Genomic DNA, 57,671 nt, shown 5'->3' on the forward strand with positions numbered 1-57,671 from the left:
GGAACTGATGACCTCAAGCGACCGTTGATTTTTAACGGCAAAACACAGGCAGTTTTTGATACCAGCAAATTAATCCGCGACGTTGTCTACGTTGAAGCACCATTAGATAATGATCATGATGGCAAACGGGACCTGCTCAAAGCAGAAATTATCCGGCCAGCTGATACTGAAACCGGGTTGAAGGTACCGGTGGTCTTCACTGCCAGCCCCTATGATCAAGGAACCAACGATAAGCAAGCTGATGATTTAACCCACGATGTCAACCAAGAAAAGCTGGTTCGCAAGCAGCCCAACAATTTGATCTATGATGATATTAAATTCGATTATGATAACTCAAATCTGCCGGCGCCACGGGTTGTGAAGGAAACCAGCCAGGCAGCTGAAGAATCATTTGTCAAAACTTGGACTTACACCCTTAATGATTACTTCCTGGCCCGCGGATTTGCGGTCGTCTACTCATCTGGTGTTGGTACCAAAGATTCCGACGGTGTCCGGACAACTGGAACTCCAGACGAAACGTTGAGTGCCACTTCGATTATTGAATGGCTGCATGGTGATCGAAACGCATTTACCAACCGCAATGATCAAATTGGCATTAAAGCATGGTGGTCCAATGGCAATGTCGGCATGACCGGCCGTTCTTATCTGGGAACCTTGTCGACCGCAGCCGCAATGACTGGGGTTGACGGCTTAAAAACTGCCGTCGTTGAAGCCGGAATTTCCAACTACTACGATTACTACCGTGAGAACGGATTGGTGGTTGCACCTGGCGGCTTCCAAGGAGAAGATGCCGATGTCTTGGGCGAGTTGACCTTCAGCCGGGAACAATCGGCAGCCGATTATCTCAAGATCAAAGACACTTGGCTTGATCAGCTGAAACACCTCACCAGCGGCCAGGATCGGGCAACCGGCAGTTACAACAGCTTCTGGGATAACCGTAACCTGCTAAAGAACGTCAACATCAAGGCGGACATGCTGCTGGTTCATGGCTTGAATGACTGGAACGTCAAATTGTCACATGTGTACAATCTGCGCAACACGTTAAAGAAAGAAAACATCACTCAAAAATTAGTCTTACATCAAGGCCAACATGAATATCTGAATAATTTCCGATCAGTTGATTTCACTGACATCGTCAATCTCTGGCTGACCAACAAATTGCTGGACGTTGACAATCAGGCAAACCAAATTGTACCGGACGTGTTAGTCCAAGATAACGCTGAACCAGAAACCTGGACGACTTATAAGGACTGGGGCGGACCGGTCGAAGAAATCGCGCTGGATGACAAACGCTGGACAGATCTGAACGAGAATCACAGTTTCAGCGATCAGCTACCAGATGATTTGTTCAAGGAATATATCAGCAACACCAAGAAGTGGCAAAAAGCTTTATTCACCAAGAGCCACTCCAAATTGGACAAGCACAGCGTCAAATTGGTTTCTGAACCGCTGGATCACGACATCACAGTTGACGGCCGTCCAGAAATTACTTTGCGGGCTACCAGCAGCGCCGATTTGGGCCTGCTGAGTGCAGCCTTGGTAGATTACGGTGACGAAAAGCGTTTGACAGCCGTGCCACAAGTCTTGTCAGCCCAACAAATCATCACCGGCTATCAATGGCGCAAGGATGACTTAAAAGAATTCTTACCAGAGAAAAAAGTAACAGCCTACAAGAAATTTACCGATGCTCATATGAACATGCAGAATCGGACAAATAATTACAAATCCGACGACTTGAAACCCGGCCAATATTACAACTTCACAATGGCCTTTCAACCAACCTTCTGGCGCCTGCTTAAAGGCCATCAGCTTGGCATTATCATTTACGCAACCGACATGGATTACACGATCCGCAGCAATCAGGACATTTCATACACCATCGACCTGGGTGCTTCCAAGATTGAACTTCCGTTGCTCGGTTCCGATGATAATCAGCAGTAAATGTGATATGATTTTTATAAATAACAATAAGGATAGGTGATTTTATGAAGACAGGAACAAAGATCATTACTTTGGATAACGGCTATCACTTATGGACCAATACCCAAGGCACTGGCGACATTCATTTGTTAGCATTACATGGTGGCCCCGGTGGCGAACATGAATATTGGGAAGACGCTGCCAAGCAATTAAAGAAGCAAGGCTTGGACGTTCAAGTTACTATGTATGACCAATTGGGTTCATGGTACTCTGACAGTCCTGATTTCAGCGATCCTAAGAACCGCAAAGACATTTTAAACTACGATTATTTCTTAAACGAAGTTGATGAAGTTCGCGACAAGCTTGGCTTGGACAACTTCTACCTGATCGGTCAATCATGGGGCGGTCTGTTAGTTCAAGAGTACGCCGCCAAATTTGGTCAACATTTAAAGGGTGCCATCATTTCATCAATGGTTGATCGCATCGATGACTACACCAAACATTTGGAAGAAGTCCGTGAAAAGGCTTTGACTGCTGATCAAGTCGCTTACATGAAGGACTGCGAAGCCAAAGGTGACTATGATAACGACAAGTATCAATCATACGTTGATATCTTAAACAAAGGCTACATCGACCGTAAACAGCCTTCAAAGCTGTCACATTTAATCGATGTTACTAACACCGATATTTATGGTGCTTTCCAAGGCGATAACGAATTTGTTGTCACTGGAAAATTAGCTGAGTGGAACTTCACAGACCAATTGAAGAACATCAAAGTGCCTACCCTGGTTACATTTGGTGAACATGAAACCATGCCAATCGAAACTGGTAAACGAATGGCTAAAATGATTCCAAACGCCAAGTTCGTTTCAACTCCAGAAGGCGGTCACCATCATATGATCGACAACCCGGATGTTTATTATGATCATCTGGCAACGTTTATTCGTGAGGTTGAAGCAGGAACATTCAATAAATAATATTGAAATGAACTATGTCTGAGCTTCACAATCATTAATTTCAAAATCGGATTAAACCCGCTATCACTGATGTTTGAGTCAGTTAGATGGTGGATTTAATCCGATTTTTTGATTTTTAAGTTGACAGATGTAGTTTTAAATAATAAGATATAAACAGTTAAAGTTTACGGATGTAGACTTAGAGATGAAATGGAGATGGGCTTTTGAAAATAGTTGTCTTGGTTATTGGGCTGTCGGTTATCGGATTTATTGGCTGGTGGTTCTTTGGGAAGCACGAGGTGGCAGCCGAAAACGCCGAAGTTACCGACGATCGCCAAGTCGTCAATGTTGAAGTCAAGGGTGGCTATTCACCTGAAGTCATCATTTTGAAGAAAGGCGTTCCTGCGACCCTCAACTTCACCCGCAAGGATTCGTCGTCATGTTTGGATCGGGTCGTCTTTTCAGACTTTGGGATTAATCAGGCGCTGCCTCAAGATGAAAGGCAGGCAGTTGAGATTGATACCAACAAGCCCGGTGAATTTCAATGGGCATGCGGTATGGATATGTTTCACGGTAAATTGGTCATTAAATAAATGGAGGAATTAATCATGAATGAAGACAAACAATCAATTAACGTCACAGTTGCCGGTGGTTACACCCCTTCCGTTATCAAATTAAAAAAAGGCGTCCCTGCTGAAATCAATTTCAAGCGAACCAACGCCCAGGGATGTTTGGACGTCGTACATTCTAATGCAATGAATTTCTCAGAGGAACTCCCAATTAATGTGACCAAAACCGTCCAAGTTCCGACTGATGAAGCTGGTGAATTCAGCTTCAGCTGCGGGATGGACATGCTCAGTGGGAAAGTTGAGGTGGAATAATGAGCATTACGAAGAGATTTTGGATCTCACTAATCTTCTCACTGCCAATGTTGATCGAAATGATTCTTAAACCATTTGGCTGGATGATGCCTGGTGGTGAGTGGACCATGTTTACTCTGACCACCGTTGTAATGGTTGTCGCTGCTGGTCCATTCCTGCAGAGTGCTTGGTCATCGTTTAAAAAACATCACTCCAACATGGATACATTGGTTGCGATTGGGACCACCACTGCCTACGTGTACAGTGTGTATGCAATGGCAACTCACCAAGCGGTTTTCTTCGAGAGTGCTGCTTTTGTGACCAACTTCGTTCTCCTCGGTCAAGTATTCGAGGATCGAATGCGAAACAATGCATCAAACGCCGTTGAAAAATTAGTCAACTTACAGGCAAAGGACGCCGAAGTGGTTCGCGATGGCAAAGTTGTCAAGGTTCCATTATCAGAAATTGTCGTCGGCGACGTCATCAAAGTCCGCCCCGGTGAAAAGATTGCTGTGGATGGTCAGATTGTCAACGGTTCTTCAACCATCGATGAATCAATGATTACCGGTGAAAGCATGCCGGTCGAGAAAAAAGTCGGTGATTCAGTCGTTGGCGCAACGGTCAATGGAACGGGAACCTTCACCTTTAAGGCGGGTAAAGTCGGCAAGAACACCATGTTGGCTCAGATTGTTGAACTGGTCAAGAAAGCCCAGAACAGCCATGCACCGATTCAAGGTTTAACCGATAAAGTATCGGAAATCTTCGTACCGCTCGTCTTGATGATTGCCATTGCCACCTTCATGATTTGGTACGTCTTCATCGGTGCGAGTGTGGCCAGCTCATTGATCTTCGCGGTTTCAGTTGTCGTCATTGCCTGCCCATGTGCACTTGGACTGGCTACCCCAACCGCACTGATGGTTGGAACCGGTCGCAGTGCCCGGATGGGAATTTTGATCAAAAATGGTGAGGTCCTGGAAGCTGTTAACGATGTCAAAACGGTTATTTTTGATAAGACCGGTACGATTACTGTTGGCAAGCCTCAGGTGACTGATGTCATCGGCGATAAAGATCAAGTCTTAAGGATTGCTGCAAGTTTGGAAGAGTCTTCAGAGCATCCCTTGGCAACTGCCATTATCAAAAAAACCAATGAATCTAATTTGGCAATGAGTCCCTCACAAAGTTTCAAAGCAATCGAAGGAAAAGGTGTCCAAGCGACTATCGATGGTCAAACTACCTTTGTAGGCAACGATAAATTGCTCAACGACGTGTCAGTCAGTGATGATCTCAAACGTCAGATGACTGAATTGCAAAATCAGGCCAAAACCGTTGTCTTTGTTGGTCAAGCCGATCGGATCATCGGTCTCATTGCGATTCAAGATGCGCCAAAACCAACTTCCAAAGACGCAATTTCAGCTTTAAAATCTCAAGGGTTAAAAACCGTTATGCTAACCGGTGACAATTTGGCCGTCTCACAAGCAATTGCCAATGAGGTTGGGATTGATCAAGTCGTCGCTGACGTGCTGCCAGCTGATAAAGCCGACCAAGTCAAGAAATTCCAAGAATCCGGTAAAGTCGCCTTCGTTGGTGACGGAATCAACGATGCCCCTGCTTTGAGTACTGCTGATGTCGGGATCGCCATGGGATCCGGAACCGATATTGCCATTGAATCCGGTGGCATCGTTCTGGTTAAAAATGATCTTCGTGATGTATATAAGGCGTTAGAATTAAGTAAAAAGACCTTTAACCGCATTAAACTCAACTTGTTCTGGGCGTTTGTCTATAATGTCCTTGGTATTCCCGTCGCTGCTGGTGTCTTCTACTTCATCGGATTGGCACTGAGCCCCGAGTTGGCTGGCTTGGCAATGGCCTTGAGTTCATTGTCAGTGGTCACGAGTTCAGTGTTGTTGAATCGGGCAAAGATTACGCCAAGTGCAGAAGTTGCTTAATATATGATTGGATAACAAAAAATGAGTGGGTCATAGGCTTTCAAGCTTATGATCCACTCATTTTAATTTTTATAGATACGCTTGATATCCCAATACAATCGCTAAGATAACGGCAAAGACACCCACCGCCAACTTAATCACACGCGATGGGATGTACCGAACAATAATCGGCCCAATATAGCCACCAGTGAACAAGCCAATCAGCAACGGAATAATAACCGCCCAATCGATCGGAATCGTGAAGATAAACATCGTCGCTGCAACAATGTTATTCATAAACGATGCAAAGTTTCGCATTGAATTATAAATCGCATAATTTTCATGAACAATTTTTGACAGCACGGCAATCATCAGAAGACCTGATGCGGCGCCAAAGTAACCGGTGTAAATTCCCACTAAAAATGTACTGATCCAGCTGACTGCCGTGACCAAACGGGTATTAGTCGCCTGCTTGCCCTTCCGCTTAGGCGTGAGGATCAAAATTCCTGCAAGCATGATAAAGACCGGGACTAATTTTTTAAAGCCACTGTTCGTGCTGTGAATGAGAATTAACGCCCCAAAGATACCGCCCATTGTGTTGAGAATTGCAATCTGAAAGGCCTGTTTCCAGTGACCATGGAGTTCCCTTAACGATGAGGTTACGGTTCCAAGGCCGCCACCAACTTGGGCAACGGTAATCGTTGCGTTAGCGGTAATCGGAGCGACCCCCACGGATAGCAACACTGGATATAGCGTGAGGGATGCCATCCCCACAATCCCAGTCAAAACACCTGCTAATAAACTCATCAGTACCAAATAAATAATTGAAAGCATACTTCTCCCCTCACATCAACGGCACTGTTAATTTTGGTTACGCCCGTACTTATCAATATTTACTTTATGATAACACTAATCACATGTTGGTTGGGCTGGAGGGATGTGTCGGAAGGAAGTCGCTTCATTCAGAAGTGTTTCCGAGCTGTAATCGCTTCCATCTTCCCCTATAAAAGAAGTCCAAGGCGCAATAGAACATTCGGGGGAAAACGTGATACGCCTTGAACTCTTCGTTCGATATTTATCTTACAACAAGTTGACGCCGTAAATCAAGGACAATTTTAAGTGCAAAAAATACCACACAAGTCAAAACTTGTGTGGTATTATTATTTTAATGTTTTATGGTTCTTCACGAATTACTGGTTTTTCTTTCAAACTCAATTGCTCAACGTTCAGCACCTTATCAACCAAGCCGTCATAAAAACTAGATTCATGGCTGACAATAATCAAGTTGCCGGGGAATCGATCGAGTGCCCGTTTCAAGGCTTCCTTGGTCTCTTCGTCCAAATGGTTGGTCGGCTCATCCATGATCAAAAAGTTGGTTGGGGTAAATTCCATCATGGCCAACTTAACCTTGGTCTGTTCACCACCAGAAAGCTCACCAATTGGTTTGATCGCGTTGGCAGCATCCAGCCCACATTTAGCCAGTTTCGTCCGAATCGTCCGCTGGTTGAGCTTTGGGAACTTATCAGAGATAATCTGCATAGGCGTCATGCGGTTATTATCCCACTCAAGTTCCTGACTGAAGTAGCTGATATGTGACGATGGTGAAAACTTGGCGCTTCCACCCTTGGCAGGCAACTGACCCAAAATTGATTTGATCAAAGTTGATTTACCAACACCGTTAAACCCGGCAAAACCAAACTTCTCACCCATTGAAATGGTGAAGGTGACCGGTTTAAGCAACGGTTTGTTATAACCAACTGACAAATGATCAACCGTCAGGGCTTCATGTGAGCCAGTCTCTTCATATGGGAAGTTGAACGATGCCTTAATATTAGTTGAAGGCGGATCGATCTTCTCCATATGGGAAAGCTTTTTCTCCCGTGATTTAGCCATGGTTGACTTGGAACCGGCTTTGTTTTTGCGAATGAATCGCTCTGCCTTCTCAATTTCAACCTGCTGCTTATCGTACTCACGCTGCTGGAACTCTTCTCGTTCAGCACGCTGTCTCATCGCCTGCTTGAAACTGCCACGGTATTTGGTAATCTTGCCAAAGGCGACATTGATGATACAGTTGGTGATTTTCTCCAAGAAATCGTAATCATGGGAAACCACCAGTGCAGAGCCTGAGAAACCGTTCAAGTAATCAATCAGCCAATCAATCTGAGCGGTATCCAAGTAGTTGGTGGGCTCATCCAGTAAGATGACATCAGGATCGGCCAACAACATCTTGGCTAAAATAATCTTTGAACGCTGACCACCAGACATCTTGCCGACTAAATGGTCTCGGCCAATGTTATCTAAGCCCAAGCCGGTAATCGTCTGTTCAATGCGGGTATCAATATTATAGAAATCGCTGGAGTCCAAGATATCTTGGAGTTTACCGGCACGTTCCAATAATTTGTCATCCGCCGTTTCAGCATATTTATTGTATAATTCGTTGAGTTGATCGCTGGTCTTATACAAATCAGCAAATGCCGTCCTCAAAAAGTCGATGAGGGTTAAATCTTCCTCAACGTCGGCATACTGGTCCAAATAACCAATTTTAATATTTTTCTGCCACTTAATATCTCCAGAAAGAGGCAGTTCACTTCCAGTGATGATCTTAATCAGTGTTGATTTACCAACCCCATTTTGACCGACCACACCCATGTGCTCGCCCTTTTCAAGCGTAAATTCAGCATCTTTATACAGATCTTTCTCAGCAAAACTCATGGAAAGATTTGATACGGATAATAATGGCAAAAAAGTTCACTCCTTAATTAATTCGAATACTACATACATTTTGTTACGTTACTCTTGTTTCCTATAGTAGTCAAACTAATCGTGCGAAGAAATCACGATGGGTTATAATAGAAACACTACTTTTAAAGGATGAATAACAATGAATATTAGAGAAATTGAATACATTACAATCCCCGTATCAGATTTGGAAGCCAGTCTGCGCTTCTATCACGAAGTTTTTGATCTACAAATTGTTGATCTGCCCAATGGTGACAAAGGTGCTGACCTGAACAAAATGTTCTTGGATTTTCATCAGGAAGCCACCGTTGACAACCCAATTTCATTTGGCTTGATTGCTAAAGACAAAATGACAGATATCAAAGCACACCTCATCAACTACTTTGTCGACATTGTCGATGAACCGACACAAAAAACTGAAGTAAGGAGAAACGTTAACTCGATTACCATTCTCGACCCTGACAAGAATCGCATCGAAGTGAACGAATTTAGATAATATGGACGTAACCAGATATCTCACAACTAAATCGCTGCAGGTTCTGAAGTTCGTGGGATTTCTGGCTGTCTATCTGATCGCAGAATCGGTCTTCGAGATTGCCAGCACCTACATTAAGGATCCCTTGGCTGCCCGGCATGTGCTGGGATTATCGCTGGTGATTATTGCCGGCAGTCTGGCATTGTTGGGGTGGCGATACGGCAAACAACTACAGGCCAACAATCCCAGACAAATCGGCAAGAAAAAGCCAACCAGCAAACGAATTGCTCAGCTGCTTTGGATCTTTATCCTCATGACGGCTATCCAGGTTATTTGGCAATGGCTGATCTCCAAGCATATTCTTACAATTCCCAGTAATCAACAAGCCGTTAATGCCGCTCAAATGAAGAATCCGGTTTGGAATATTTTCTTTGCCGGCTTCTTGGCGCCGATCTTTGAGGAGTTAATTTTCAGAGGGATCTTTATGAACTATTTCTTTAATAAAGATAATCGACTGAATAACATTCTAGCGGTCTTAGTCAGTGGCTGTATCTTCGGCTTTGCCCACGAAATGAGTTTTGATTTTACCTGGATCATGTACTCGGCGCTGGGGTGCTGCCTATCGTTCACTTACATGCACTTTAGAGACATTCGCTACAGCATTGCACTGCACATGATGAATAACTTGATACCATAAATTAAGGGACGACCATTGATTTGGCCGTCCCTTCTTCATACATATTTATTTCATTGCATCGATCTTGTCGCGTGCTTTCTTGGGAATTTGTGAATGTGTCACTTGTTCGTAACTGTTCACTTGCTTAGCCCGAGACCAGCCGATCTTAATGAAGTGGCCTTCCACAAATTTATGGCCAGACATTGAACCAACTTCCATTTTCTTGTGTTGACCGTCTTTGTTCCAACCGTCGATCATATAAAAGTAGCGATCAGGGTAACCATCCGGCTGCTTCTCTGTTCTTTCAACCTTACCGACCTGCCCATAATAGTAGGCCCTACCGTAATTATGGTTATACCAGACGCTCCCGATTCCGATCACAATCGCGATCACGGCAATGAAAGTAACTGTTCCCTTTTTCATTTAAACGCTCCATTCAATCAATCTATTTGGCAGCATCAATTTTTTCTTGAGCAGCCTTAGGAATCTGATTATAAGAGACGCGGGCAAAGTCCACGACATCTTTAGCATTTGACCAGCCAACTTTGATATAGTGACCCTTCACAAATTTATGACCACCGGTCGATCCTACTTCCATCCGTTGATGTTTGCCGTCTTTGTTCCAACCATCGACCTTGTAATAGTACACATTGGGATACCCGGCTGGTGCTTTTTCAGTCCGGATAATCTTGCCGTCAACTTGGCCGTAGTAATATGTTTTCCCATACATATGATGGTACCACATGCCCCCTAAGACACCAATTACCACAATTACAGACAAAATAATAATGCTTCGTTTCTTCATTTTCATTCTCCTCATAGACATTCTTATTAACAAAGGATAACTAATCAGTAAACCTCTGTCAAACAATTCGACGATGTTTAACCGCGGATCATCCGTTCCAAATAGCTTTCCAGTTTAGGATCATGTGCATGCAAATACATCCCCTTAATCCCGCGCCGCAACAAAACATTCAACGAATTCCGTAATAATTCAACTTTGCTGGCTTCATAGTCTTCAGGCGACATGTCGGCACGATGCTTAAAAATTTCCACATCGGTCACTTTGCTGGGATCAACCCCCAAACAGTTGTCGGCAGTTAAGTAAAACGGCGGTCCGATGATAATCCCAATATAGTTCAGGTCAAATCCCTGGACAGTGTAAATGCTACCAACCTCATCAATCGTCTGTGGCTGTTCAGCCCAAGGCGTGCTTGTAAAATTATACTGGTCCCATGGTAAATGGAAGTTGCCCTCATTAACCAAGTGTTTGCCACCATCCAGGGTTGACGGATAGCCACTCGTCGAAGTCATCCGTGACAAACCATATTTATCGTTTTTCTTAATGATCATTTGAAACATCTTTTCAGCATCCGGAAAGATTTGAAAGTCATAGTCACCAATATCCGTTGGTATCGGCCCAATCACATCACCATCAATAAAATGGTCCAGCCAATCCATCAATTTGGGACTGGCCTGCATGCGAAACTGTTGCTTCAAGTGAACCAAATCATGCGGGTATGGGGCAATTAATTTTTCCAAACGAGCTTTGTTCCAAAAACTCTTCGTCCGCAATACCTGGTGAGGATCGAAAACAACAATGGTGACCCGGCTCAATTGAATAATATCCTGGAGCTGATTGTCACCATAATAATTGTTGTAGTGATCCGGCTTGCTCAATAACAAATGGGCTTCATCGACCACGGTTAAGTTGACATGCTTATCCTGCTTGTGCATCTGATTAATGAAGCTGGTCGGCCGCTGATAATATTTTTTCAGCATGTGCGGGGTTTGTCCGGCAAGCTCCCGGTACACTTTCAAGAGTTCCGGATGGTTGACCAAAAAGTAGGCATCGTCAACTTCCTGGGCCAACTTCGTAAACAATTGATTGAGGATCAGACTCTTCCCAGTACCGGCATCACCCATCAAGACAAACACAGCGTGACCGTCTTCTTTCAAATGTTCCCGAGAAAACTGGTCAATTTGTTTGAGAACTGCTTTTTGGTGATCAGTCAATTCAATATTTTTCGAAAATGCATTTAACGTGTGCGATTCCAAAGATTCCATGGGTTTGCTCCTTCTCTAAAAGCTCATAATATTATGATAACTTTTCGCCGATTCAATTTCCAGAGAGATCAGGCTTGCAATCGCTACCATTAATCATGAATAATAGAGACAAAATAATGACAAGGAGAATAACCATGCCAACTTTCATGAATGGAAAAATATTTACTGGAATTGACGCCACCAGCTTCGTTTCAGCGATGACGATTGAAAATGGTCAAGTCACTTGGACTGGCAATTCTAAGGAAGTAAACGATCTTGATGCTATCGACCTAAAGAGTCAAACGGTGCTGCCGGGGTTAATTGATGTTCATACCCACCCCAAATACATTGCTGATGCCTTACACGGCGTGGCCTGCACGCCACCCGACATTAATAGTATTGAAGATATGAAGACAGCCCTGAGAAAGTCACCAGCCTTTGGCAAGGGCGCCGATACTTGGATTGAGGGATGGGGCTTTGATGAAACCAAGCTTGCTGAGCACCGCACCCCGACCGTCAACGATTTGGATGAAGTGTCCACCACCCAGCCGATTTTTATCTACCGCTCTGATTGTCACTCGTCCATCGGCAACTCTAAAGCGCTGGAATTAGCCGGAATCACTGCCACCACCCCAGATCCGGTTGGTGGCTTCATCGGTCACTTTCCAGATGGCCGTCCCAACGGCTACATGAAAGAAGTGGCTGCCACCCAGTTATTAATCAAGGCCAAATCCGCTCAGAGTTACCAGGGTGACGTCGACAACATGGCCAATAGTTCAACCCATTATCTCCAAAACGGGATCGTCGCAATTGGAGAAATGATGGGCCGAATTCGACCATATGATTCACTCAAACTGTATCAAGACGCTATCAAAGCTGGTTTCAAACCCAAATCCTCGATTTATTATGTCTATGACGAAGTGTCGGGTAATGCCAGCCTCAAGCCAACGAATGATGACCAATTAAGAATTGCCGGCATCAAAGTCTTTATGGATGGCAGCATCTCTGGCGAAACGGCCTACAATCATCAGCCATACCCCAGCGGCAAAAACGGTGTCTGCCTCACCGACGCTACCAAGCTCAAGCAAGCCGTTACCTATGCCAAACAGCACAGCTTGCAAGTTGCGATCCACGCCATGGGTGACGCAGCGACCCAGTTGATTTTAGATGTGACGGATAAAATGCAGCCGTGGTTATCTGATCGGCCATCGATTCGAATTGAGCATGCTTCGATTTTGAGTGACCAGATGCTCAACCAAATCAACACTGCCACCATGAATTATGCGCTTGTGACCCAGCCGATTTTCTTCTTCGCGGAGGATGAATCGTACCGGAACTATTTGTCGCCACAGCAATTCAAAGAGGCCTACCGGGTGAAATCAATGCTAAATACCAAAGCCGAATTTGCACTGAGCTCCGATGCCCCGTGCACGCCGTGGGCTGAACCAGACAGCCCGTTTGTTAACATCTATGCAGCCATTACCCGCACGGCGGTGAATGGCGATGTCGTCAATGCGGACGAAGCCATCGACATCCCAGATGCAGTCTTGGCCTACACCAACTGGCCCGCCAAAATCGGCGGCTTTCACAAAAATGGTCAGCTAACGCCAGGTTATGCCGGGGACTTCGTGATCCTCGACCGAGATATTTTCTCAGTTCCCCACGAAGAGCTCAAAGATGTCCGGGTTGCTGAGACTTGGATGGCCGGGAAACAAGTTTATTAGTGCTTTTCTAAATCCAACATAAAAAGACCGATATCAAGAATTTAACAATTCTCTTGATATCGGTCTTTAATACTTAATCTTTCACTTTAACCCGAATCACATTCCAAGATAGAGGTTGTAACTCCGCACTTACCTTGTCATCTGAAACAGTCACCTGATTCATTGATTCTAACTTCATCGATTGATCTTCATTGGTTTTCATCAAGTCATATCCGCAGAATTGGGTTGCTTTGTCTAATCCCTGGACGTCAAAGTTCTGCAACGTTGACTCAAAATCAACCTTTTCTTTTGACTTGTTAACAATGAACATCGTCAATATGCCATTCTCATCATAAGTGGCCACAGAATCCGTATAAGGGACCTCATAGTCTTTAGCTTGATAAGTCGGCACATCCGATTTGGCAGCCAGTGCAATTCCTCTACCAAAGTTTGATGCCTGCATGAATGGATAGAAGATGGATTGATACCAAACCGATGGATCACCGTTTGTATTCGTCATGATCGGCGCAATCACATTGATCAATTGAGCAAGACAGCCAATTTTAACACGGTCTGCATGCTTCATAAGTGTAATTGCCAGGCTTCCGACCAACAATGCATCCATAAAATTATAATGGTCTTCAAGCAAGTGTGGTGCAACCTGCCAAGGTGCCTGTTTGTCATCAGCAGCCTTGGAATGATACCAGACATTCCACTCATCAATCGACAAGTTGATCTGTTTCTTACTGTGACGACGCGCTTTGACTGCATCACAAATATTGGCGACGTCTGTAATGAAGTGATCAAAATCAACGGATTTCCCCAAGAATTCGCCTAAATCGTGATCGGAGTCATCGTAATATTGATGAAGTGACAAGTAATCCACATCATCATAAGCCTGATCGAGCAAGGTTTCCTCCCAAGTACCAAAAGTATTGATCTGATGTGACGAACTTCCACATGCAATCAATTCAATATCGGGGTCAATTAAACGCATTGCTTTTGCAGTTTCGTGAGCCAGTCGGCCGTATTCATAAGCGGTCTTATGACCAATCTGCCACGGGCCGTCCATTTCGTTGCCAAGTGACCACACTTTAATGTTAAATGGTTTCTCGGCACCGTTTTTCCGACGGAGGTCACTCCAATAAGTACCCTTTGGAAAGTTACAGTATTCAATCAAGTTGCGGGCAGCATCAATGCCACGAGTGCCCAGATTGACTGCCATATCGGGCTCTGAGCCGACCTTTTTCGCCCACTTCATAAATTCATGGATTCCAAACTGATTGGTCTCTTTACTACGCCAAGCCAAATCAAGTTTAGTTGGCCGTTTATCTTTTGGCCCAATGCCATCTTCCCAGTTGTAAGCTGACACAAAGTTCCCACCGGGATATCGAATGAGTGGCACATTCAGCTTTTTCACCGCATCAATAACATCCGTGCGAAACCCATCTTTGTCTGCAGTTGGGTGATCTGGTTGATAAATGCCTTCATAAATCGACCGACCTAAGTGTTCTGTAAATGATCCCCACATTCGCGGATCAATTTTTGAAATCACCTGATCACGATCGACAGTTAATTTTGATTTGATAATTTATTCCTCCTTCGTTTGATAGAGAAAATATTGGAAAGACCCAATACATAAATTATAAAAGTCCCCTGTTCAAAATCAAGTTCGGGAAGGCTCCAGATTATTTAGAATACAAAAAATGGCACTCACAGGAGTGTCATTTTAGATGGTATATAAAGAAATTGTGACTAATTAAAATCCTAATTAAGCTTTAGTTTCACCTTGTTTATCAACTTCACCAGCTTGTACAGGATCTTCCTTCTTCAAGGTAAATGCGGCAAAGACAGTTACAACAGCAACGATTGCACCAAGGATCAAATAGGTGTGTTGGAAACCGATGGAGTCGTACATGTTACCAGCAAGGGCTGAGAAGACGAAGACTGAAATCTGTTTGGCAAAGTTTGAAGCCAGAGCATAAACAGTGGCATAAACTCGGATATCGAAGGCTCCGGCAATGTATTTCATAATTGAAACAAGTACCAAAGGCATTTCGAATCCGGCTAACAAACGAAGAACGATAACCCAGATTAAACTTGGTGACAAAGCACTACCAATAATCCGGATAGCTAAGATACAGCCATAAGCAATCAAACCATTTCGTGATCCAATCTTGTTGATGATCCATGGCATTGGAATCATGAGTAAGAATTCCAAACCAATTTGAGCAGTGGTCATGTAACTGTATGCTTGAGTACCTTGGGCAGCAGTGTTAAAGAATGTCTTGAAGAAAATGATGAATTGTTGATCAAAAACATCATAAATGGCTGAAGCACCAATGTAGAAGATTGATAAGTACCAGAAATTCTTGATTTTAAAGATCTTACCAATTTGTTTCATGTCGAGTTTGTTGGAAGTATCACCAGCAGCTGCGGCATTGTCCATATCAATTTTATCGCTGAACAACAGCAAACCAGTCAGAATAGTTGCTGAAATTGAACATGCCCAGAAAATGGCGTTTGGTTGCCAGATGAACAATTGACCACCTAAGAAGGAAGCAACCATCCCGGCTAAAGAGCCACCCATTCGTGAGTGACCATATTCAAAACGGTTAGCCAAGCTGGCACGTTGAACGTATTGCTCAATAACTGAAACACCACCATTAAAGATGAAACAAAGAAATACTCCAGTGATTAATGCGACTAACAATGAGTTGATATGCATCAATGGTAGAAAGACCCACTGGAAATACGGTCCAATTAACATCGCTGCAATGGAAATCATGAATAGCAAATTCTTTTTGAAAACTAATTTATCAGACCAAACACCAAAGGCTGGTTGGAATAATAGAGACAAACCAGACATCGCTGAGAACACGATTCCGGCTTCAGCACCGTTCATGTGCCCAACTTGTTCCATCCAAAGGGTTAAATAACCGAAGATAATCTGCCACATAAAGAAGTAGGTAAAGTGGGTAAATGGGAATCCCCAGAAGTGCTTACTCTCCTGTTTTTTAGGTGCTTCTGCACTATTTTGCATCATTAAATGCCTCCTGAAATTTATTAATCATAATTATAAGGAACTGGTTTACCAAAATTAGGTGTCCCGTCATCATTCCAAGTGAAGGCTTGGACCTTTGTATGACGGTTGGGATCGTACAATGGATCACCCTTGATTTCGGTATAATCACGGCAATGGTAGACAAGAATATCTGTTTTACCATCTTCACCGACCGTAAATGAGTTGTGGCCTGGTCCATATTGGTGAGTTGCCATATCACTTTGGAAAACAGGTTTCTTGGACTTGGTCCAGTTGCTTGCATCCAACAAATCTTTGTCATCTGGAATGCTCAGCATCCCCATGGCATAATGCTCATCAGTGGCACTAGCTGAATAGGTTAAGAAGAAGCGACCGTTACGATGAATAACTGCAGGTCCTTCGTTAACCCAGAATCCGATAGTTTCCCAGTCAAACTCAGGTTTTGATAACATCACAGGTTTGGATTTAAGGGTCCAAGGGTTTCCCATTTCAGCAATATACAAATTAGAATTTCCTTTAATGTCAGGATCCTTTTGTGCCCAAACATAGTACAACTTGTTGTTGGCTTCAAAGCAGGTTGCATCCAGTGAAAAACTGTCCATGCCGGTTTCGACTTGGCCATGCTCAATCCAATCATCTTCGCTGCGCATTGGATCTGGATTATCACATTCAATACAGAACATTCTGTGTTGGAACATGCCATTCTTATCCAAAGCGGTTGTCTCAGCTGCAGCAAAGTAAATGAACCATTTGCCGTCAATGTAATGAATTTCCGGTGCCCAAATCAATTGGCTCATGGGACCGCTTTCATGTTTGCGCCAAATTGTCCGTGGTGCAGCATGAGCTAAGCCCTCCAATGTTTTGGCACGACGAATTTCGATCAGGTTATAAGCCGGTACTGAGGCAGTAAAGTAATAGTAACCATCAGTATGCTTATAAATATATGGGTCTGCCCGCTGAACAATGAGCGGATTTGTATAGACTGTCAATGTAAAATCTCCTTTTCTCCAATTGCTACGTAGTACTTCGATCACCTGTGCACATACTTATAATATTGTTCGTCAACGATTTCTACAAGCTAAAATGTAAATGTTTCGATACTTTTTGACTTAGAAACATACTTTTGCTACTATAAGGGTGTTTGGGAAACGGTTTCAAATTTAAGATTAACATTTATGTTGATTAAAAGAATTAGACCCAATCAGAATCAATAAATACCCGAGTAATTAAGCCCCCGGGATTGAGTAGGAGGTCACATATTTGGATTTAGATATTTCCAAGGATTCATTAGGAGTCTACAAAGCTCTAGCTAGTCCAGTACGGATTCAAATCATTCAAACGCTCTCATCAAAGCGAATGAGTGTTCAGGAATTATCACGCCAACTAAAATTAAGCAGTACGATTGTTTTAATGCATTTAAACAAGCTCGCTGAGGCCGGGATCATCGGTTTCGAACGTCAAGGCCATAGTAAGATATCCTATCTCAAGGTCGACAATATCAACGTGCATTTTCCAACTACCATTTACCCAGCCTTTGCAGAATATCAAACACAAGTGCCAGTTGGACAGTTTACCGACTATTCAGTCACCCCATCTTGTGGGCTCGCCGGCAAGAACGACTACATCGGAAAAGTTGACAACCCTAAGTACTTCATGAGCCCCGATCGAATTAAAGCAGGCATGATATGGTGGACCGACGGTTTTGTCGAATACCAATTTCCCAATTATTTGGAAGAAAAAGACAAGCTGGAAATGCTTGACCTGTCCATGGAGTTAGGATCTGAGTTCCCATTTTCCAACAATGTCTGGCCGTCAGATATTACCTTCTATATCAATGATGTTGAAATTGGCACTTGGACCAGTCCCGGAGACTTTTCGGATATCCGTGGCAAATACACTCCGGATTGGGTACCTGACAATGTCAACCAATACGGTCAGCTAAAGGTCGTTCGAGTTACCGATCACGGGAGCTACTTGGACGGTCAACCGTTTACCGATGTGTCAATCGACGATATCAACTGGAAGAAGCCCACATTCACTGTCCGATTCGCTATCAAAGATAATGCCAAGCATAAAGGTGGCTGCACAATTTTCGGACATGGATTTGGTAATTATGATCAAGATATTCAGATGAAACTTTTTCATAGCTAACGGACATAGGAATAGGATGGCGATTATTGATGGAGTTTGAAGATCGAATGCGTGAATTTATTTTAAGCTTTTTGGAAACGCAGTCGGATCAAGTAAATTTGAAAACTGTGCAAACGTTGATTGACTATGGCAAGAATAACAATTACCGGGCACCAAAGATCTTAAATGAATTGGCAAAGATGGATCAAAAACATGAAGAAGTGTTGACGGCAACCTTCGACGTGGATTTCGTAGATGGCGTCAAATTGTTCGATAACCATGCAAGTAAATGGCTGACCAAGAAAGGCAGCAACTACCTTCAGGAGCTTAAACATGAGCAAAGCAAAAACGATACGATTGACTTTCCTCAAGAAGATGCCCTTTCTGATGCAACTCAATTTGACGGATATCTCGCCCAACTGACTTCAATCCGGTCGTCCCTGAAAAGTCAATCCGACAAAGTCACTCTGCAGGAATTCGCACTCGAATTGCGCCACCTCCTAGCTGACACCAAGAAGCTCGACAAAGGAGCGCTCAACAAATTCAAACCATTCGTTGACCGCAACTGGAATGAACTTTCAACGCCAATGACGCCCATTTTAGTTGAACTATCCAGACGATTTTTGATTGAAAATAGTTATGATGATTAATCTTATATAAGCACAAATGAGCACCAAACCCACATCCGCTGAGTTTGGTGCTCATTTAATATCCAGTTAAGGTTGAACACATATTATAATGTCTGAAGCCATTCAACACACAGTGGGAACCATTTGGCAAAATGCTTATCGGTTCGATCACGGTTCACAACGCCGACAAATTCATTGGCCAAACTAAAGCCATGGCCGCCAGTGCTGAACAAGTGAACTTCGAAGTTAACGCCATTCTTGTACAACGCATCGGTGTATGGGTAAATATGATCGACATATGGTGCCAGTTCATCACCACGAGCACCAAAGATGAAGGTTGGCGGTGTGTTCTTAGTAACTTGTTTGGTTACATCTTCACTGTGGATGCCGATTTTTTCATCCAAAGCTTGGGTGAGCACTGGATACCCAAGAACGGTGAACTTAGCCTTAGTATCCTTCTCGTTGGAATATGCTGCAGCAAGCTGACCACCGGCAGAGAAGCCGATAATTCCCAACCTATTGGTATCAACGTTCAGATCCTTAGCGTTCTTAGTAATGTAGTCGAAGGCCATTTCAATGCTTTGTTTAGCCTCTTGATAATTTTTCTTTTCATTGACCGGATACTCCACCACGAAGGCTTGGTAACTTTTTGTCAGAAATGTCAGTGCTACTCGGGCGGCATCCCGTTCTTTAAATGTCTTGTAACTTCCGCCGGGGATCACAACAATTCCGGGTAAGGCAACGTCGCTGTCGGCGTCATAAATATCTAATTTGATGCCTTTTTCTTTATCAAATACAACTTGTTTAAAATTCATACAATCACCTCATCTTCCATGATAAGAGGTGCGGAGAAAAATTGCCATTGTTAAAATCAAAATCGGCTAACTATTCCTACTCTGGCAGTGTTTTCATGCCATTATTGTATTTTTTTATCAGCTTATTTCAAAATTTTATGAAAATGAAAACTAATTTGTCGTATAATTGGAAAGTTAACGACAAATATTATACTATAAGGGTTGAAATAGTGTCACCGCGACTTCAATCAAAGTTCAATATTGTTTTCTGGGGAGAAAATTCAATGATTAATTTTTTTAATAGACACATCAAACTGTTTTTCGCAGCTTTGGTTGTGGCGTCAATCTCATTTGGCGTATACAGTCATCCAACTGCAGATAAAGCGGGGGTTCAAGTTGAATATACAACGCAGGCACTGCCACATGCATTTGCGCTGAAGAAGAACGCCAAACTTTATACGGACGTTCATCTTGCTAAATCTGTGAGCAGTAAGAAGTATGCCAAATCAGCATGGTACCGGAGTCAAACTGCCAAGCTGATCTATGGTGGTAAGACCAAAGTCGTTTATCGGATTACCAGTACCGATCATAAGCACACTTTTTGGGTTCTGAATTCTCAGGTGAAAAACATCACTTCGAAATCGTATAACGTCAAGCTTGCATCTGCTGACAATAAGTTTACCGGCGATAAGATCGGTGTCTTCGGTGATTCAATTCCTGCCGGCTGGGATGGCTATCATTTCTATATGAACAGTTCATATCCCGATTGGATGGCTAAATACCTGGGCACCAATACGAAGGTTGAAAACTTTGCCTGCCCAAGCGGTCGGATTGTTGGCCACCGTTACGCTTATCTGGGAACAACTTTAGTTCCGCAAGATTTGTCGGCAGCCATCAAGGCGCACCGCACGGCCATCAAACACATGAACATGATTTTTGTCCACATCGGTACCAATGATTACACCAATTACTCGGGTTCCGGTAGTTTGAAGAATGTGATGCACAATCTGCGTTATAACATTCGCATGATTCAAAAGCTCAATCCAAACGCTAAGATTTATGGGGTGCTGCCAATTTCGCGTTACGATGCTAATGGCCTGAGCCGCGAGAACATGAGCGACATGTATGGCTACACCTTTAAAGACTTACGGGTTGCGGAAGCCAAGCTGTACAAGTCACTGGGTGCCACTGTGATTAACTTCAATCAATTTGCGCCTGGGATTATTACCAGTCAAAACAAGAATTATACTTTACGAGATCACGAGATTCATCCAACTGCTCAAACTGCTCAGAAAATGGGATTGGCGTTGGCCAAGGAATTAGCTAAATAGATACAAATAAATGAGCTTTCAGGTTAGTGATTTGCTGACCTGGAAGCTCATTTATTTGTGTTACAGCCGAGACGATTTAGCGAGGTTACTTTAGAAAAAATGACCTTATCGATTTAAGATTCTTCTAAAACCCAATCTTTTTGTGCCATTTTTCGTGCTCAGGATTTAACCTTATTGATTTAACATCCTTCTAAAACAAGGCTCTGTTTGGAGCCACGGTGGTTACAGGGTTTAACCTTATTGATTTAACATCCTTCTAAAACGTTGGGTGGTTTCTTAGCCTGAACCTTTGCGGGTTTAACCTTATTGATTTAACATCCTTCTAAAACCAGGAATGAAAGTTATTAGATCACTTATGGGGGTTTAACCTTATTGATTTAACATCCTTCTAAAACCGAAACGCCTGCTCTATTTTTTGAATCGGCGGGTTTAACCTTATTGATTTAACATCCTTCTAAAACCTGCTTACGTATCATATCTTTCCAGCTTGCGGGTTTAACCTTATTGATTTAACATCCTTCTAAAACCTGCGATTGCTTGTTCATCTGCTTTAAGCTGGGTTTAACCTTATTGATTTAACATCCTTCTAAAACCTGGTGTGGTTGACATGATCATTTCGCCAAGGGTTTAACCTTATTGATTTAACATCCTTCTAAAACCTATCGACGACTTACGCAAGTGGAACCAATGGGTTTAACCTTATTGATTTAACATCCTTCTAAAACGAAAGGCAACGATCCTTATTGGTTGCGGTAGGGTTTAACCTTATTAATTTAACATCCTTCTAAAACGTTAATAAAATCTTGGTTGTCAATACCCATGGGTTTAACCTTATTGATTTAACATCCTTCTAAAACCTGCGGGCTCAGAACTCATACACTATCAGAGAGTTTAACCTTATTGATTTAACATCCTTCTAAAACCTGCGTAAGCGGCTTGATAACCATGATACAGGGTTTAACCTTATTGATTTAACATCCTTCTAAAACTGAAGCATTGTTCCACAGCCTTTTGTACTCGGGTTTAACCTTATTGATTTAACATCCTTCTAAAACCGAAGGCAACGTGACACAAGTCCTTTAAGGGGGTTTAACCTTATTGATTTAACATCCTTCTAAAACCAAAGTTGGCCATCATATTGTCGAATGCTTGGGTTTAACCTTATTGATTTAACATCCTTCTAAAACAACCGTCCTAACCTTACCACCACATTTATAGGGTTTAACCTTATTGATTTAACATCCTTCTAAAACCCAATACGTTGGCATTGATTCCGGCGAGATGGGTTTAACCTTATTGATTTAACATCCTTCTAAAACTCCAAAGTATTACGCAAACAAAATTATTTAGGGTTTAACCTTATTGATTTAACATCCTTCTAAAACCGATCATTCTGCGGTAAAACTGCGACGATTGGGTTTAACCTTATTGATTTAACATCCTTCTAAAACCATTGCACGATTGTTATAACCAAGCGTTAGGGTTTAACCTTATTGATTTAACATCCTTCTAAAACAAGAACCGCTTGTTGTTGGGTCAAGGTGTCGGGTTTAACCTTATTGATTTAACATCCTTCTAAAACATGAAGTAGTGAAAATATCGCAGTTGTTCTGGGTTTAACCTTATTGATTTAACATCCTTCTAAAACATGGTAATAAGTCAAACGGCGTAACGGTTTGGGTTTAACCTTATTGATTTAACATCCTTCTAAAACGAAGTGATTCATCCCACGGCACAAGGCTCTGGGTTTAACCTTATTGATTTAACATCCTTCTAAAACCTTTGACGAAGTGGCTTTGATGCCAGAATCGGGTTTAACCTTATTGATTTAACATCCTTCTAAAACTGCTCCGGATGATACCAAGTCTAAAAATTGGGGTTTAACCTTATTGATTTAACATCCTTCTAAAACGACTGAACCGTGCAATATCGACAGGAATTAGGGTTTAACCTTATTGATTTAACATCCTTCTAAAACAGGATTTATGGAACTCCCCTTCAAACAGTTGGGTTTAACCTTATTGATTTAACATCCTTCTAAAACAACTCAATCACGGAATTCAAATTACTTTAAGGGTTTAACCTTATTGATTTAACATCCTTCTAAAACTTCGCATATCCATGGATTTCTGCGTCCAGTGGGTTTAACCTTATTGATTTAACATCCTTCTAAAACTAACTAGTTGGGAATGCAAAGATCTTTGCAGGGTTTAACCTTATTGATTTAACATCCTTCTAAAACGTGGATTTCCGTATTCTATGAGCCACGCGGGGGTTTAACCTTATTGATTTAACATCCTTCTAAAACTCTTCTTCTGTTCCAAAAAGTTATCGATATGGGTTTAACCTTATTGATTTAACATCCTTCTAAAACAAAGAGTATGAACATTTCCATCGGATCGAAGGGTTTAACCTTATTGATTTAACATCCTTCTAAAACATGCAATTGGTAAGATTGGTAAAGCAATTAGGGTTTAACCTTATTGATTTAACATCCTTCTAAAACTTGCCAAATAATCTGGCAGTTCAAATCCACGGGTTTAACCTTATTGATTTAACATCCTTCTAAAACACAAACGTTGACACGTCGGTGTTTAGGCGTGGGTTTAACCTTATTGATTTAACATCCTTCTAAAACTATCAAAAGAGCTATTGATTAATACTCACCGGGTTTAACCTTATTGATTTAACATCCTTCTAAAACGCGAATTAAAACGCGGGTTAACCACCCAGAGGGTTTAACCTTATTGATTTAACATCCTTCTAAAACCTGGATTGAACAACGTCCAGAAAACGCGTGGGGTTTAACCTTATTGATTTAACATCCTTCTAAAACAACTCCTTGACCCATTTGAGCAATTTGATCGGGTTTAACCTTATTGATTTAACATCCTTCTAAAACGTTCTGTAGTCACCTCAAACCCTTGCCTATGGGTTTAACCTTATTGATTTAACATCCTTCTAAAACCTCTCCGTCTTAAAGTCTACATCACCAAAAGGGTTTAACCTTATTGATTTAACATCCTTCTAAAACCGATTTTTTATAACCGGATTTTAATGTATTATGCATGCCAATCAACAAAGTCCTCGTCAATGTAGTAGAAATTGCAATTGGTATAAAGCTCCTGTGACTTCATATCTGTGAATTCTACTAATAATATCGAGATCCCCGTGGAACTTGTGAGTTTGGACAAGTCAGTTAATTGCTGCTGGTTAAGATAATGAGCGACATTAGTTAATCCAACTGCAGACTTCAATCCACACTCTAAGTGAATTTTAATAATTGATTCAATTATAGCATACGGGTTTTGCATGGTATCGACATTAAAGTGAATTTTGCAGTATTTGAACAGCTTCTTTAAATCCCAATCATAGGTAACTTCCAAAGGGAGATCAATCATGAATAAGCATTGCTGCACAAGAGTATACAGTTGGCTATTGATGTCAGTAATTGACTTACGTTGATCGTCAGTCAATACAGCTTCTAACTGCTTATAAATACCAGGGCTATACTTTTCACTCACACCATCACTGAGCCCGACGTCCCCTTGCCAATCAATTGCATCTTTTACTTCCAGCGATTCAAAAGTATCATCAAACAATTTAACTTTGTCATTAAAGGAACTCAGCCCCACGATCAAGTCATGATAGACCGTCGGATTATTCGTTGCGATCACCGTCGGGTTTTTCGAACTTAATTCAATTTCCTTGTGAGCAGCATATGAAATTTTCATAGGATAATGGTCCTCTCCGAAGAATTCCGGACATCTTCTTTTGGCTTGCCGGCAATGAAATGCATGTCGTTATATTGCTTCTCGGTCATGATCAAGGATTGAATTAATCCATCGGGTGGTGCAATTGCCGCAATCCGCTTCTCCATGAAGTCTGCTGATTTCTTATTCACGCACACTCTGACATACACCGAAAACTGGATCATCAAAAAGCCTTCGTTAATCAAAGCTTTTCGAAATTTTCGGTAATTGCGTCTATTCTCACTGGTTTCAACCGGTAGATCAAACATGACCATTAATCGCATTATTCGGTACCTCATTTTTTAATTCCACCTCGATTTTGATTTCATCCGTTTCACCACTCAAATACTTTAGGCAATTGCGCACGTGTTCGGAAATAATGTTCCGGAATAACATTTCTTTGCCGTTGAACGTCATTTCAAGGTTCAACAAATCCACCAAGCCAAATTTCACGTCTGGCGTCAACTCCTTGAAGTTCTGATTTGCCAGCCAGTAATCAATCACTGGGCGGAAAGGCTCCATTAAATCTGATCCCAAATTAAATTGGTTATCGTTGCTGTGATGATGAATCCCTAAATATGTGAGATACCCATTGGAGACGATCTCACGATTAACATTTGCCAGCAGAATTGAATAACCATAATTGAGGGCCGCATTGACCGGAGAAAAATCTCGGCGACTGAACTTGTTATCAAATAACAAGGGAAAGTATTTTCGCGCAACGACCGCTTCCCGATTGGTAACGTCATCGACTTCTAACTTATCAAGTTCGGCAATCAAGTCGGCGTTTTCAACCCCATAGATTGACAAAACATTAATTTGGTTCACAATCTTGCTGGCAACAATTTTTGTCCAAAGCAACTGTTGCCGTTTTTCATCCCATTGAAATTGTTTCTTAATCAGATCAACATCCCGATTATTGGGGTAATACCCAACCGTTTCACAGACTGGCTCATTCGCGTTATCCGTAAAGATAATTTTGACTTGGCTTTTTACCAACTCACTAATCAAAGAAGTCGTGATTACCGCTTGTGTGGTTGACACTAAAAGTAAATCAATATCCTCAATTGGCACTTGGTTAATCCCGTCCATTGTCTGAACAATCATATTTCTTGATGAATATGACATTTTTGCATGTTGCGATACAACGACTGATCGCCATCCCATAATAAAATCTCCCTTGCCTCAATTAGTGAATTGGGGTATTATTATTTGTGTTGGGTAGCTCCCAACATGTTTGACCTTATTGATTTAACATCCTGTGTTAAAATCAAGCAATGCGCTTTGCGCGGAGTTTCCACTTTTGACCCATTATATGGGCATTACATAAGCTAAAGGAACCATTCTTCGATTTGGAGAATGGTTCCTTTTTTGGTTATAGATCTTTTAAAAATATTGTTCGCTTAAACAGTCCAGTAAATGACTCGTATTCAATGCTTGTATTTGAAGACAGACCAATTCCCCTAGGCTGTTGCATCTTGCCAAATGGTGTTGAAAAGCCAATATCGCTCAAAGTACCCAGTGTGGCATTTGCGTGTAACCCGTTCAAAATTTCGTTTAGAATCTCTCGCTTGCCTGAGGATATCTTCTTACTTCCATCAAACACGTTATGATTGGGAAGTCCCACAAACTTGTCCTTACCCAGGCTTAGTTTCTGACGGAACTTGTTGGTATCATACAACGCAAAGTATTTATTAACCTTATCCAAGATCTCATCATAAACCTTATCATACGCAGCGCTCTCTTGCGCCTCATTCAGTTTTCCTTCGCTTGCAAGGGTCTTAATGGATTCATCAGAAAGAACCAGCTGCTTCGCGTTATATTGATAAGTTGAACTTCCAAGCATGAACTTCTTATCGCCATCAATCACAAGCTGGCGGTACATCACTTTACCTAAGACAACTTCAAAGTCTTCAACTGTTTGAGTGATCTCTCCAGTTTTCCGGTTTTTCTTGGACTTGGTAAATTGTGGCGTCAAGACTTCTTTCAACTCTTGGTCATATTTGGCATCACTCACATTTTTGGCAGTGTTCAGCCGATTTAGCGCCCGCATTGGCACGCCGACAACCTTATACTTATCACCCTTCTTATCATGAATCCGGACAATCGCCATATATGCATCCGTACTGCCACTATATCCGCCATATACGTCAACTGGCTTATCGGCTTTCATTGGAATTAACTTTTTCCGTCCTGCCTGGGATGCTGGATAAATTGTTTGGTTAAACATTGCCCCGCGAAGTGTATAAACCTCTTGCGAAATCAACATAAACTTATAATGATAAACATCTCTCAACTGCTTAATCGAAGTCTCCCGATCCCAAATCACTTCACCGGTCTCGGTATCTGCAATTCTTGCTTGAGTATCATCCGTCAAATCATGCAGGAAGTTGAAGTTACGCATGGTAACCTTATCTTCTCTGAACTTCTTGAAGTCGCCATAAACGAAGTATGGACGCAACTTGATATAACGGTGGTACAAATATCTCCCTAAGAATGCGGTCAGATAAGCATCAAAGGCATGATGGTAATCATTGATTTCACGGTTTTTGATAAAGCCGAACTCATCTCGCATCTGATGGTTCATCCGAGCTGTAATTTCGATAATCTTGGTATCATCATTTCGATATTTGTCACCGAGAATATTCGCAACCAGCTTGATTACCTGGCTGGTTTCCACCAATTGTCTTCTGATGAAACCGTGCATCGCGAACTTACTAATAGTGTCAGGATTTGTTTGAAGATTCTTTAGTTTATGTTTATTAATCAAGCCCGCTTCAGCAAGCTGTTTCCAGAAGTGGCCCATCTTGGCACCGAACAGTTTCAATGGAACATTAGCAGACTTGCCATTGTTGACTGCCTTTGATACAAGAACGCGGTTGCTCAACGAGTCATCCTTAATGAACGCCTGCGGCAAGATATGATCAATATCATAATTACTAATTTCATCGATATTAATTGGCTCACCTGTATACATATCCTTCCCAAGTTGAGTAAAGTACAGGTACAGACGATCAGTCAGACCCTTCTTAGACCTCGACGCATTATCCAACTCGGACAAAATGTTTGGATTCATGGACTTTACCAGCGATTTCGCCGTGTCCTTTAAGGTGTTCTCCAGTTGTCGCTGGCGAGAAATTGTCCGCCGCGGGTTCCGGTCTTCTGAACGGGTAAATTCAATTGAGATGAACTTAGGTGCAACACCACCCATTGCTTTTTGAATATCATCGACCACTTTAACGACTTGACGAATGGCCTTCTTGTTTTGCGGAGACGTGTAGGCATCTGCCAAAACATCTTCCATGTTGGTAGACTTCATCTGATCAGCATTGGCTTCATGAATTCGTTTGGCAAAATCGTCATCGGATTGAATCTGCATGAAGTTCTTGTTGGTATTCCAAAGCTCGTCAATAATTCGTTCACCCTGATCGTTCACAATTCCGGTCAGGAGCTTCTTGGAAAGTCGTCCCCAGCCTTGATAACGACTGGACTCAAGATCATCCTTTTGCTTATCGGTCAACCAGGTAATTTCATTGAGTTTGGCTCGTAAAATCTTCTTGTCTTCGAAGACAGTTGACCATTCAACGATCTTTTCAAAATCATTTTGAAGATCCGGATCGTCAACTTTATCGCCGAACAACTTTTTGAAGTCGTTGTATGTTCCGAGCGAATTATTGAACTGATCGGGATCGGATAATCCCGAAATTTCGGGATTGTTTGGCAATCCGGTTTTACCCTTGATATAGTTTTGCAGTTTCTTGACGGAAATGTGCTTATAGTTTTCAAACAGGTCTTGATAAATCGCCTGTTTGTCGGCAACCTTCAGCGAATCGCCATTCACCCGGACCATGTTCAACTCATTAAGCACTTTGAACTTTTCATACAGCAGACTTTCATCTGGAAGAACATCTTCACCAATCAAATAAGTGTCCTTTGTGGTCATCCGCTTGATGAATTTGTTAGCAGATTCCATTCGATCAACTTTCTCATCAAAGTTCCAAGGCGTAATTTGACCTGGTTCCTTGCGTTTCATCCAAGAAAAGACTGCGGCCCCAGACTTTTTCTGATCCTCAGGAGTAATCATTGGACCGACATAGTATGGGATTCTAAAGGCGACCAGTTCTTCGATTTTGTATTTTGCCAGGTGCAGATCATGCTTGTTAGGGTTAGATTCTGCCAGCCAAGGATAATATTTACTTTGGTGTTCGATGATTTCATCCAATTCTCTTTGGTGGAGTTGATGAGGAATGACACCATTTTGAGATGTCCGTTGCTTTGGCATGAATTTGTCAGCGTCAATCAGATCCATGATTTGTTTTGATAACTCTGAATCATCCAAATTCTTTTTCACACTCGAATAGAAGTCATCTTGTTCGATGACTTTACCATCGTTGCCAACATATTGATCGTATGCCTTCTTCAATGCTGTTTTCTTCTTGGAATCTGAAATCTGACCAATCAACTTTTTGTATAACTTCAAGTGATCATGGTGGTCGTTGTACTTTTTAATCATTGATTCTGATAATGACATTCCATTTGGGACAATTTGGTTTAAGGTTACTTGAGAATACAAGTCTTGAATGATCCCAATGATCGATTGCTGATTTTCATCCATTTCAGGTAAAATTTTCTGCAGTTTGGCATCAATATCTTCATCATCAAATTTCACTGCCCAGGGATTTGAATCTTCTGGGTCACACTGCACAGCCACATCCAGCTTGGATTTATATCCTAAAATAGCATTGATGATTTCTGAAGCAATCTTGCCGTTAAGTTTGTCCACGGCTTTATCGTCCATTGTAACCGGGACAATTTTTGGAATTTGCTTTTTCTTATCAAACTTACGAATGGATGGGTCAAGGAATTGTTGGCCGATCTTTTCACTATTTGCGAGATTAATTTGGAAAGATTCTTCAGGATTGATTGCTGTATATAATTCATTTAACTTTTTAAATTGATCATCAAAATTCACTTTCGATGCCTTGAAGGAATCCACCGGTGTTGAATTTAAGAAATTTCCACGATACTTGACAATGTGATGAATTGCCAAATACACCATCCGAATATCGAACTGTTTATCCTGAGTCATGAGCGCATGACGTAAGTGATAAATGGTTGGGTAATCTAGGTGGTACTGTTTGTCAGTTAAATCCGGGAACAGCATTGAGCCCTTGAATTCCTTACGTGAATCTTTGGGCGACAGATTGGATTGTTTTAAACGGGCAAAGAAGGTGCTGTCCACAGGTGTAATATATGGATCAAATATTTCATCCAATAATTTCAACCGCCACTTTCGTCTGTTCAAACGGCGACGAGTTGTTCTGAACATCCGCCGATCAGCAGCCGGGTTGCCTTCTTGGAATAATCGAGCACCAATTGCCGTCTTCCCCTTAACGCGTAAAGGCTTGCCGTCTTCCCCCATTGCGACCCAACCAATTGATGATGTCCCGATATCGAGACCTATGTGATAATTATTAACTTTCATACGATAAAACTCCTCAAAATAATGTTGCCCAGTAACCCCTTTAGGCACATCACCTATTATGCATGAACTAATAACCATTTGAAACCCTTTTCACATATATTTGTTAAGGCTTTCTGAAGGCATAAGAACCAACGAATGAATTGATTATTCGTCGACTGTCGTTATGCTCATTGAACGACAAAAAAACCAACGTAGGTCGGAGAACCGATTTACGTTGGCGCCTATTGAGTATCTAATTATCAACTTTCCCCAAAATAAATGTATAACTAACCTGCTTACCGACCAGCTCATGTGCCGGGTAGTTAAAAGTAATGTTATTAATGATTTGAATCCCCAGCCTATACCCAGAAAGAGAATCTCGCTTGGCGGTCGTATATCCTTCTTTATCTAGCAAACTCTTAATGCCAGCAATCTTAGTTGCATTGGAAGCACTTCGATGAGCATATAGCCACTTTTGAACGGTTGGAAATGACTTGATATCAGTGTAGCCTTTTGTGCTCATCGGATCCCACTCTGCATTAGGACTATCCGCAAAATGGTCGTAGTTATAAACAGCGATCTTCGATAATCCTAAATCGGGTTGAGAATTTGGAAATAGTTTGATAATTTCCCTAGCCAATTTTTGAGTTGTACCAGTTTGGAGGTACTGATTAAAATCGGTGTTATTTATAAATTGATCAATCGGAACATAATTCATGCCGGTATGATCCGGGTTTAAACCTTCAGTAATTGCGGATGCCGGAACATATCCGTGAATGCTTTTTGACGTCCCATTTGGAGAGCCATCCAGATAAAAGTAGTTGGTATTCTTACCATTGTGACGCATCACAATATTGGCAGTCTTGATATAATTTGCTCCAGGATAATGCTTCAGATTGGCCACTTTCTTGGTATGGGTGTAGTTCCACATGTACACATTTTTATGCTTATATGCATCCTTAACATGAAACGGCGTATCTTTGCCATACCACTTGATACTGGTAATCTGATACCCATAAGGACTGAAGCCGCGCTTAAGTGCGTTGGTTCTGACGTATCCCTGGATATTGCCGTAACGATTATGGACATAATAATAAGTTGCGCTCTTTAACTGATGATAGATGCGCACTTTTTTCTGGACAAACCAAGTTGTCGTCTTGTATTTGGCAATCTTAATCCCCTTTTTATGAAAGACTGATGGTTTAATTTGTTTAGCATTCACACTATCCATGTTAATCCACAAAGTTGCCTTGGTCCTGGGGATTGCCCGAAAGGCGACATCCGAACCGGAACTTGTGTGTTGGTTATAAGTTTTCAGCGTCTTCACCCGATAATTGCCGTGGGCGGCCTGTGCGGGTTGTGGGCTAGCAATGAAAGCTAATGCGATAAATGCAATCATGACACCAACAAGTTTAACGAATTTTTTCATGAAATGAGCCCCCTCTTTCAATAATAGGTTATCATGAATGCATTACGTGTGTGTTAAATAACGCATTCATTTAAGTTAAGGATTCAAATTCACGTGTTGACGAACGATAAACAATCATTTAAAATTATAGGTATTCTATCACGAAAGGAAAGATTGCTATGAGTTCACTTGTTAATCGCAGTTGGCAAAGCCGGTAACAAGTCACATCGACGCAGATGCGACTTGATCTTAAGCATGCGATCATGAACGCATCTGTGCCGGCAATCTTTCGGAAAACGAACGGTCTGTACAGATGATTCCGGCAGGCCGACTAATCACGAGTATTTCGGTCTGACCGGAATACTCGTTTTTTGTTCGCGTTACTGGTGGAGCTACATAAATTATTTATATTGAGGGAGACAGCTATTATGAAGAAAAAGTATTTAATTTCAGGTGTTATATTAATTTTCGTTGTTATTTTAGGCTTTGCATTTGTCCAAGGTCAACAGAAACAAAAACCACAGGCCAAGCCAACCGTCGGCATCCTGCAATTGATGTCCCATCCCGCTTTGGATGCCATCCACAAAGGAATTATCCACGGTCTTGAAGAAGAGGGCTACAAGCCTGGCAAGAACATTAAGATTGATTTCCAAAACGCTCAAAATGATCAAAGTAACTTGAAGACCATGAGCACCAAGTTTGCTAATGAGGACGCCGATCTTTCAATCGGAATTGCCACCCCATCTGCCCAAGCGTTGGCTAACACAATTACCAAGAAGCCAGTGATTCTGGGTGCCATCACTGATCCAAAGGGTGCTGGTTTGGTTAAGAACAACCAGAAGCCTGGTGGCAACATTACCGGAGTTTCTGACCAAGCACCACTGAAGGAACAGTTGAACTTGATCAAACAATTCATGCCAAAGATGAAGACACTGGGAATCATTTACACTTCCAGCGATGATTCCGCCGTTGCCCAGTACAAGATGTTCGTTAAGTTGTGCAAGCAGGAAAATGTTCGCTTGAAAGCATACTCAATCGCCAACACGAATGATTTAACTCAAGTTGCTGAACAGGCTGTTCGTTCGGTTGATGCAATTTACGTCCCGACAGATAACACCATCGCAGGTGCCATGCAGACGTTGGTTGGAGCTGCCAACAACGCTAAAGTTCCCGTTTTCCCAGCCGTTGACACAATGGTCAAACAAGGTGGGGTTGCCACTTACGGAATCGACCAATATGAACTTGGTGTTGCAACTGGTAAGATGAGTGCCCAAATTTTGAAGGGCAAAAAGAAGCCATCATCAACGCCAATCAAGTTCTTCCGTCATGGAAAACTAATCATTAATGAAAAGCAAGCAAACAAGTTGGGCATCAAAGTACCTGCTAACCTCTTGAAGGAAGCCCAACAAAAAGGAGAATTGATCAAATGAGCATTATCGTCTCAGCCATCGGCCAAGGATTAACCTGGGGAATCGTCGGTATCGGCCTGTTTCTCACCTTTAGAATCCTTGATTTCCCCGATATGACCGTTGAAGGTACCTTTCCAATGGGTGCCGCTGCCTGTGTGGCTGCCATTTATTCTGGGGCATCCCCACTCGTCGCAACTCTTATTGCCTTTATCGCTGGTATGCTGGCTGGTTTGGTCACCGGCCTGCTGTACACCAAGGGCAAGATTCCAGTATTACTTGCCGGCATCCTGGTTATGACGGCTGCCTACTCAGTCAACCTGAGAATTATGGGTCGGGCAAACCTCTCATTATTCGACAAACCAACCATGTTGAAAAATCACTTCCTGGAGTCACTGCCACCATACTTCGACAGTGTCGTTCTTGGAATCGTGGTCGTCGCAATCGTGACCGCACTGATTGTCTATTTTTTACAAACCAACCTCGGCCAAGCCTTTATTGCCACTGGTGACAATCCCAACATGGCCCGTTCGCTTGGAATCAGCACCGATGCCATGCAAATCATGGGTCTGGGCGTTTCCAACGGACTGATCGGTTTGGGTGGCGCCTTGGTTGCCCAGAACAACGGTTTTGCCGACGTCAATATGGGAATCGGTGTCATCGTGGTTGCCTTGGCTTCCATCATCATTGGTGAAGTCGTCTTTGGTGATTTAACAATGAACCAACGACTAATTGCTGTCACGATTGGAAGTATCCTATATCGCTTTGTCATTTTGCTGGTCCTCAAACTCGGTTTCAACGCCAACGATTTGAACCTGATTTCAGCAATCGTTTTGGCATTGTTCATGATGTTCCCGGTTTTGGAGAAACGCTTCCGAATCCGTCATACTTTAGCAAAGGGGATGACTAAGCATGACTGAGCCAATTTTTGAACTCAAAGATATTGTTGTGACAGTCAATCATGGTACACCTGAGCAGATCAACATTATGGATCACGTTAATTTAGCAGTTTTTCCAGGCGACTTCATCACCATCCTGGGATCTAACGGTGCTGGTAAATCAACCCTGTTCAATGTCATCGGCGGTAACATTCCAGTTTCCAGTGGTCAAATTCTGCTAAACGGTAAAGATATCACCAGCATGTCGGTCGAACGTCGAACCCGCTTCTTGAGCCGGGTCTTCCAGGACCCTAAGATGGGAACTGCTCCGCGGATGACGGTTGCGGAAAACCTGTTGCTATCAGAAAAACGTGGCCAACATCGCGGCTTCGGCCCCAGACATCTCAAGACCCACATGGATAAGTTCAAGCAGATTACCTCCGTTATGAATAATGGTTTGGAGCATCGGTTGAACACAGCTACTGGTAAGCTTTCCGGTGGCCAACGTCAAGCTTTGAGTTTCCTGATGGCAACCATCAAGCGACCGGACATTCTCCTCTTGGATGAACATACCGCCGCTTTAGATCCACAGACCTCTCAAGAGCTAATGACTGCGACCAATGACCAGATCACCCGGAACCATTTAACCTGCTTGATGATCACCCACCATTTGGATGATGCATTGAAGTACGGTAATCGGCTGATTGTCTTGGACAATGGTAAGATCACTTATGATATTTCCGGTGATGAAAAAGATAATCTGACCAAGGAAGAATTGCTCGGATTCTTTAGCGACATTGAAGAGTAGTGCACGAACATAATTATAATTAACCTGTCAAAAAGGCCAGAACAAGCGGATATCGTTTGTCCTGGCCTTTTTATGTGGCAACTTGTCCTTGCCAAAACGTGATTCAAAAGGCTGATTCCTGCCATTTAAACACCTTTTTCATCACTCTGAATAAATTATGAGAGAAATGAAGCGCTTTCTTTGTATATTTTATATCTTCTTATTTATAATGAGGTCGTACAAAGTGTCTATAATCTTTCTTGATTGTGAATTTTTATATAATGCTAACTTATGTAAAATATTCGATTTTTCTTCACAGAATCTTTATAGATTTTTTGTAAAATCTAGTCAGTAAAGGAAAAGGAAGTGAACATTATGCAAAATCAACAATCAACTCCAAAGAAACGTAGATTTAAGATGCCCTCGGCGTACACGATCTTATTTCTGATTATTATATTTGTAGCTATTTTAACTTGGATCATACCTGCTGGACAGTACAACACCGACAAGGCCGGTAATATTATTGCCCACACCTACAAGGCAGTTGCCTCTAATCCACAAGGTATTTGGGACGTCTTCTCAGCCCCAATTTATGGAATGGTCGGAAATGACACGACGGAAGGTGCAATCTCCGTTTCACTATTCATCTTGGTAATTGGTGGATTTTTGGGTGTCGTTAACCAAACCAAGGCACTCGATGATGGAATTGCCACTGTTGTTTCGAGATACAAAGGCAAGGAAAAAGTTTTGATTCCCCTGCTGATGATCTTATTTGCACTTGGTGGGTCAACTTACGGCATGGCCGAAGAAACCATTGCCTTTTACCCACTGTTAATTCCAGTTATGATCGGGGTCGGCTTCGATTCACTGGTCGCCGTCGCAATTGTGCTGGTCGGTTCGCAAGTTGGGTGCTTGGCTTCAACGGTTAACCCATTTGCGACCGGTGTTGCTTCACAAACGCTTCATATTTCACCAGGTGACGGGATTATTTCCCGGGCCGTGCTGTTTGTCATTGTGGTAACGATTAGTATTTTGTTTGTTTACCGATATGCAGCCAAAATTGAAAAAGACCCTTCTAAGTCTTATGTGTTTGACCAACGTGAGGCAGACTTGAAGCGGTTTGCTTTGAACCATGAAGACCAACCCGGCACTAAGATGACCGGCCGTCAAAAGGCCGTTCTTTGGCTGTTTGGTTTGACCTTCCTGATTATGATCATGGGACTCATTCCATGGGATCAAATTAACAAGAACTGGACCTTCTTCACCAGCTTTACTAAATGGGTTCAAAATGTCCCATTCTTAGGCAGTTTGGTTGGCTCAAACTTGGTACCATTTGGTTCATGGTACTTCACTGAAATTACGACTCTCTTCTTCTTGATGTCAATCGTTGTCATGTTTGTCTTCCGGATGAAAGAGGCAACATTCATTGAATCATTCTTAGCTGGAATGAGCGACTTCATGGGCGTTGCCATCGTGGTTGCCGTTGCTCGTGGGATTCAAGTTGTCATGAACGACGGAAACATTACCGCAACCGTCCTCCACTGGGGCGAAATGGGCTTGTCCAACCTCGGTTCAGTCGTCTTCATCATTTTGGCCTACGTCTTCTACATCCCAATGTCCTTCTTGATTCCATCGACTTCAGGCCTTGCAGCCGCTACGATGGGAATCATCGGACCAATGGGTAAATTTGCCGGCGTTGACCCAAGCCTGGTTGTCACCGCATACCAGAGTGCATCCGGCTGGGTTAACCTGATTACCCCAACCTCTGGTGTTGTCATGGGAGCCTTAACCATTGCCCACGTCAACATCACGACTTGGTGGAAGTTTATGTTCAAATTGATGATTTACCTGTTCTTGGCTACCGCTATTTTTCTCGGAGTAATGGCCATACTTTAATATTTGATAGGAGGCACCAACACACATGTCAGAAAAATTAGTTACAGAAACAGAACAAAATGCAGCCGTTGAAGGTTTAAAGCGCCTTGTCAGCAAGCCTTCCGCTTACGATCAAGCCACCGTTTCCAAGACCACACCATTTGGTCAAGGGATTGATGATGCTTTAACTGAAGTGTTGAAGATCGCTGAAGAAAATGGCTTCAAGACCTTTAAAGATCCTGAAGGCCACTACGGTTATGCTGAAATTGGTTCCGGTGATAAGATCTTCGGAATCATTGGCCATATGGACGTTGTTCCAGCCGGCGATCCAAATGACTGGGATTCAGATCCATTTACTGCCACAATCAAAGATGGTTACATCTATGGTCGGGGTACTCAAGATGACAAGGGCCCATCGATGGCCGCGATGTTTGCCGTTAAGGCCTTGGTTGACCGTGGCTATAAATTCAATTGCCGAATTCGATTTATCTTCGGCACTGACGAAGAAACCTTATGGCGCGGCATTGCCGTTTACAATCAAAAGGAATCACCAATTGATTTTGGGATTGCCCCTGATGCGGAGTTTCCACTGATTTATGCCGAAAAAGGGCTCGAGCAATCTTACCTGGTCGGTCCTGGAATGGACGATTTGTCGATTGATTTGAAGAATGCTTTTAACGCCGTTCCGGCCAAGGCACCATATAATGGGCCAAAGTTGGCCGAAGTGAAGGCATCCCTCGATAAACACGGCTTCAAATATGAAGACCATGGCAGCGACGGGATTACCGTTGTTGGCAAAGCTGTTCATGCCATGAACGCCCCTCAAGGCACCAACGCCGTATTGCGCTTGGCAATTGCCTTGGACGACGTCTTCCCTAACCAAGTGCTCGACTTCTTCGGCAAGAAATTCCAAGAAGATGCCACTGGCACAAACCTATTAGGCGACGTGGAAGACGAAGCATCCGGTCATCTGACCATGAACATTTCCAGCCTCAAGATTGACAAAAAAGAGACCCGCATGCAAGTCGACATGCGAATCCCAGTGACGGTTGATCATGATGAACTGATTGAAAAACTCAAGCGGGCCGCTGAACCTTACGACTTGCACTATGAAGCATTCGATTACGTTGCCCCGCTGTATGTGCCAACCGATAGTGACTTGGTTAAGACTTTGATGTCGACTTATAAAGACTTGACAGGTGACGATACTCAACCACAGATTTCAGGTGGTGCGACGTTTGCCCGTACCATGAACAACTGCGTGGCCTATGGTGCCATGTTGCCAGGAACCCCTGATTTCATGCATCAAGTCAATGAAAATTGGGAACTTAAGAGTATGTTCAAAGCGATGGATATTTACGCTGAAGCGATTAAGCGACTTTGCACGGATTAATGTTTGGAACGCGAAAAGGCCTCGAGGAATTTTTCCCTCGAGGTCTTTTTGTGTGTGGCACCAATTTTACCTAGTTGAAACGTGCTGCAATCGGCCGATCCCGGCCATATAAGCACATCAATCAATCATTCCAAGACCAGGAATAATCGATTGATGCACTTATATTCTGGGATCAAAGCGCCTCTTGCACCACTCTTATTTGTTTTGCGCAGCGGCCTTAGCAGCTGACTTCAAAGCAGCGTTCTTACGCATATCCATTTCAATTTGTTCAAGCGTCTTGCCACGGGTTTCTGGAACCATGTAGATGACGAAGAAGATTGAAACAACGGCGAAGAATGTGAAGACGGCGAATGGACCACCAACGTTGTTATTAAACATGTGGAGCAATTCCAAGAAGAATTGTGAAACAATGAAGTTTCCGATCCAGTTGGCAGCTGATCCAATTGAGGTACCAACTCCACGGACATTCAATGGGAAGATTTCACCGATCATCAACCAGCAAATTGGACCCCATGAAACCGCAAATCCGAAGATGTAAATACCGATCAAGATCATAGTTGGAACAGCAGCGTCTTGAACTTTCAAAGTGAAGTTCAGGATTGAGAGAATTCCAATTGATAATGCCATAACGATTGAACCAAATAACAGGATGGTCTTACGGTTGAATTTATCCATGATATTGTAGGCCAAGATTGTGCAGACAAAGTTGACAACGCCAATCCCAACGGAAATCCAAATCGCATTGCTTTCAGGGAAGCCAAATCCTTTGATAAATACTTGTGGTAAGAAGTAAATAACTGAGTTAATTCCAACTAATTGCTGCAAGAGCATTAGCAGGATGGCAACAATCACAGCTGGACGAGCAAACGTGAACAGCTCTTTCAAACCACCTTTTGGCTGATTAGCGACCATTTGAATGTCGGCCAATTCTTTGTCAGGATCTTCAGTTGTCTTGGCACGGAGTTCGTGGAGGACATCTCTGGCTTCATCAATATTACCCTTTTCAACCAAGTAACGTGGTGATTCTGGTAAAATGATTGAACCAATGAACAGCAACAATGCAGGAATCAAAGCTGATCCGAGCATCCAACGCCAGTCACGTAACCCGAGAATTGTGTGATGCAAAAATCCTAAGTTGGAAACGTAGGCCAACAGAATTCCTAACGTGATCATCAACTGGAACATGGTTCCCAATGACCCACGGTGAGGTGCATCAGCTAATTCTGCCAAATATGCAGGGGTTAAAGCTGAAGCAGATCCAACGGCAAAGCCTAAGATAATTCGGGCAATGATCATTGAAACAAATCCTTGTGCAAACATTGATAATCCTGAACCAATCAAGAAGAGAATTGAGGCCAAGATTAACAAACGCTTCCGGCCAAACTTATCGGATAATGAACCGATAGACAAGGCACCAACAGATGAACCAATCAAAACAGACGAAACAATGAAACCAGTCTGTTCAGTTCCTAAATTAAAATTGCTTTCAATCAATGGTGAGGCACCTGAAATAATACCAGTATCGAATCCAAATAATAGGCCACCTAATGCACCAAAGAAGAAAATAAAGAATGTACTTAAATGTCGTGCTCTCAAGATACGTCCCTCCCCAGGGAATAATTTATTGAACGATTACATATTGTAAGCCCTTTCATTGTAAATGTAAACGTTTTACTCAAACTTTTTTTATCCCTTTCTGCACCTCCTAAATGTTGATTTGATACTATTTTTAGTGTAAAAACATTCAGCCTAAAATTCAAGAATTTACATTTTCGAGTGCCATAGCAATCCATATAACACATGATGCTTGAAAACAATTTCCCATTTGGCATGGTAGTTAGGTACCTAAGCACTTTGCTTGCCTTCAAAATAATTCAGTGTATACTTCTCATTGTTAGGTACCTAAGTATAAAAATCAAAGGAGAATGAATATGGCAGACACTAATAAAAGAGAACTACTCGGCAAATTTTTCGGCTTCCTGCATGGAACGCAGAGGTTTGCCCGCCACCAAGAGCGACCTTACCATTTGCGAGGCCAAAACAGGGTCTTAGTTATCCTGTCGAAGGAAGGCACCCTGATTCAAAGCCAACTAGCTGAAATCATGGATATCCGCCCTTCATCAATGACTGAATTATTATCTAAGTTGGAAGAGCGCGGCTTGATCACCCGCACCCCAGATGAAAGTGACAAACGAGTAACCAATGTTTCAATCACCGATGATGGCAAAAAAGCCATTGAAGATGATGATTCCACTGATGACATGCTCGACCAGATTTTTGCGGGCTTGTCTGACGACGAACTGGCCCAGTTAAGCGAACTGATGGATAAGCTGAACACTTCATTGAAGGAGAAACTTCCGGACCACGAAGATGACCCACACTGGGGACATCGATTCCCACATCGGGGCTTTGGCGGAGGGCCTCATGGTCATCACGGCCATGGCATGCCACCGTTTGGAGGCCCTCACGGCGATCCTCACGGACATGGACCAATGGGATTTTCTCCAAAGGACTAAAATTTAGATGATAAAAGGCTGCCACAATTGGCAGCCTTTTGCGTACATATATTTAGCTTTTAACGTAATTAGCCAAAACATCTTTCTTCTTACTCATCTTGATCTTCGCCTGGGCGGCCGCTAATCTGGCTACCGGCACCCGATATGGTGAGCAGGATACATATGACACATTGATTGCCTCAAAGAACTCGATGGATTTCGGATCGCCGCCAATTTCACCACAGACACCAATCGGAAGATCGCCTTTGGTAAAGCGTCCCTTCTCCACGGCCATCTTCATCAATTCACCGACCCCATCAACGTCAACGGTCTGGAATGGATCGGCCTTCAAAATGCCTTTTTCAATATACTTGGGCATAAAAGAGCCGACATCATCCCGGGAAAATCCGTAGGTGAGCTGCGTCAAATCGTTGGTCCCGAAGCTGAAAAAGTCTGATACTTCAGCTACCTTATCCGCGGTCAAACAAGCCCGGGGGATTTCCATCATCGTCCCAACCGTGTATTTCAGTCTGATTCCTTGCTGACTGAAGAGACTTTCAACTTGGTTGACCACAATGCCCCGGACCCAGCTCATTTCTGCCTTTGAACCGGTCAGTGGAATCATGATGTGTGGTTGAATTTCTAATCCCTGATCATGCAGCTCCAACGCTGCGCCAATAATTGCCCGTACCTGCATCTCGTAAATGTCGGGGAAGGTCACGGCCAAGCGATCGCCTCGGTGTCCGAGCATTGGGTTAATTTCTTTAAGGGCGTCCACCCGACGAGCCAGATAGTCAGGATCGATACCTAATTGATCGGAAACTTTGGCAATTTCCCTGGCATCATGCGGTAAAAATTCGTGCAATGGTGGATCCAGCAATCGGATTGTGACCGAGCGGCCCTCTGACAAGCGGAACAGTTCGTAAAAATCTCCCTGTTGCATCTGCAGAAGTTCTTCCAATGGTGCTTTCCGTTCTTCAGCATCTTCGGCGATAATCAGACGTCTCATTTCAAGCAATCGTTCCGGTTTGAAAAACATATGCTCAGTCCGGGTGAGTCCGATGCCGTCGGCGCCAAATTTCAATGCTTGAGCAAAATCAGCCGGGGTGTCCGCATTCGCATAAACGCCGAGATTTCCTTCTTGCTTGGACCAGTCCAGGATAGTTGAAAGATCATCGTTGACCTTTGAATCGTTGGTTTGAATCTTCCCTAGATATAGGTTGCCATTGGTACCATCTACTGAAAGCCAGTCGCCCTCTTGAAGTTCAGTTCCGGCAATCGTTGCGATCCCGTTTTTGTAATCGACTTGCAGACCATTGACCCCAACCGTCGCAGGCGTGCCCATCCCCCGGGCAACTACCGCGGCATGTGACGTCATTCCTCCACGTGAAGTGACGATGGCTTCACTGATGACCATCCCCTCAATATCTTCGGGTGAAGTGTCTTGGCGAACCAGGATCACTTGTTGATGCTGATCGTCATGAGCTGCCTTGGCGGATTCAGCCGTAAAAATAAATTTGGCCGGAAGCTGCGCCTGGTGAAGCCGGCAGACCACTCGCTGCGGGTTGGTTCTGCTTTAATTCTGCCTCATCAAATTCTGGATAGAGAATTGCGCCCACCGAATCCGGGTTGATCCGCAGAAGAGCTTCAGTCCGAGAAATTAAGCCTTCCTCAACTAAATCAACCGCAATCTTCACAGCCGCGGTCGGAGTCCGTTTTCCGTTTCGTGCTTGGAGCATATACAAGGTACCGTGTTCAATCGTGAATTCCAAATCCTGCATATCGCGGTAATGAATTTCCAGTTTCTTGGCAGTGGCCACGAATTCGTTATACAAATCCGGCATCGTATCGGCCAAAGTGCTGATTGGCTGTGGGGTTCGGATCCCGGCCACGACATCTTCTCCCTGTGCATTTAAGAGATATTCGCCAAACAACTGATTCTTGCCAGTTGCCGGGTTACGGGTGAATGCCACTCCGGTGCCAGAATCTTCACCGGCGTTGCCAAAGACCATCATTTGAACATTCACTGCCGTTCCAAGATCGCCGGCAATGTGGTTCTCACGGCGATACACTTGGGCGCGATGATTATTCCAGGATTCAAATACCGCATTGACTGCCGCCAATAGTTGAACCTTGGGGTCTTGTGGAAATTCCTTGCCAGCTTCAGCTATGTAAAGGGCTTTGAATTTACCAACAATAGTGTGAAGATCGTCAACAGTTAGGTCGAGATCAGACTCGTAATGATTGGTTATTTTGGTATCTTCGAGAATTTGATCAAAGATATCTTCAGGAATCTCATACACCACATTTCCAAACATGGCTAACAGACGGCGGTAACTATCATAGGCAAATCGCTCATTATCCGTAATTTGTGCTAAAGCTTGAACGGTCTGGTCATTCAAGCCAATGTTTAAAATTGTATCCATCATCCCCGGCATTGAAATTGCGGCGCCGGAACGAACCGAAACCAACAGTGGGTTAGTCAAACTATTGAATTGCTTGCCAACTTTGGTACTCAATTGATCAAGTGCCTCATCAATTTGTGCAAGGGTCTCATCATTCAACTGATTATCATTATCGTAAAATGCCTTGCAAGCCTCCGTACTGATGGTAAATCCACTCGGTACCGGGAACCCCATTGTGGTCATCTGAGCCAAATTGGCTCCTTTGCCACCTAACAAGCGACGCATATCTTTGTTACCTTCTTCAAAACGATAAATGTATTTCATATCATGACGTCCTTTCTGAACTAAATAGGATATTATATTGGATGGGCTTATCATATATGATACGTTTTAATAATGCAAACAGAATTTTAAAGAACGTTTTATTGAGAAGTGACAATTGAATTGATCCTAAAAGGATCTAACTGCTCCAAAAAGAATTTTATATGAGCATTTTTTGATGAATAATACGTTTTATTGGATACATATCAATCTTAATATGGTAAAATCAAAATAACTGGTACGGACCAGCGACTATCAATGTCTGGAGCGAATTATTTGAAATTAACAGACCGTCAAAATCAAATCGTCGAAATTGTGAAGCAGCAAGACCCCATTACGAGCAAGCAAATCGCCGCTAAATTGGGATTGAGCATGCCGACTATTCGATCGGATCTCAGACTCCTGACTGCATTTGGTATTCTGGAAGCTAAGCCAAAAGTGGGATATGCTTTCAATTATTCCCAAACAAAAGCTTTGAGCTACACCAAACTATATGCGGAACCAATTGAAAACATTTTGCAAAAGCCCACTGAAATCAGAGAAGACGCCACATTGACTGAAGCTGTGAACACACTGTTCATTGAAGATGTCGGTTCCCTATATGTCATTGGGAATAACAAAGAATTGGTCGGCTTGATTTCACGAAAAGACTTGCTGCGGGCAACTTTAAACAACACCAATGCCTCGTTAACGTTAGCCAGCACGGTCATGACCCGGATGCCGAATATCTTTACGGTGACGCCGGACATGTCTGTCATTGAAACCGGCCGCCTGCTATTAGATAGAAAGGTTGATTCACTGCCAGTCGTCGACAAGCAAAATCCCACGAAAGTTGTCGGGAAGATTACTAAAAACCGAATTTTTCAACATTTTATTTCCAGCGTTGATTGATATTTCAAACACTGAAGAGCTCAGGCAATCGCCTTTGCTCTTATTTATGTTGTCTTGAATTTTCAGACTTCAGTTTTGCTTTAAGGCTAATTTAAGGTCAATAATGTAAAAATATACTAGAACAATTTTACTAAGGACGGTGATTGAACAACAATTATGTTGAAAAAGAGAATTGAATGGATTGATATTGCCAAGGCTTACGGCATCATTGCAGTGGTGTTTGGTCACGCGATGGTCAGCAGCAATACAACCAATATTATCTACTGGTGGCACATGCCACTATTCTTCATTATTGGCGGCTTCTTCTTAAAGCCAATTGATGCAGCTAAACTTGAACATTGGAAAAAGTTCTTTAATAAACGAATTTACCGGGATCTGTTGATTTATTTCAGCGCTGGAATCGGCTTGATTCTTCTATATAGTATCCTATATAACAAAGATTGGAATTACTTGATTAACCACTTATCGAGACTGCTCGTTGGTGGGCGGACGTTGAACCTCTATACATCAACGTTTTGGTTCGTAAACGTCTACTTACTTTCAATCACAGCAGTGACCTTGTTAATTTCCACAGTGAAGTCTCGTACCATCCAGCTGATCATTGTTGGTGCCGGATTATTCCTATCGACTTGTTACGATAAAATCGACTGGATGAATTTGTACAACTATCAGACCATGCCGTGGAATTTAGACATCGTATTGATTGCCGGATTCTTCACCTATATCGGCTATCTGTTCTTCCATACCAATTGGAAATGGATTGAAAAACCGCTTCCGATCGCCTTACTGGTCGCGACATCATTAGGAATCATCGGGTTGTACCTGAATCATCAATTCAATTTTGAGTTTTCGATGAAGTCTCATTTGATTCAGTCATCGGAACCCAAAGTCTTGATGATTGCGACAATTCCACTGATTTTCTCGTTTGGCGTCATGGGCATTTCGTCTCTGACCAGCAAGCTGCCAATTGGCCTGTTTCTTTCAACAATTGGTAAACACACGATGATCATTATGTATCTTCACGGCGCTCTGCTGGACATAGCAGAACAAGCCGGAATTGAGGATGTGGGTGTCAAGGTGATGATTGCATTGGTCATTCCGATGCTGCTAACACTACTGAAGCAGCCAATTGTCCGGCGCAACAGTATTTATCTACAAAGCTAAATTGATGACAAATTAAAAAGAGGATTGGCAACAAAACATGGGTTTTGTTGCCAATTCTCTTTGGTTTAACCGATTATTTGAAATCTAATTCTAAATACTCCGCCCCATCCAACGGATTGAAGCGATACGGATCAATACTTTTAAATCCTGCTGCGTGGTAAATCTTTAAGGCACCCTTCATTGTTTTTAAGGTGTCCAAGCGAATTGCTCGATAGCCAAGACTTTTTGCGCTCGCCAAAATTCTGGCAACCAGTTCCTGGCCAATCCCTAATTTGCGGAAATCATCCCTGACATACAACCGTTTCATTTCAGCGATGCCTGGTTCAAATTGATGAACTGCAACCGCCCCAGCCAACCGACCGTCAGCATAAGCCAAGATGAGATCACCCTTAGGCTTGTTGTAACGGGTAGCCAGATCATTCAGTTCATCTGAGAAATCTTGAAAGCTGAGATCAAAGCCTAATGACTTGGAGTATTCAAGAAAGATTTTTTTAGCGGCTGCAAAATCTGCAGGAGAATTTGCGTGTTTGTATTCAAGTTGTGCCTGCTTTGCTTGTTCCATCTAACCATCCCTCCTGACAATTAGGAGTAGTCTACAAAATTTTACTTATTTATGCAAACGTCGTTGATGAAGTAACCGTTGCTTCTCTTCTTCAGCAGCTTTATCAGCTAATTTCTGTTCATGCTCACGCTCGCTGGCAGCCTTTTGTGGCAAAACCAGATTCAGGACAATGCCGATGATGGTGGCAAATGCTAAACCAGTAAACTGGAACTGCCCAATTTGCAGGTACGCATTACCAACACCAATCACCATAACGGTTGAGGCAATCATTAAGTTACGTTTTGAATTCATATCGATTTTATTTTCAACCATGACCTGAATCCCGGCAGTGGCAATCGTTCCAAATAGTAAGAAACTAATTCCACCAATAACCGGCATTGGCATCTGCATGATCAACACGTTTAATTTATTGACGAAGGCAAACAGGATGGCAAACATTGCTGCACCCATTAACACGTAAACACTGTGAATCTTGGTAATGGCCATAACCCCGATGTTTTCACCATAACTGGTCATCGCAGGCGCACCAACTAATCCGGCAAACAATGAAGCGGCACCATCACCAGCCAAAGTTCTGTTTAAGCCAGGATCCTTGAAGAAATCTCGACCGGTCAATTCATCCAGTACCATGATATGACCCATGTGCTCAGTCATGGTAACGAAGGCAATTGGCGTGATCGCTAAAATTGCTGCCCAGTTGATTTGGAATTTGTAATCAATTCCTGGGATATCAAATGCGGGAATTTTGAACCATGGTGCACTGGCAATCGCATTGATGTCAACGATTCCGCAGAATACTGAAATGACATAACCACAGACAATGGCTAATAAGACTGGAATCAGACCAATGAAGCCTTTAAATAACATGTTAAAAATAATAGCTAAGAATAATGTCGCCAAAGCAATGACGAAGTAGAGCAGACTGTACTTACCATTTTTCATCATGGCATCTTGAGCCGCACTACCAGCAAGTGAAAGTCCAATAACCATCACAATTGGGCCAACCACGATGGGCGGTAAAATGTGATCCACCCAATCAGAACCGATTGCCCAAATAATTGCGGCAACGATCATGTACACAATCCCGACACCGATAACCCCTTGGGCAATCCCAGGATAACCAGTCGTTTTCATCAGCGCCAGCATTGGCGTAATGAAGGCAAAACTAGATCCCATGTATGCGGGAATCTTGCGTTGGGTAATCATAATATGTAGCAATGTACCAACACCGGAAGCAAACAACGCGATGCTTGGGCTTAAACCAACTAATAATGGAACAATAACTGTGGAACCAAACATTGAAAACATATGTTGCAGTGATAATCCGACCCATGGAAGAAATTTGGGCATGTCGTGAATATCGAGAATCGCACGATCATCATGAAATTCATTCTTATCTGCCATAAATATTTGCCACCCTCAAAAGTATTTGAACCTTTCAAGCTCTGGCGATAGACACAAAAAAAGCATCCACCCGTGTTAAGTAAGGCAGACACCAATTCGAGCAGATACTCGTTCAATATCGTCCTCTTACCAGCCTCACGGGACCAGAGTTAAAGATTCATTCGTTGTTATAATTATAGTATACCGTTAGAGCTTGTCAATCTAATCTTTGACCGCCATCTCCATATCAATGTGGGGAATGCCATCCTCAAGATAAACGTCACTCACATTTTTGAAGCCAAATGATTGGTAGAAACTGTTCAAATATTCTTGACCAGCCAGTACAATCTTAGTGGTATCGGGCATGAGTTGTGGAATCTGATCAAGAGCTGTCTGAACCAGCTGACGACCCTTACCGCCATGGCGATCATCCGGATTGACGACCACCCGACCAATCCTTGCTACAGTTGAATTGTCTTCAGGAATGATCCGAGCATAGGCAGTTAAGTGGTGAGTGCTATCGGTAAACATCAGGTGATAGGCGGTTAGGTCGTCATCATCAACTTCTTGGTAATAACATTTTTGTTCCACCACAAAAACTGCGACTCGTAATTTATAAATTTCAAACAGCTCTTTAGTGGTTAATTCAGAAAATTGTTTTACTTCAAATTTAGTCATATTTGCCATCCTTTAGGGTTTAAAAATACAAGTTTTTCGCTATCTGTTATAATATATTCAACTAGATCAACATGCAATAAGAGAATCTAAATGAGGTATTAATTTGAATAGGCATGACGATGAACCACAATATAAAAAATATGACTTCAATTCTGAAGAAAACAGGCGCCGACAACGGCGGAAACAGTACAGTGGGTGGTGGTTTGCCCTACTGATTTTAGTTGTCGGAATTGTGCTCGCTCTTTCAATCAACTGGTTTGTGACTTCAGGCAACAACAAGCAAAGCAGTTCAACCAATTCAATCAGCAAGACAATCAAGAAATCCGAAAAAGAATTCACTGGGAATTCCAAGAAAGGGTCATTGACCAATCAAGTTGAGAAGAACCGAGTCAACGCGTTCAGCAGCAAATTGAAAGCCGCCCAGGAAAGTGGCTTGAACCCTAAAGAGCGCCAGCAATTTCAGCAAACGATCAATGAAGAACAAAACGAGACTGTCAAATCACAGGAACAGAATTTGTTGAATGGCGTGAAGAGTGACAAACCAGCCAGGGCTCAAAAGACACCGGATCAATTTTCAAGTACGCATACTTTCGCCTCAGTCCAAGACGCCAAGAATTGGGCTAACGCCACTAAGCAGCAATGGCTGAAAGCGGGTTACGTTAACTACACCATCACGTCTAATGGGCAAGGTTACTACGTGCTACGATTTATTAAATAATCGAATTCATATTATTTTATTCTGGTAATAAAAGACATATCATTGAAAGTGAGGAGGGATGAATATGGACATTCAAGTACCATTAACAAAGGGACTTTTAGCTGATAAATATAGCAAGTACGCTGGCAAAGCCAACACGCTTGGCGGCGAACCAATTGTTTCTTTTCCAATTAAAATTCACGATGTTCCAAAAGACGCAGCTTCATTAGCATTAACTGTATTGGATTGGGATGCGGTTCCTGTCAGTGGTTTCCCATGGATTCACTGGATTGCCGCCAACATTTCACCTGATATTACAGAAATTCCTGAAGACAATAGTCAAAAATTAAAGATCCCAATGATTCAGGGCCGTAACAGCACGGCAGGTGGCCTGGTTGGCAACACTGATCCAGTCACTGCTTGGCATTATAATGGTCCTAATCCACCTGATAAGGTTCATAATTATCACCTTTCAGTGTTTGCACTGGATACCAAGTTACCACTGAAAGATGGCTTCTGGTTAAATGAACTGCAGGATGCAATGCGTGGCCATATTCTTGCAACCGCTGAATTTGTGATTCCTAGTAAGCCTTAATTTTCTGAAAACGATTTTGTTTCCAGTTTTAGCGTTATTAGACATAATAATTAGTGATATAATGAACTTAAATTAATTTGTGGGAGGTTTCTTCATGGAATCCAATTATAAAACCATTTTAGTGCCAGTCGATGGCTCTAACCAATCAGAAGATGCATTGGCTAAAGGTGCACAATTTGCAAAAAATAACGGTGCTCATCTCGACGTGCTTCATGTTTTGAGCACGCAACAATACGGTTACAATTACGGTGGAATGGTCGATGGGGATGTTATCAACAACCTCGTTGAAGATACCACTGACTACCTGAATAAATTAGTCGATAAGATTAAAAAGGAATCTGGACTTGATGATATTTCAATCCATATTCGTTTCGGCAATCCAAAGACTGTTATTTCAATGGAATTCCCAAGAGACCACAAATCTGATTTAATCATTATTGGTGCCACTGGTATGAGTCGTCTCCAACGGGTGCTTGAAGGATCTGTCTCTTCATTCGTTGATCGAAACGCCAAGTGTGATGTCATGGTTATTCGTACTAATACAGAGAACAAACCTTATGTACCATTTCCAAAAGACTAAATTGATTGAAGCATTCAGAAATGAATGCTTTTTTTGTACTCAAAAGTGCCCTTTCATTGACGTTGGCAACCAACAAGGTATGATTAAATTAGTATATGTAAGCGCTGTATTCCGAGAGGAGAATCAACTATGAAAGTACTTGTTATTGGTGGGATTGCCGGTGGCCCTTCTTTTGCAACCAGGCTCCGTCGAATCAATGAAGATGCTGAAATTATCATCTTTGAACGTGGTGCCGCAATTTCTGTTGCCAGCTGTGCGCTACCTTACTATCTTGGCGGCCTGATCAAGGATCGGTCAGCTGTCATTGAACGAACCCCTGAAATATTGAAGCAAAAGAATAATATAGATGTACGATTATTCAATGAAGTCACAAGAATCAATCCAAACGATAAAAATGTTGAGGTTAAAAATCTCCAGACCGGAGAAACTTACACTGAGAGTTACGATAAGTTGATTATCGCGACAGGTGCAAGCCCAACGGTCCCTGAAATTGCGGGAATTCATGATGCCGATAATGCATTTGTATTGCGCGCAGTCACAGATGCCGATAAGATTAAATCATTTATCGAAGAAAAGCATCCTAAGAACGTGACTGTCCTTGGGGCAGGCTCAATTGGGATTGAGGTGTCGGAAGCATTTGTTGACAACAACATGGACGTAACTATTGTTGAACAGTCTGGACATGTTGCGTCCCCATTTGATCCCGAAATCACCGACATTGTCGCAGATGAGCTTAAAAAACAAGGCGTTCATGTGATCCTGAATGAAAGTGTCCAGCAAATTAAAGATCATGGACACACCTTAGTATTGGATGACGGGTCAATCCATCGAACTGATATGCTTTTCTTGGGAACTGGCGTTAAACCAAATAGTGGGATTGCGGCTGCTGCCGGAATTAAGCTTTCTGATGATAATCACGTAATTGTGGGCAATCACCTTCAAACCAATCTTCCAGATATTTATTCAATTGGTGATGTGATTGAGACGACCAGTTTGATAACAGGAAAACCAATTCCAAGCTTGCTTTCAAGCGCTGCAAATCGACAAGGTCACTTGCTGGCAGACATGTTGAACGGCAGTCCGTTGGAATATAAGGGCTTCATTAGTGCCGGTGTTTCAAAATTCTTTGATTTAACTGCCAGTTTTGTCGGCTTCACAGAACAAACGTTGCAGCAACTTGGCATTACGAACTATCGAACAGTCTTCATCACGCCATTTGATCGCGCATACTTCTACCCAAATGCCGACCGGGTAAATTTCAAATTGATTTATGAAGATAAAACCGGGAAAATTCTGGGTGGTCAAGCTGTTGGCCGTAACGGAATCGATAAGCGAATTGCTGAATTGTCCGTTGCAATCACCGGCAATCTAACCGCCTTTGATTTGCCATCACTGGAAATTCCATACTCACCACCATACTCATCAACTCGTGATGTGCTCAATATCGCCGGATATGTTGCGATTAACCAACTTACCAACAAATCCGCTACAATCAAAGTTGACGACATTTCTGCAGACGATTTAAAGACTGCTGTATTTCTAGATATCAGAGAAGCTGGTAAGCCTGCAACCGGCTCAATCAAGCCGACTTTGAACATTCCGCTATCAGAGCTTCGAGATCGAATCGATGAGGTTCCGAAAGACAAGAAAGTTTACATTACTTTCCGTAAAGGCCTTGGCCCATATAATGCGAGTCGTGTTCTCGCCGGAAAAGGAATCAACGCAACTATGATTGAAGAATAATTGATATTTTAAAGGAGATTTTTTGGACAAAATGTTCATTTGGTCCCCTTTTTCTTGAACATCAAAGTATAATATAGATTGAAGACGGGAGTGTGATGACATGCCACGTAAATTAAGACCAAATGCAGCTGTTAAAAAGGTACTGAAGATTTATCAACATAATTTTATGAAAAATCAATTTACGGTACCACAAAATGATGCACTACAGCTGATATTTAACTTAGGATACACGGTTAGTCCAGACGTAAACGAAAGTTCATATGGCTACGTCAAAGTGGTGAATATGGATACGGGGAAATCACTTGTTTTAACAAGTTTGAGTGGCAACAAGGCTTTATTAGATGGCGGCACAACGGTAATTTCTGAGCCGGATTTGGATCTAGATACTTTTGATTATGTCGATTATTTAAATTCCAAGGGTGATAATCCTGATTACTTGTCGCCATCCGTTGCCAACCTAAAGATGCTTCGAAATCGTTTGAATCAGTTGAACGCAGACTTTGATAAATTGAAGAAATTGCGAAATGATTACCAAGATCATTTAACCAAAATTGATTCTGAATACAATAGGAAGGTCAGTTCCTTCATTGCTATCGTTAATCAAGTTGAACGGATGTCTAACAAGATAACTGAAGAAGATGAAGAAAGCGACGATTCTTCCAAATAAAAGTGGGATTTTTCCTGCTTTTTTATTTTATCACGATGGTATTTATTTTGGTACATATTTTTTATCAAGGATATATTATGACAATACTTTTACCTATTCTTAACTAAATTAACATTATTTTTACCCCTAATTTTCATAATTGCTCTATAAAATTACCGTGTTGCATGAAAAATTGCAAACATATTTTTTGGAGGGACATATTTCATGAAAATTTCGAGAATCGCACTCGCATCACTTATTTCATTTGGTGTACTTGGGGGAGCAAGCTTAAACGCCTCTGCCAGTCATCATAGTCATTACCAAAGAATTCTTTGGAACAAAACAATGTCACATCACAAAGTCGCATTAAAAAACGGCAAGGGCATTATTTGGAACAAACCATATAAGACGGCCAAAAATGCGAAGATTAAGTATCGTATTTCCCATAAAAAGGGATTGGTATTAACTACTATTCGCCATATGAAGGTTAAAGGCGGTAGTATTTATTACTTTGTTAAAGCAGGCAAGGTTACTGGATGGATCAATAAGAAGAGCGTGAAGTTAATTAACAACAACGTTGGAGTAAGTTCAACAATTGTTCCTACTTCAATTCCATCTACTCCTGCTTCAACTTCAAATGCATCATCAAAAACGACCAATACGGGGAACAACGGCAATAATGTAACCAAGAGTGTTCCAAGTTCATCCAACACTTCCTCAAATGCTCCAGTTCAACCCAATATTCCTTCAACTCATAGTGAATCAGATTTAAAGGACTCAGTCAAAGCAGTGACAAAAGTTAATTCAATTGTCTACTCTGACATCTGGCATGGTGCCAATCCTGCAAAAGATAAGAAGCTCAAATCACTTGAAACCTTGGCAAAGGGTGCAACTGTAGAAGTTCTAGGTTCTTTCAAAGTCAAACATGGTACGGCATTGAAGATAAGAACAGCACATGGGACAATTGGTTACATCAAATCAAACGAACTCGCATTCGACAAAAATGAGGCCTCATCAAACAGCCAAAATAAAACATCAGATGACCACTCTCAAACAAATACACCAAAATCGTCAACCACTCCTACCACACCAACTGCGCCAACTAAGCCCGCTACACCAACACCAACTACACCTACTACACCGACTACACCAGCTGCAGAGGATACAGACAATAAAACATCCACAACAGACATTACAAAGCTCCCAATACCAGCTCACTCGGATGAAGCAACTCTAAACGCCAATAATTTAACTCTTTATGCAAATAGTTGGAAAAATGGCAAACAACCAGCAAGCGACGCTTCAAATGGAATCTTCAATAAGGGAACAAAAGTGATCGCCTTAGAAAATGACAAAACAAGTGCTGTTGTACATGTGATTACTGAAACAGGCGCAACAGGTTATATCAGCAGAGACTATCTTACATTTAACAAATAATTTTATTCATTATTAGGACTGCAAAAAAGAAGGTGTTTACCTTCTTTTTTTGCATTTAAACACTATTATGATTTTATCCCACACCCCGGAACACACAGTCACCTCAAAATCCATCAAATTCCCCCAACCCCCTGTTATGACAACCATAGCCCGCCAATACTCGTTTTCATTCATTTGCATTCATTTATATCTTTGGTAAACTAGTTGTCATTGCTAACAGGAGGTATACATGGATTCAAAAAACACAACAAAGATTGGACTTTTTCAACTCGTAATGCTGACGCTGGGATCATTAATCGGTTCCGGATGGCTTTTCGGTTCCTGGGAAGCCACTAAAATTGCTGGCCCAGCAGCCATTATTTCTTGGGTAATTGGTGGAATTGTCATTGCCGCCATTGCTTATGACTACGTCGAAATTGGCGCAATGTTTCCCGAAGCTGGCGGGATGAGTCGGTACGCACAGTACTCTCATGGCCCATTGCTTGGATTCATCGCTTCATGGGCGAACTGGATTTCATTAATCACCTTGATCCCCATCGAAGCAGTCGCTGCGGTTCAGTACATGAGCTCTTGGCCATGGGCCTGGGCCAACTGGACCCATTCTTTCTTAAAGGGTGGCACGATTACAACATCAGGTCTGATGATCGTTTTCATGTTCATCTTAGTGTTCACACTGTTAAACTTCTGGTCTGTTAAATTACTGACTAGTTTTACCAGTTTAATTTCAATATTAAAAATCGGGGTTCCTGCCCTAACGATCATTATGCTAACCGTCTCAGGATTTTATCCCCAAAATTATGGCCATTCGATCCACGAATTCATGCCATACGGATCAGCGCCTATTTTCGCAGCCACTTCCGCTGCCGGAATCATTTTCTCATTCAATGCCTTCCAGACAGTCATCAACATGGGAAGTGAAATCAAGAAATCACGGAAAAATATTGGGCGAGGCATCTTCATTTCACTGCTGATTAGCGGGGTCATCTATATCCTGCTTCAAAGCACCTATATTACCGCCATGAAACCATCAACACTTGCAGCAACCGGCTGGAGTGGATTTGATTTCAACTCACCATTTGCCGATTTGGCAATCATGTTGGGGATTCGTTGGTTGTCTGTCCTGTTATACATGGACGCATTCGTTTCGCCTGTTGGAACCGGGGTTTCATTTGCCGCTTCCACTGGACGCGCACTCTATGCGATGGAAAGTAACCAGCACATTCCAAGTTTTATCGGTAAAATCAATCAAAAATACGGCATTCCGCGAGTCGCCATGATTGTGAACTTAGTATTGAGTATGTTAATGGTATCCATATTTAGATCATGGTCCACACTCGCCACGGTCATTTCAACTTCTACGCTGATCGCCTACTTAACCGGCCCAGTCACTGCCGTTGCTTTCCGAAAAATGGCGCCTAACTTCAAGCGTCCCGTCAGATTAAAGAATCTTGGGTGGATGGCACCACTTTCCTTTGTCTTGGCCTCTCTGGCCATTTACTGGGCAATGTGGCCTACCACCATTGAAGTTATCCTGGTTATTTTGATTGGCTTGCCTTTTTATTTCTACTACGAGTATCGGGCTGGCTATGTTGATACCAGAAAAGCTTTCTACTCAAGTATGTGGATGATTGTCTACTTAGTATTCATCTCCATCATGTCCTACGTCGGAAGTGAACAGTTCAATGGAATTAATTGGATTCATTATCCATGGGATTTCGTTGTGATCTCTCTGGCATCTCTCGTCTTTTATTACTGGGGTATCAAGACCGCCCACGTCTTCCCAGATTTTTATCAAGCTAAAGAATTAAATGACACCGTCAAAGTTGACGATGATGATTAATTAAATATCCAAAATAAAAGGCCGACAACTGCAAAAAATGCAGCTGCCGGCCTTTTGAGCATCAAATGGTTCTTGTGCCCCTGCCAAGGTAATTTAATCATACTCCAAACCCGATTCAAATGACAAATCATCCCATGAATTCCCACAAAGTTTTCGCAAAGAAAATCACCAAAACAATGATGATAATCGGCCGGGCAATCGCACTACCAAATTTCTTGTAATACGAAGCCCCCAGGAAGTTCCCGACAATACTGAAGATACCAGCGGTTAAACCAAGTATGATCATAACCTTGTCATTCATCAGAAACACTGCCAGCGCCGTCACATTCGTGGTTAAATTAATCACTTTGGTATTCCCCGCCGCTAAATTAATCGGCAAATGGGCAATCCCCACTAACGTCAAAATTAAAAAAGTACCGGTTCCAGGACCATAAAAGCCGTCCCAAGCACCTAATGACACCGAGATAATCAAGGTGGCCACAAATTGCGAGACGCTTAATTTTGCAGAATCAGCCAGTTTAGTGTTTAAAGCGTGCCGATTTAACAATAAGTAGAGAGCTGTTAGCGGCAGAACGACCAGCAGAATGATTTTGAAGTAATACTCAGAAATATGTAAAGCAAGATTTGCGCCAAATGATGATCCGATAATCGCAGCGATCACGGAAAGGAAAGCTAATTTCACCCGAATGTATCCACTCCGGGCAAATTCCAAGGTCGCAATCGTGGTCCCCATCGCTGAAGATAACTTGTTGGTTCCGACGGCAAAATGAGCCGGGATGCCAGCCATCAAATATGCCGGCAATGAAATTAAGCCACCTCCACCACCGATTGCGTCAACAAATCCCGCCAGAAACACCAGTGGACAGACAATTAAAAATTCAGTTAACATGAGGCCATCTCTCTTCAACAGTAAGTAATGCCTTTAAGTTTACCGCTAAATCAATCAACGGCAAATATAATTTTTACTGGGCGTTGAAATTTGCCAATAACAAAAGCCGCCAACAATGGCGACCTTTTACTTACCTAAATTTTGTTTGTAGTAATCTTCAGGCGACAAATAAACTCGAGAATCGCCCAACATACTTGTCAATTCCATTACTTTTGGTGGCAATAACCCCACTCTTTCGACCAGCCCACGGTCTCCAAACAAGGCTCTGGGAGTACCGGTAAATTGGATCCGACCGTGCTCCATCACACAGACGGCACCAAATTCCGCTGCCACCCAATCCATATCATGGGTAATCGTAATCACTTGGTGACCATCAGCCACTAACTCGTGAAAAATTTGCGTCAGCATTAGCTTACTGGGCGAATCCAAAGAAATCATCGGTTCATCAAACAGATAAATCTCCGGATCAATCGCAAGGACAGTGGCGATCGTCAACAATTTTCTTTCAGACAACGACAAATCATATGGGTTCTCGGCCGCTTTTTCGGCCAATCCCACGTTTGCAAGCACCTTATCTGCCTGCTGAGAGTTTGCATCCCGATCATCATTGACCTGAGAAAGACTCCACTCAACCTCTCGTTTCACGGTGGCATTAAACAACTGGTCATCTGGATTTTGAAAGGTGATCCCAATCGTTTTGAGTCGATCGACAGGCTTAAAATCTGCCAAGTCGTGGCCATCAACCTTGATTATACCCGTATCCGGTTGCAGTAACCCCGTCAGCAATTTAAAAATAGTCGACTTACCAGCCCCATTCTGGCCGACAATCGCTGTCATAGGATCGGCAAAGACTTGTTGTTTGACCGCTAAATTGAACGACTTCCCCGGATAAGCGAATTGTAAATCTTGGAGTTCAATTTTTGCCATCATAGGCCTCCTTCAGCTCACTCGGCGTCACTGGCAGCGCACCATTTGACAAGTGCCAATTCATTCCAGCAGCCAGCTGATAAGCAGTCGGCTTCGGAATCTGTCGGTCAGCGTCCAAATAGTTAAATACGGCTTGTGGCGTTCCCTGTTCAACTAGTTGGCCGTCATCCATCACCCAAATTCGATCCGCAATTTCACTCAAATCATCAATTTCACTACTGACGATGA

47 protein-coding genes, 1 pseudogene and 1 CRISPR repeat array (2 of these 49 only partly in view) are annotated in these 57,671 nt (G+C 42.5%); of the genes and pseudogenes, 26 read left to right on the plus strand and 22 right to left on the minus strand.

Translation table 11 applies throughout. The annotated features are described in order from the left end of the window. The 5 genes from FD05_RS07045 to FD05_RS07065 form a co-directional block, all read left to right on the plus strand. Positions 1-1,941 carry the 3' portion of a Xaa-Pro dipeptidyl-peptidase gene (locus FD05_RS07045; protein WP_020280979.1) on the plus strand. 489 nt of this gene lie to the left of the window's left edge, so 1,941 of the gene's 2,430 nt are visible here — the last part of the coding sequence; its start codon lies beyond the left edge, outside the window; it ends in the stop codon at positions 1,939-1,941. A gap of 44 nt (positions 1,942-1,985) precedes the next feature. Beyond that, positions 1,986-2,897: a proline-specific peptidase family protein gene (locus FD05_RS07050; protein WP_020280978.1), complete on the plus strand. Its 912-nt coding sequence runs from the start codon at positions 1,986-1,988 to the stop codon at positions 2,895-2,897. Between the two features lie 203 nt (positions 2,898-3,100). Continuing rightward, positions 3,101-3,469: a cupredoxin domain-containing protein gene (locus FD05_RS07055; protein WP_039932765.1), complete on the plus strand. Its 369-nt coding sequence runs from the start codon at positions 3,101-3,103 to the stop codon at positions 3,467-3,469. A 15-nt stretch (positions 3,470-3,484) separates the two neighbouring features. Next, positions 3,485-3,757, plus strand: a complete 273-nt coding sequence (locus tag FD05_RS07060) for a cupredoxin domain-containing protein (protein ID WP_039932763.1) — start codon at positions 3,485-3,487, stop codon at positions 3,755-3,757. Then, positions 3,757-5,682, plus strand: coding sequence for a copper-translocating P-type ATPase (locus FD05_RS07065; RefSeq protein WP_020280975.1), 1,926 nt, complete (start codon positions 3,757-3,759; stop codon positions 5,680-5,682). Before FD05_RS07060 ends, FD05_RS07065 begins: the two co-directional genes overlap by 1 nt. Positions 5,683-5,751: 69 nt before the next feature. On the opposite strand, the gene FD05_RS07070 is transcribed toward FD05_RS07065, so the two are convergent. Next, a complete protein-coding gene (locus FD05_RS07070; RefSeq protein ID WP_020280974.1) occupies positions 5,752-6,495 on the minus strand; it encodes a sulfite exporter TauE/SafE family protein in 744 nt (247 codons plus the stop codon). 339 nt (positions 6,496-6,834) lie between these two features. Next, the gene (locus tag FD05_RS07075; RefSeq protein WP_020280973.1) at positions 6,835-8,373 is read right to left on the minus strand and encodes an ABC-F family ATP-binding cassette domain-containing protein; all 1,539 of its coding nucleotides are present in this window, start codon (positions 8,371-8,373) and stop codon (positions 6,835-6,837) included. A 169-nt stretch (positions 8,374-8,542) separates the two neighbouring features. On the opposite strand from FD05_RS07075, the gene FD05_RS07080 reads away from it, so the two are divergent. After that, complete coding sequence (locus FD05_RS07080) at positions 8,543-8,896, plus strand: VOC family protein (protein WP_020280972.1); 354 nt, start codon at positions 8,543-8,545, stop codon at positions 8,894-8,896. A 1-nt stretch (position 8,897) separates the two neighbouring features. Next, positions 8,898-9,572, plus strand: a complete 675-nt coding sequence (locus FD05_RS07085; protein WP_020280971.1) for a CPBP family intramembrane glutamic endopeptidase — start codon at positions 8,898-8,900, stop codon at positions 9,570-9,572. Between the two features lie 45 nt (positions 9,573-9,617). On the opposite strand, the gene FD05_RS07090 is transcribed toward FD05_RS07085, so the two are convergent. From FD05_RS07090 to FD05_RS07100, 3 genes are all read right to left on the minus strand, one after another. Then, positions 9,618-9,974 carry a YxeA family protein gene (locus FD05_RS07090; RefSeq protein WP_020280970.1) on the minus strand — a complete coding sequence of 119 codons (357 nt, stop codon included), beginning with the start codon at positions 9,972-9,974 and terminating at the stop codon, positions 9,618-9,620. A 22-nt stretch (positions 9,975-9,996) separates the two neighbouring features. After that, positions 9,997-10,356 (minus strand): YxeA family protein, encoded by a 360-nt coding sequence (locus tag FD05_RS07095; protein WP_020280969.1) that lies wholly within the window; start codon positions 10,354-10,356, stop codon positions 9,997-9,999. A gap of 77 nt (positions 10,357-10,433) precedes the next feature. Continuing rightward, positions 10,434-11,618, minus strand: coding sequence for a DUF2075 domain-containing protein (locus FD05_RS07100; RefSeq protein WP_020280968.1), 1,185 nt, complete (start codon positions 11,616-11,618; stop codon positions 10,434-10,436). Positions 11,619-11,752: 134 nt separating this feature from the next. Here FD05_RS07100 and FD05_RS07105 point away from each other — a divergent pair, with 134 nt between their 5' ends. Next, positions 11,753-13,321, plus strand: a complete 1,569-nt coding sequence (locus FD05_RS07105) for an amidohydrolase (protein ID WP_020280967.1) — start codon at positions 11,753-11,755, stop codon at positions 13,319-13,321. A gap of 73 nt (positions 13,322-13,394) precedes the next feature. Here the strand turns inward: FD05_RS07105 and arfA are convergent, their stop codons facing one another. From arfA to FD05_RS07120, 3 genes are all read right to left on the minus strand, one after another. Beyond that, positions 13,395-14,888, minus strand: coding sequence for an arabinosylfuranosidase ArfA (gene arfA / locus FD05_RS07110; protein WP_039932761.1), 1,494 nt, complete (start codon positions 14,886-14,888; stop codon positions 13,395-13,397). 183 nt (positions 14,889-15,071) lie between these two features. After that, positions 15,072-16,343 carry an oligosaccharide MFS transporter gene (locus tag FD05_RS07115; RefSeq protein WP_039932858.1) on the minus strand — a complete coding sequence of 424 codons (1,272 nt, stop codon included), beginning with the start codon at positions 16,341-16,343 and terminating at the stop codon, positions 15,072-15,074. Between the two features lie 23 nt (positions 16,344-16,366). Then, the gene (locus tag FD05_RS07120; RefSeq protein WP_020280964.1) at positions 16,367-17,332 is read right to left on the minus strand and encodes a glycoside hydrolase family 43 protein; all 966 of its coding nucleotides are present in this window, start codon (positions 17,330-17,332) and stop codon (positions 16,367-16,369) included. 271 nt (positions 17,333-17,603) lie between these two features. Between FD05_RS07120 and FD05_RS07125 the strand changes: the two genes are divergently transcribed. Both FD05_RS07125 and FD05_RS07130 read left to right on the plus strand, forming a co-directional pair. Further along, a complete protein-coding gene (locus tag FD05_RS07125) occupies positions 17,604-18,494 on the plus strand; it encodes an ArsR/SmtB family transcription factor (RefSeq protein ID WP_039932760.1) in 891 nt (296 codons plus the stop codon). Positions 18,495-18,523: 29 nt separating this feature from the next. Next, on the plus strand, positions 18,524-19,123 hold the full coding sequence (locus tag FD05_RS07130; RefSeq protein WP_020280962.1) for a hypothetical protein: 600 nt from the start codon (positions 18,524-18,526) through the stop codon (positions 19,121-19,123). Between the two features lie 83 nt (positions 19,124-19,206). Here the strand turns inward: FD05_RS07130 and FD05_RS07135 are convergent, their stop codons facing one another. Next, positions 19,207-19,917, minus strand: a complete 711-nt coding sequence (locus FD05_RS07135; RefSeq protein ID WP_020280961.1) for an alpha/beta hydrolase — start codon at positions 19,915-19,917, stop codon at positions 19,207-19,209. 263 nt (positions 19,918-20,180) lie between these two features. Between FD05_RS07135 and FD05_RS07140 the strand changes: the two genes are divergently transcribed. After that, on the plus strand, positions 20,181-21,227 hold the full coding sequence (locus FD05_RS07140) for an SGNH/GDSL hydrolase family protein (protein WP_020280960.1): 1,047 nt from the start codon (positions 20,181-20,183) through the stop codon (positions 21,225-21,227). Between the two features lie 161 nt (positions 21,228-21,388). Beyond that, positions 21,389-24,261: direct repeats of the CRISPR family, unit length 36 nt; unit sequence GGGTTTAACCTTATTGATTTAACATCCTTCTAAAAC. Positions 24,262-24,289: 28 nt separating this feature from the next. Here FD05_RS07140 and csn2 read toward each other — a convergent pair. The 5 genes from csn2 to FD05_RS07165 form a co-directional block, all read right to left on the minus strand. Further along, positions 24,290-24,961 carry a type II-A CRISPR-associated protein Csn2 gene (gene csn2 / locus FD05_RS07145; protein WP_020282064.1) on the minus strand — a complete coding sequence of 224 codons (672 nt, stop codon included), beginning with the start codon at positions 24,959-24,961 and terminating at the stop codon, positions 24,290-24,292. Beyond that, entirely contained in the window at positions 24,958-25,263 is a 306-nt protein-coding gene (gene cas2, locus FD05_RS07150) for a CRISPR-associated endonuclease Cas2 (RefSeq protein WP_039933357.1), read from the minus strand. Before cas2 ends, csn2 begins: the two co-directional genes overlap by 4 nt. Continuing rightward, complete coding sequence (cas1, locus tag FD05_RS07155; RefSeq protein ID WP_039933355.1) at positions 25,241-26,146, minus strand: type II CRISPR-associated endonuclease Cas1; 906 nt, start codon at positions 26,144-26,146, stop codon at positions 25,241-25,243. The genes cas2 and cas1 overlap by 23 nt, the downstream gene beginning before the upstream one ends. Before the next feature lie 208 nt (positions 26,147-26,354). Beyond that, complete coding sequence (gene cas9, locus FD05_RS07160) at positions 26,355-30,464, minus strand: type II CRISPR RNA-guided endonuclease Cas9 (RefSeq protein WP_039933353.1); 4,110 nt, start codon at positions 30,462-30,464, stop codon at positions 26,355-26,357. A gap of 232 nt (positions 30,465-30,696) precedes the next feature. After that, positions 30,697-31,872 carry a hypothetical protein gene (locus tag FD05_RS07165; RefSeq protein WP_020282060.1) on the minus strand — a complete coding sequence of 392 codons (1,176 nt, stop codon included), beginning with the start codon at positions 31,870-31,872 and terminating at the stop codon, positions 30,697-30,699. 407 nt (positions 31,873-32,279) lie between these two features. On the opposite strand from FD05_RS07165, the gene trpX reads away from it, so the two are divergent. From trpX to FD05_RS07190, 5 genes are all read left to right on the plus strand, one after another. Beyond that, positions 32,280-33,281 carry a tryptophan ABC transporter substrate-binding protein gene (trpX, locus tag FD05_RS07170; RefSeq protein ID WP_020282059.1) on the plus strand — a complete coding sequence of 334 codons (1,002 nt, stop codon included), beginning with the start codon at positions 32,280-32,282 and terminating at the stop codon, positions 33,279-33,281. Then, a complete protein-coding gene (locus tag FD05_RS07175; RefSeq protein ID WP_020282058.1) occupies positions 33,278-34,177 on the plus strand; it encodes an ABC transporter permease in 900 nt (299 codons plus the stop codon). Before trpX ends, FD05_RS07175 begins: the two co-directional genes overlap by 4 nt. Continuing rightward, complete coding sequence (locus tag FD05_RS07180) at positions 34,170-34,943, plus strand: ABC transporter ATP-binding protein (protein ID WP_020282057.1); 774 nt, start codon at positions 34,170-34,172, stop codon at positions 34,941-34,943. Before FD05_RS07175 ends, FD05_RS07180 begins: the two co-directional genes overlap by 8 nt. A 354-nt stretch (positions 34,944-35,297) precedes the next feature. Further along, on the plus strand, positions 35,298-36,818 hold the full coding sequence (locus FD05_RS07185; RefSeq protein ID WP_020282056.1) for a YfcC family protein: 1,521 nt from the start codon (positions 35,298-35,300) through the stop codon (positions 36,816-36,818). Between the two features lie 25 nt (positions 36,819-36,843). After that, complete coding sequence (locus FD05_RS07190; RefSeq protein WP_020282055.1) at positions 36,844-38,190, plus strand: M20 family metallopeptidase; 1,347 nt, start codon at positions 36,844-36,846, stop codon at positions 38,188-38,190. 195 nt (positions 38,191-38,385) lie between these two features. Here the strand turns inward: FD05_RS07190 and FD05_RS07195 are convergent, their stop codons facing one another. After that, positions 38,386-39,786, minus strand: coding sequence for a sugar porter family MFS transporter (locus tag FD05_RS07195; RefSeq protein WP_020282054.1), 1,401 nt, complete (start codon positions 39,784-39,786; stop codon positions 38,386-38,388). 335 nt (positions 39,787-40,121) lie between these two features. On the opposite strand from FD05_RS07195, the gene FD05_RS07200 reads away from it, so the two are divergent. Next, complete coding sequence (locus FD05_RS07200) at positions 40,122-40,706, plus strand: MarR family winged helix-turn-helix transcriptional regulator (protein ID WP_039933350.1); 585 nt, start codon at positions 40,122-40,124, stop codon at positions 40,704-40,706. Positions 40,707-40,758: 52 nt separating this feature from the next. Here the strand turns inward: FD05_RS07200 and ppdK are convergent. Further along, positions 40,759-43,414: pseudogene (ppdK, locus tag FD05_RS07205) on the minus strand (pyruvate, phosphate dikinase). Positions 43,415-43,687: 273 nt separating this feature from the next. Here ppdK and FD05_RS07210 point away from each other — a divergent pair. Both FD05_RS07210 and FD05_RS07215 read left to right on the plus strand, forming a co-directional pair. Next, complete coding sequence (locus tag FD05_RS07210) at positions 43,688-44,302, plus strand: CBS domain-containing protein (protein WP_152436185.1); 615 nt, start codon at positions 43,688-43,690, stop codon at positions 44,300-44,302. Positions 44,303-44,458: 156 nt separating this feature from the next. Beyond that, the gene (locus tag FD05_RS07215; protein ID WP_020282049.1) at positions 44,459-45,466 is read left to right on the plus strand and encodes an acyltransferase family protein; all 1,008 of its coding nucleotides are present in this window, start codon (positions 44,459-44,461) and stop codon (positions 45,464-45,466) included. 73 nt (positions 45,467-45,539) lie between these two features. Here FD05_RS07215 and FD05_RS07220 read toward each other — a convergent pair whose 3' ends face one another. The 3 genes from FD05_RS07220 to FD05_RS07230 form a co-directional block, all read right to left on the minus strand. Then, positions 45,540-46,028, minus strand: coding sequence for a GNAT family N-acetyltransferase (locus tag FD05_RS07220; RefSeq protein WP_020282048.1), 489 nt, complete (start codon positions 46,026-46,028; stop codon positions 45,540-45,542). A gap of 45 nt (positions 46,029-46,073) precedes the next feature. Further along, entirely contained in the window at positions 46,074-47,432 is a 1,359-nt protein-coding gene (locus FD05_RS07225) for a uracil-xanthine permease family protein (protein ID WP_020282047.1), read from the minus strand. A gap of 201 nt (positions 47,433-47,633) precedes the next feature. Continuing rightward, positions 47,634-48,089 (minus strand): GNAT family N-acetyltransferase, encoded by a 456-nt coding sequence (locus FD05_RS07230; RefSeq protein ID WP_020282046.1) that lies wholly within the window; start codon positions 48,087-48,089, stop codon positions 47,634-47,636. Positions 48,090-48,192: 103 nt separating this feature from the next. Here FD05_RS07230 and FD05_RS07235 point away from each other — a divergent pair, with 103 nt between their 5' ends. From FD05_RS07235 to FD05_RS07265, 7 genes are all read left to right on the plus strand, one after another. Continuing rightward, entirely contained in the window at positions 48,193-48,807 is a 615-nt protein-coding gene (locus FD05_RS07235; RefSeq protein ID WP_020282045.1) for a hypothetical protein, read from the plus strand. 64 nt (positions 48,808-48,871) lie between these two features. Beyond that, positions 48,872-49,381, plus strand: a complete 510-nt coding sequence (locus FD05_RS07240) for a YbhB/YbcL family Raf kinase inhibitor-like protein (RefSeq protein WP_020282044.1) — start codon at positions 48,872-48,874, stop codon at positions 49,379-49,381. Positions 49,382-49,475: 94 nt separating this feature from the next. Continuing rightward, entirely contained in the window at positions 49,476-49,961 is a 486-nt protein-coding gene (locus FD05_RS07245; RefSeq protein ID WP_020282043.1) for a universal stress protein, read from the plus strand. A 129-nt stretch (positions 49,962-50,090) separates the two neighbouring features. After that, positions 50,091-51,704: an FAD-dependent oxidoreductase gene (locus FD05_RS07250; protein WP_020282042.1), complete on the plus strand. Its 1,614-nt coding sequence runs from the start codon at positions 50,091-50,093 to the stop codon at positions 51,702-51,704. Between the two features lie 100 nt (positions 51,705-51,804). Continuing rightward, the gene (locus FD05_RS07255) at positions 51,805-52,371 is read left to right on the plus strand and encodes a hypothetical protein (RefSeq protein WP_039933348.1); all 567 of its coding nucleotides are present in this window, start codon (positions 51,805-51,807) and stop codon (positions 52,369-52,371) included. Positions 52,372-52,575: 204 nt separating this feature from the next. Then, positions 52,576-53,787 carry an SH3-like domain-containing protein gene (locus tag FD05_RS07260; protein WP_020282040.1) on the plus strand — a complete coding sequence of 404 codons (1,212 nt, stop codon included), beginning with the start codon at positions 52,576-52,578 and terminating at the stop codon, positions 53,785-53,787. A gap of 229 nt (positions 53,788-54,016) precedes the next feature. Beyond that, complete coding sequence (locus FD05_RS07265) at positions 54,017-55,627, plus strand: APC family permease (RefSeq protein ID WP_039933345.1); 1,611 nt, start codon at positions 54,017-54,019, stop codon at positions 55,625-55,627. Between the two features lie 127 nt (positions 55,628-55,754). On the opposite strand, the gene FD05_RS07270 is transcribed toward FD05_RS07265, so the two are convergent. The 3 genes from FD05_RS07270 to FD05_RS07280 all read right to left on the minus strand — a co-directional run. Further along, entirely contained in the window at positions 55,755-56,516 is a 762-nt protein-coding gene (locus tag FD05_RS07270) for a sulfite exporter TauE/SafE family protein (RefSeq protein ID WP_020282036.1), read from the minus strand. A 126-nt stretch (positions 56,517-56,642) separates the two neighbouring features. Next, the gene (locus tag FD05_RS07275) at positions 56,643-57,443 is read right to left on the minus strand and encodes an energy-coupling factor ABC transporter ATP-binding protein (RefSeq protein WP_020282035.1); all 801 of its coding nucleotides are present in this window, start codon (positions 57,441-57,443) and stop codon (positions 56,643-56,645) included. Beyond that, positions 57,430-57,671, minus strand: the end of a protein-coding gene (locus FD05_RS07280) for an ABC transporter ATP-binding protein (protein ID WP_020282034.1). 595 nt of this gene lie beyond the right edge of the window; 242 of the gene's 837 nt are visible here — the last part of the coding sequence; its start codon lies beyond the right edge, outside the window; it ends in the stop codon at positions 57,430-57,432. Before FD05_RS07280 ends, FD05_RS07275 begins: the two co-directional genes overlap by 14 nt.

Origin of the sequence: Lentilactobacillus otakiensis DSM 19908 = JCM 15040, assembly GCF_001434145.1 — a bacterium.
GTDB lineage: Bacteria > Bacillota > Bacilli > Lactobacillales > Lactobacillaceae > Lentilactobacillus > Lentilactobacillus otakiensis.

Coding starts and splice junctions, on each gene's coding strand:
- FD05_RS07100 (WP_020280968.1), bottom strand. CDS start 11,618: ATGGAATCTTTGGAATCGCACACGTTAAATGCATTTTCGAAAAATATT.
- FD05_RS07105 (WP_020280967.1), top strand. CDS start 11,753: ATGCCAACTTTCATGAATGGAAAAATATTTACTGGAATTGACGCCACC.
- FD05_RS07275 (WP_020282035.1), bottom strand. CDS start 57,443: ATGGCAAAAATTGAACTCCAAGATTTACAATTCGCTTATCCGGGGAAG.
- FD05_RS07180 (WP_020282057.1), top strand. CDS start 34,170: ATGACTGAGCCAATTTTTGAACTCAAAGATATTGTTGTGACAGTCAAT.
- csn2 (WP_020282064.1), bottom strand. CDS start 24,961: ATGAAAATTTCATATGCTGCTCACAAGGAAATTGAATTAAGTTCGAAA.
- FD05_RS07190 (WP_020282055.1), top strand. CDS start 36,844: ATGTCAGAAAAATTAGTTACAGAAACAGAACAAAATGCAGCCGTTGAA.
- FD05_RS07165 (WP_020282060.1), bottom strand. CDS start 31,872: ATGAAAAAATTCGTTAAACTTGTTGGTGTCATGATTGCATTTATCGCA.
- FD05_RS07200 (WP_039933350.1), top strand. CDS start 40,122: ATGGCAGACACTAATAAAAGAGAACTACTCGGCAAATTTTTCGGCTTC.
- FD05_RS07140 (WP_020280960.1), top strand. CDS start 20,181: ATGATTAATTTTTTTAATAGACACATCAAACTGTTTTTCGCAGCTTTG.
- FD05_RS07255 (WP_039933348.1), top strand. CDS start 51,805: ATGCCACGTAAATTAAGACCAAATGCAGCTGTTAAAAAGGTACTGAAG.
- FD05_RS07115 (WP_039932858.1), bottom strand. CDS start 16,343: ATGCAAAATAGTGCAGAAGCACCTAAAAAACAGGAGAGTAAGCACTTC.
- cas2 (WP_039933357.1), bottom strand. CDS start 25,263: ATGCGATTAATGGTCATGTTTGATCTACCGGTTGAAACCAGTGAGAAT.
- FD05_RS07130 (WP_020280962.1), top strand. CDS start 18,524: ATGGAGTTTGAAGATCGAATGCGTGAATTTATTTTAAGCTTTTTGGAA.
- FD05_RS07230 (WP_020282046.1), bottom strand. CDS start 48,089: ATGACTAAATTTGAAGTAAAACAATTTTCTGAATTAACCACTAAAGAG.
- FD05_RS07215 (WP_020282049.1), top strand. CDS start 44,459: ATGTTGAAAAAGAGAATTGAATGGATTGATATTGCCAAGGCTTACGGC.
- FD05_RS07090 (WP_020280970.1), bottom strand. CDS start 9,974: ATGAAAAAGGGAACAGTTACTTTCATTGCCGTGATCGCGATTGTGATC.
- FD05_RS07065 (WP_020280975.1), top strand. CDS start 3,757: ATGAGCATTACGAAGAGATTTTGGATCTCACTAATCTTCTCACTGCCA.
- FD05_RS07075 (WP_020280973.1), bottom strand. CDS start 8,373: ATGAGTTTTGCTGAGAAAGATCTGTATAAAGATGCTGAATTTACGCTT.
- FD05_RS07070 (WP_020280974.1), bottom strand. CDS start 6,495: ATGCTTTCAATTATTTATTTGGTACTGATGAGTTTATTAGCAGGTGTT.
- cas1 (WP_039933355.1), bottom strand. CDS start 26,146: ATGGGATGGCGATCAGTCGTTGTATCGCAACATGCAAAAATGTCATAT.
- FD05_RS07270 (WP_020282036.1), bottom strand. CDS start 56,516: ATGTTAACTGAATTTTTAATTGTCTGTCCACTGGTGTTTCTGGCGGGA.
- FD05_RS07245 (WP_020282043.1), top strand. CDS start 49,476: ATGGAATCCAATTATAAAACCATTTTAGTGCCAGTCGATGGCTCTAAC.
- FD05_RS07240 (WP_020282044.1), top strand. CDS start 48,872: ATGGACATTCAAGTACCATTAACAAAGGGACTTTTAGCTGATAAATAT.
- FD05_RS07220 (WP_020282048.1), bottom strand. CDS start 46,028: ATGGAACAAGCAAAGCAGGCACAACTTGAATACAAACACGCAAATTCT.
- FD05_RS07060 (WP_039932763.1), top strand. CDS start 3,485: ATGAATGAAGACAAACAATCAATTAACGTCACAGTTGCCGGTGGTTAC.
- FD05_RS07225 (WP_020282047.1), bottom strand. CDS start 47,432: ATGGCAGATAAGAATGAATTTCATGATGATCGTGCGATTCTCGATATT.
- FD05_RS07135 (WP_020280961.1), bottom strand. CDS start 19,917: ATGAATTTTAAACAAGTTGTATTTGATAAAGAAAAAGGCATCAAATTA.
- FD05_RS07185 (WP_020282056.1), top strand. CDS start 35,298: ATGCAAAATCAACAATCAACTCCAAAGAAACGTAGATTTAAGATGCCC.
- cas9 (WP_039933353.1), bottom strand. CDS start 30,464: ATGAAAGTTAATAATTATCACATAGGTCTCGATATCGGGACATCATCA.
- FD05_RS07250 (WP_020282042.1), top strand. CDS start 50,091: ATGAAAGTACTTGTTATTGGTGGGATTGCCGGTGGCCCTTCTTTTGCA.
- FD05_RS07265 (WP_039933345.1), top strand. CDS start 54,017: ATGGATTCAAAAAACACAACAAAGATTGGACTTTTTCAACTCGTAATG.
- FD05_RS07260 (WP_020282040.1), top strand. CDS start 52,576: ATGAAAATTTCGAGAATCGCACTCGCATCACTTATTTCATTTGGTGTA.
- trpX (WP_020282059.1), top strand. CDS start 32,280: ATGAAGAAAAAGTATTTAATTTCAGGTGTTATATTAATTTTCGTTGTT.
- FD05_RS07050 (WP_020280978.1), top strand. CDS start 1,986: ATGAAGACAGGAACAAAGATCATTACTTTGGATAACGGCTATCACTTA.
- FD05_RS07175 (WP_020282058.1), top strand. CDS start 33,278: ATGAGCATTATCGTCTCAGCCATCGGCCAAGGATTAACCTGGGGAATC.
- FD05_RS07080 (WP_020280972.1), top strand. CDS start 8,543: ATGAATATTAGAGAAATTGAATACATTACAATCCCCGTATCAGATTTG.
- FD05_RS07085 (WP_020280971.1), top strand. CDS start 8,898: ATGGACGTAACCAGATATCTCACAACTAAATCGCTGCAGGTTCTGAAG.
- FD05_RS07095 (WP_020280969.1), bottom strand. CDS start 10,356: ATGAAGAAACGAAGCATTATTATTTTGTCTGTAATTGTGGTAATTGGT.